Source organism: Dyella sp. NPDC103356, assembly GCF_055584465.1.
Map to the genome: position 1 here is coordinate 284755 of NZ_JBVJLZ010000006.1, position 56752 is coordinate 341506.

General features: G+C 60.9%; 53 protein-coding genes (2 of these 53 running past the window's edge). 25 read left to right on the forward strand and 28 right to left on the reverse strand.

The genetic code is table 11. From position 1 onward, the window contains the following. Both sbcB and ACZ6WW_RS15835 read left to right on the forward strand, forming a co-directional pair. Nucleotides 1-853, forward strand: partial view of an exodeoxyribonuclease I gene (sbcB, locus tag ACZ6WW_RS15830; protein WP_465275046.1) — the 3' portion only. 593 nt of this gene lie to the left of the window's left edge; the window shows 853 of its 1446 coding nt (coding positions 594-1446); its start codon lies off the left edge, out of view; its stop codon occupies nucleotides 851-853. Nucleotides 854-860: 7 nt separating this feature from the next. Further along, a complete protein-coding gene (locus ACZ6WW_RS15835; RefSeq protein ID WP_281849144.1) occupies nucleotides 861-1547 on the forward strand; it encodes a DUF2461 domain-containing protein in 687 nt (228 codons plus the stop codon). Nucleotides 1548-1686: 139 nt separating this feature from the next. Here ACZ6WW_RS15835 and ACZ6WW_RS15840 read toward each other — a convergent pair whose 3' ends face one another. Continuing rightward, on the reverse strand, nucleotides 1687-2997 hold the full coding sequence (locus ACZ6WW_RS15840; protein WP_465275047.1) for an MFS transporter: 1311 nt from the start codon (nucleotides 2995-2997) through the stop codon (nucleotides 1687-1689). Nucleotides 2998-3163: 166 nt separating this feature from the next. Here ACZ6WW_RS15840 and aqpZ point away from each other — a divergent pair, with 166 nt between their 5' ends. Further along, entirely contained in the window at nucleotides 3164-3868 is a 705-nt protein-coding gene (gene aqpZ, locus ACZ6WW_RS15845; RefSeq protein ID WP_281849146.1) for an aquaporin Z, read from the forward strand. A gap of 52 nt (nucleotides 3869-3920) precedes the next feature. On the opposite strand, the gene gloA2 is transcribed toward aqpZ, so the two are convergent. From gloA2 to ligA, 3 genes are all read right to left on the reverse strand, one after another. Next, nucleotides 3921-4325: an SMU1112c/YaeR family gloxylase I-like metalloprotein gene (gene gloA2, locus ACZ6WW_RS15850; RefSeq protein WP_465275048.1), complete on the reverse strand. Its 405-nt coding sequence runs from the start codon at nucleotides 4323-4325 to the stop codon at nucleotides 3921-3923. Between the two features lies 1 nt (nucleotide 4326). Further along, nucleotides 4327-5301, reverse strand: coding sequence for an EF-P lysine aminoacylase EpmA (epmA, locus tag ACZ6WW_RS15855; RefSeq protein ID WP_465275049.1), 975 nt, complete (start codon nucleotides 5299-5301; stop codon nucleotides 4327-4329). A 314-nt stretch (nucleotides 5302-5615) separates the two neighbouring features. After that, nucleotides 5616-7988, reverse strand: coding sequence for an NAD-dependent DNA ligase LigA (gene ligA / locus ACZ6WW_RS15860; protein ID WP_465275050.1), 2373 nt, complete (start codon nucleotides 7986-7988; stop codon nucleotides 5616-5618). 71 nt (nucleotides 7989-8059) lie between these two features. Here ligA and ACZ6WW_RS15865 point away from each other — a divergent pair, with 71 nt between their 5' ends. Beyond that, nucleotides 8060-8584, forward strand: a complete 525-nt coding sequence (locus ACZ6WW_RS15865) for a hypothetical protein (protein ID WP_465275051.1) — start codon at nucleotides 8060-8062, stop codon at nucleotides 8582-8584. Nucleotides 8585-8587: 3 nt separating this feature from the next. Here the strand turns inward: ACZ6WW_RS15865 and rnk are convergent, their stop codons facing one another. Further along, nucleotides 8588-9001, reverse strand: a complete 414-nt coding sequence (gene rnk, locus ACZ6WW_RS15870) for a nucleoside diphosphate kinase regulator (RefSeq protein WP_465275052.1) — start codon at nucleotides 8999-9001, stop codon at nucleotides 8588-8590. 144 nt (nucleotides 9002-9145) lie between these two features. Here rnk and ACZ6WW_RS15875 point away from each other — a divergent pair, with 144 nt between their 5' ends. Beyond that, nucleotides 9146-10621: an MFS transporter gene (locus ACZ6WW_RS15875; protein WP_465275053.1), complete on the forward strand. Its 1476-nt coding sequence runs from the start codon at nucleotides 9146-9148 to the stop codon at nucleotides 10619-10621. A gap of 61 nt (nucleotides 10622-10682) precedes the next feature. Next, nucleotides 10683-11876 (forward strand): cation:proton antiporter, encoded by a 1194-nt coding sequence (locus tag ACZ6WW_RS15880; protein WP_465275054.1) that lies wholly within the window; start codon nucleotides 10683-10685, stop codon nucleotides 11874-11876. A gap of 1 nt (nucleotide 11877) precedes the next feature. Here ACZ6WW_RS15880 and ACZ6WW_RS15885 read toward each other — a convergent pair whose 3' ends face one another. Beyond that, nucleotides 11878-13290: a cryptochrome/photolyase family protein gene (locus ACZ6WW_RS15885; protein ID WP_465275055.1), complete on the reverse strand. Its 1413-nt coding sequence runs from the start codon at nucleotides 13288-13290 to the stop codon at nucleotides 11878-11880. Between the two features lie 73 nt (nucleotides 13291-13363). On the opposite strand from ACZ6WW_RS15885, the gene ACZ6WW_RS15890 reads away from it, so the two are divergent. From ACZ6WW_RS15890 to ACZ6WW_RS15900, 3 genes are all read left to right on the forward strand, one after another. Continuing rightward, nucleotides 13364-13615 carry a KGG domain-containing protein gene (locus ACZ6WW_RS15890; protein WP_281849155.1) on the forward strand — a complete coding sequence of 84 codons (252 nt, stop codon included), beginning with the start codon at nucleotides 13364-13366 and terminating at the stop codon, nucleotides 13613-13615. 27 nt (nucleotides 13616-13642) lie between these two features. Next, nucleotides 13643-14203 carry a DUF4142 domain-containing protein gene (locus ACZ6WW_RS15895; protein WP_465275056.1) on the forward strand — a complete coding sequence of 187 codons (561 nt, stop codon included), beginning with the start codon at nucleotides 13643-13645 and terminating at the stop codon, nucleotides 14201-14203. Between the two features lie 288 nt (nucleotides 14204-14491). Further along, nucleotides 14492-14746, forward strand: a complete 255-nt coding sequence (locus tag ACZ6WW_RS15900; protein WP_465275057.1) for a BON domain-containing protein — start codon at nucleotides 14492-14494, stop codon at nucleotides 14744-14746. Nucleotides 14747-14845: 99 nt separating this feature from the next. Here the strand turns inward: ACZ6WW_RS15900 and ACZ6WW_RS15905 are convergent, their stop codons facing one another. The 4 genes from ACZ6WW_RS15905 to ACZ6WW_RS15920 form a co-directional block, all read right to left on the reverse strand. Continuing rightward, nucleotides 14846-15268 carry a hypothetical protein gene (locus tag ACZ6WW_RS15905; RefSeq protein ID WP_465275058.1) on the reverse strand — a complete coding sequence of 141 codons (423 nt, stop codon included), beginning with the start codon at nucleotides 15266-15268 and terminating at the stop codon, nucleotides 14846-14848. A gap of 18 nt (nucleotides 15269-15286) precedes the next feature. Further along, on the reverse strand, nucleotides 15287-15439 hold the full coding sequence (locus ACZ6WW_RS15910) for a DUF3309 family protein (protein WP_465275059.1): 153 nt from the start codon (nucleotides 15437-15439) through the stop codon (nucleotides 15287-15289). 180 nt (nucleotides 15440-15619) lie between these two features. After that, on the reverse strand, nucleotides 15620-16579 hold the full coding sequence (gene ligD, locus ACZ6WW_RS15915; RefSeq protein WP_465275060.1) for a non-homologous end-joining DNA ligase: 960 nt from the start codon (nucleotides 16577-16579) through the stop codon (nucleotides 15620-15622). A gap of 53 nt (nucleotides 16580-16632) precedes the next feature. Next, a complete protein-coding gene (locus ACZ6WW_RS15920; RefSeq protein ID WP_465275061.1) occupies nucleotides 16633-17520 on the reverse strand; it encodes a PhzF family phenazine biosynthesis protein in 888 nt (295 codons plus the stop codon). 124 nt (nucleotides 17521-17644) lie between these two features. Here ACZ6WW_RS15920 and ACZ6WW_RS15925 point away from each other — a divergent pair, with 124 nt between their 5' ends. After that, nucleotides 17645-19555, forward strand: coding sequence for an alpha/beta hydrolase family protein (locus tag ACZ6WW_RS15925; protein WP_465275062.1), 1911 nt, complete (start codon nucleotides 17645-17647; stop codon nucleotides 19553-19555). A gap of 23 nt (nucleotides 19556-19578) precedes the next feature. Here the strand turns inward: ACZ6WW_RS15925 and ACZ6WW_RS15930 are convergent, their stop codons facing one another. Next, nucleotides 19579-20517, reverse strand: a complete 939-nt coding sequence (locus ACZ6WW_RS15930; protein WP_465275063.1) for a GGDEF domain-containing protein — start codon at nucleotides 20515-20517, stop codon at nucleotides 19579-19581. A gap of 8 nt (nucleotides 20518-20525) precedes the next feature. Continuing rightward, complete coding sequence (locus ACZ6WW_RS15935; protein ID WP_465275064.1) at nucleotides 20526-21884, reverse strand: homocitrate synthase; 1359 nt, start codon at nucleotides 21882-21884, stop codon at nucleotides 20526-20528. Between the two features lie 187 nt (nucleotides 21885-22071). Between ACZ6WW_RS15935 and ACZ6WW_RS15940 the strand changes: the two genes are divergently transcribed. The 5 genes from ACZ6WW_RS15940 (at nucleotide 22072) to ACZ6WW_RS15960 (ending at nucleotide 25649) form a co-directional block, all read left to right on the forward strand. Continuing rightward, a complete protein-coding gene (locus tag ACZ6WW_RS15940; RefSeq protein ID WP_465275065.1) occupies nucleotides 22072-22470 on the forward strand; it encodes a hypothetical protein in 399 nt (132 codons plus the stop codon). 205 nt (nucleotides 22471-22675) lie between these two features. After that, on the forward strand, nucleotides 22676-23065 hold the full coding sequence (locus tag ACZ6WW_RS15945; RefSeq protein ID WP_465275066.1) for a hypothetical protein: 390 nt from the start codon (nucleotides 22676-22678) through the stop codon (nucleotides 23063-23065). A gap of 82 nt (nucleotides 23066-23147) precedes the next feature. Continuing rightward, the gene (locus ACZ6WW_RS15950; protein ID WP_465275067.1) at nucleotides 23148-24113 is read left to right on the forward strand and encodes a heavy metal-binding domain-containing protein; all 966 of its coding nucleotides are present in this window, start codon (nucleotides 23148-23150) and stop codon (nucleotides 24111-24113) included. After that, nucleotides 24110-24931 (forward strand): heavy metal-binding domain-containing protein, encoded by an 822-nt coding sequence (locus ACZ6WW_RS15955; RefSeq protein WP_281849167.1) that lies wholly within the window; start codon nucleotides 24110-24112, stop codon nucleotides 24929-24931. The genes ACZ6WW_RS15950 and ACZ6WW_RS15955 overlap by 4 nt, the downstream gene beginning before the upstream one ends. A gap of 16 nt (nucleotides 24932-24947) precedes the next feature. Then, nucleotides 24948-25649 carry a PspA/IM30 family protein gene (locus tag ACZ6WW_RS15960; protein ID WP_465275068.1) on the forward strand — a complete coding sequence of 234 codons (702 nt, stop codon included), beginning with the start codon at nucleotides 24948-24950 and terminating at the stop codon, nucleotides 25647-25649. A 74-nt stretch (nucleotides 25650-25723) separates the two neighbouring features. Here ACZ6WW_RS15960 and ACZ6WW_RS15965 read toward each other — a convergent pair whose 3' ends face one another. Further along, nucleotides 25724-27331, reverse strand: a complete 1608-nt coding sequence (locus tag ACZ6WW_RS15965) for an alpha/beta hydrolase (RefSeq protein WP_465275069.1) — start codon at nucleotides 27329-27331, stop codon at nucleotides 25724-25726. Nucleotides 27332-27553: 222 nt separating this feature from the next. Here ACZ6WW_RS15965 and pssA point away from each other — a divergent pair, with 222 nt between their 5' ends. Together pssA and ACZ6WW_RS15975 are read left to right on the forward strand one after the other, a co-directional pair. Next, complete coding sequence (gene pssA / locus ACZ6WW_RS15970; protein WP_281849170.1) at nucleotides 27554-28171, forward strand: CDP-diacylglycerol--serine O-phosphatidyltransferase; 618 nt, start codon at nucleotides 27554-27556, stop codon at nucleotides 28169-28171. Between the two features lie 125 nt (nucleotides 28172-28296). Next, on the forward strand, nucleotides 28297-28683 hold the full coding sequence (locus ACZ6WW_RS15975; protein WP_465275070.1) for a DUF427 domain-containing protein: 387 nt from the start codon (nucleotides 28297-28299) through the stop codon (nucleotides 28681-28683). 11 nt (nucleotides 28684-28694) lie between these two features. Here ACZ6WW_RS15975 and ACZ6WW_RS15980 read toward each other — a convergent pair whose 3' ends face one another. After that, complete coding sequence (locus ACZ6WW_RS15980; protein WP_465275071.1) at nucleotides 28695-29057, reverse strand: GFA family protein; 363 nt, start codon at nucleotides 29055-29057, stop codon at nucleotides 28695-28697. 249 nt (nucleotides 29058-29306) lie between these two features. On the opposite strand from ACZ6WW_RS15980, the gene ACZ6WW_RS15985 reads away from it, so the two are divergent. After that, nucleotides 29307-29582 carry a hypothetical protein gene (locus ACZ6WW_RS15985; protein ID WP_465275072.1) on the forward strand — a complete coding sequence of 92 codons (276 nt, stop codon included), beginning with the start codon at nucleotides 29307-29309 and terminating at the stop codon, nucleotides 29580-29582. Between the two features lie 17 nt (nucleotides 29583-29599). Then, complete coding sequence (locus tag ACZ6WW_RS15990; protein WP_465275073.1) at nucleotides 29600-30565, forward strand: glycoside hydrolase family 43 protein; 966 nt, start codon at nucleotides 29600-29602, stop codon at nucleotides 30563-30565. A gap of 24 nt (nucleotides 30566-30589) precedes the next feature. Here ACZ6WW_RS15990 and ACZ6WW_RS15995 read toward each other — a convergent pair whose 3' ends face one another. The 6 genes from ACZ6WW_RS15995 to ACZ6WW_RS16020 all read right to left on the reverse strand — a co-directional run bounded on the left by ACZ6WW_RS15995 (nucleotide 30590) and on the right by ACZ6WW_RS16020 (nucleotide 36140). After that, complete coding sequence (locus tag ACZ6WW_RS15995; protein ID WP_465275074.1) at nucleotides 30590-31351, reverse strand: alpha/beta fold hydrolase; 762 nt, start codon at nucleotides 31349-31351, stop codon at nucleotides 30590-30592. A gap of 71 nt (nucleotides 31352-31422) precedes the next feature. Then, a complete protein-coding gene (locus ACZ6WW_RS16000) occupies nucleotides 31423-32223 on the reverse strand; it encodes a hypothetical protein (RefSeq protein WP_465275075.1) in 801 nt (266 codons plus the stop codon). 32 nt (nucleotides 32224-32255) lie between these two features. Beyond that, a complete protein-coding gene (locus tag ACZ6WW_RS16005; RefSeq protein ID WP_465275076.1) occupies nucleotides 32256-33524 on the reverse strand; it encodes an MFS transporter in 1269 nt (422 codons plus the stop codon). A gap of 77 nt (nucleotides 33525-33601) precedes the next feature. Next, on the reverse strand, nucleotides 33602-34294 hold the full coding sequence (locus ACZ6WW_RS16010) for a YoaK family protein (RefSeq protein ID WP_465275077.1): 693 nt from the start codon (nucleotides 34292-34294) through the stop codon (nucleotides 33602-33604). Between the two features lie 54 nt (nucleotides 34295-34348). Continuing rightward, nucleotides 34349-35632, reverse strand: coding sequence for an MFS transporter (locus ACZ6WW_RS16015; RefSeq protein WP_465275078.1), 1284 nt, complete (start codon nucleotides 35630-35632; stop codon nucleotides 34349-34351). Between the two features lie 13 nt (nucleotides 35633-35645). Beyond that, entirely contained in the window at nucleotides 35646-36140 is a 495-nt protein-coding gene (locus ACZ6WW_RS16020) for a MarR family winged helix-turn-helix transcriptional regulator (RefSeq protein ID WP_465275079.1), read from the reverse strand. 140 nt (nucleotides 36141-36280) lie between these two features. On the opposite strand from ACZ6WW_RS16020, the gene ACZ6WW_RS16025 reads away from it, so the two are divergent. Next, entirely contained in the window at nucleotides 36281-38020 is a 1740-nt protein-coding gene (locus ACZ6WW_RS16025) for a methyl-accepting chemotaxis protein (RefSeq protein WP_465275080.1), read from the forward strand. Here the strand turns inward: ACZ6WW_RS16025 and ACZ6WW_RS16030 are convergent. Next, complete coding sequence (locus tag ACZ6WW_RS16030) at nucleotides 38017-39486, reverse strand: GGDEF domain-containing protein (RefSeq protein ID WP_465275081.1); 1470 nt, start codon at nucleotides 39484-39486, stop codon at nucleotides 38017-38019. The genes ACZ6WW_RS16025 and ACZ6WW_RS16030 overlap by 4 nt on opposite strands. A gap of 322 nt (nucleotides 39487-39808) precedes the next feature. Between ACZ6WW_RS16030 and ACZ6WW_RS16035 the strand changes: the two genes are divergently transcribed. Next, the gene (locus tag ACZ6WW_RS16035) at nucleotides 39809-40669 is read left to right on the forward strand and encodes a hypothetical protein (RefSeq protein ID WP_465275082.1); all 861 of its coding nucleotides are present in this window, start codon (nucleotides 39809-39811) and stop codon (nucleotides 40667-40669) included. A 246-nt stretch (nucleotides 40670-40915) separates the two neighbouring features. Here the strand turns inward: ACZ6WW_RS16035 and ACZ6WW_RS16040 are convergent, their stop codons facing one another. Beyond that, complete coding sequence (locus ACZ6WW_RS16040; RefSeq protein WP_465275083.1) at nucleotides 40916-41854, reverse strand: winged helix-turn-helix domain-containing protein; 939 nt, start codon at nucleotides 41852-41854, stop codon at nucleotides 40916-40918. Nucleotides 41855-42082: 228 nt separating this feature from the next. On the opposite strand from ACZ6WW_RS16040, the gene ACZ6WW_RS16045 reads away from it, so the two are divergent. After that, on the forward strand, nucleotides 42083-42754 hold the full coding sequence (locus ACZ6WW_RS16045) for a YceI family protein (RefSeq protein ID WP_465275084.1): 672 nt from the start codon (nucleotides 42083-42085) through the stop codon (nucleotides 42752-42754). 77 nt (nucleotides 42755-42831) lie between these two features. Here ACZ6WW_RS16045 and ACZ6WW_RS16050 read toward each other — a convergent pair whose 3' ends face one another. Together ACZ6WW_RS16050 and ACZ6WW_RS16055 are read right to left on the reverse strand one after the other, a co-directional pair. Beyond that, on the reverse strand, nucleotides 42832-43158 hold the full coding sequence (locus ACZ6WW_RS16050) for a ubiquitin family protein (RefSeq protein ID WP_281849187.1): 327 nt from the start codon (nucleotides 43156-43158) through the stop codon (nucleotides 42832-42834). A 25-nt stretch (nucleotides 43159-43183) separates the two neighbouring features. Then, nucleotides 43184-44296: a hypothetical protein gene (locus tag ACZ6WW_RS16055; RefSeq protein ID WP_465275085.1), complete on the reverse strand. Its 1113-nt coding sequence runs from the start codon at nucleotides 44294-44296 to the stop codon at nucleotides 43184-43186. A 432-nt stretch (nucleotides 44297-44728) separates the two neighbouring features. On the opposite strand from ACZ6WW_RS16055, the gene ACZ6WW_RS16060 reads away from it, so the two are divergent. Further along, entirely contained in the window at nucleotides 44729-45487 is a 759-nt protein-coding gene (locus ACZ6WW_RS16060) for an NAD-dependent epimerase/dehydratase family protein (protein WP_465275086.1), read from the forward strand. A 52-nt stretch (nucleotides 45488-45539) separates the two neighbouring features. On the opposite strand, the gene ACZ6WW_RS16065 is transcribed toward ACZ6WW_RS16060, so the two are convergent. After that, complete coding sequence (locus tag ACZ6WW_RS16065; protein ID WP_465275087.1) at nucleotides 45540-46742, reverse strand: MFS transporter; 1203 nt, start codon at nucleotides 46740-46742, stop codon at nucleotides 45540-45542. 54 nt (nucleotides 46743-46796) lie between these two features. Here ACZ6WW_RS16065 and ACZ6WW_RS16070 point away from each other — a divergent pair, with 54 nt between their 5' ends. After that, nucleotides 46797-47810, forward strand: a complete 1014-nt coding sequence (locus ACZ6WW_RS16070) for an AraC family transcriptional regulator (RefSeq protein WP_465275088.1) — start codon at nucleotides 46797-46799, stop codon at nucleotides 47808-47810. A gap of 80 nt (nucleotides 47811-47890) precedes the next feature. Next, nucleotides 47891-48844 carry an alpha/beta hydrolase gene (locus tag ACZ6WW_RS16075; RefSeq protein WP_465275089.1) on the forward strand — a complete coding sequence of 318 codons (954 nt, stop codon included), beginning with the start codon at nucleotides 47891-47893 and terminating at the stop codon, nucleotides 48842-48844. Nucleotides 48845-48928: 84 nt separating this feature from the next. Here the strand turns inward: ACZ6WW_RS16075 and ACZ6WW_RS16080 are convergent, their stop codons facing one another. The 3 genes in view from ACZ6WW_RS16080 to ACZ6WW_RS16090 are tightly spaced (each overlapping or abutting the next) and all read right to left on the reverse strand, a layout consistent with a single transcriptional unit that may run on beyond the window. After that, nucleotides 48929-50383: an efflux transporter outer membrane subunit gene (locus ACZ6WW_RS16080; protein ID WP_465275090.1), complete on the reverse strand. Its 1455-nt coding sequence runs from the start codon at nucleotides 50381-50383 to the stop codon at nucleotides 48929-48931. Then, on the reverse strand, nucleotides 50380-53688 hold the full coding sequence (locus ACZ6WW_RS16085; RefSeq protein ID WP_465275091.1) for an efflux RND transporter permease subunit: 3309 nt from the start codon (nucleotides 53686-53688) through the stop codon (nucleotides 50380-50382). Before ACZ6WW_RS16085 ends, ACZ6WW_RS16080 begins: the two co-directional genes overlap by 4 nt. Next, nucleotides 53685-56752, reverse strand: the 3' portion of a protein-coding gene (locus ACZ6WW_RS16090; RefSeq protein ID WP_465275092.1) for an efflux RND transporter permease subunit. 40 nt of this gene lie beyond the right edge of the window; only the last 3068 of its 3108 coding nucleotides appear in the window; its start codon lies off the right edge, out of view; the stop codon is at nucleotides 53685-53687. The genes ACZ6WW_RS16085 and ACZ6WW_RS16090 overlap by 4 nt, the downstream gene beginning before the upstream one ends.

Here is a 56752-nt window from a genome sequence, read left to right on the forward strand (position 1 = left end):
GGACTGGTATTACGGACTGCGCCGCAAGCAGAAAGTGTTCGAGCTGCTCGACACCGTGCATATGACGCCGCTGGTGCACGTATCGTCGCGATACCCCGCCAGCCGCCATTGCCTGAGCGTCATCGTGCCGTTGACGCCGCATCCGACGCGGCCCGGCGAGATCATCATCTACGACTTGTCGACCGATCCCGAAGAGCTGCTGGCGCTCGATGCGGACGATATCGCTGACCGCGTCTTCGTGGCACGGGCGGACCTGCCTGAGGGTGTCGAACGCATTCCGCTACGTACCGTGCGCGCCAACCGTGCGCCGGCGCTGGCGCCGATCTCGGTACTGAACGGCGTCGATCACGAACGGCTTCAGCTCAATCTGGAGCTCTGCCTGGCACATCGTGAAAAGCTGGTCGCGGCGTCGGGCTTGAACGAAAAACTGCGCGAAGTGTTTCGCCGCAGTACCGACCTGCCGCCTGCTGCCGATCCCGAATTGGGGCTTTATGGCGCCTTTCTACCCGATGCCGACAAGCGCCTGCTGGCCGATGTCCGCGCCACGCCGCCCGACCAGATGGGCGGGCGTACCTTCCCCTTTCGCGATGCGCGCTATCCGGAACTGCTGTTCCGTTACCGCGCACGCAACTGGCCCGAGACGCTGGATGCCGAAGAACGTCTGCGCTGGGACCAGTTTTGCCGCGACCGCCTGACCCGGCCAGGCCCCTTGACCGGGCTGACGCTGGACGACTACTTCGCGCAGATCGAGACCTTGCGCACCGATCCGAGCCGGCACGATAAGCTTGCGCTACTTGACCAACTCCAGGCCTGGGGCGACGAACTCGCCTCGGGAATTGCCAACCTCGCCTGACCCGCCCATGCCCACCAGCTACTTCAGCCCCGCCACCTTCAAATTTCTGCGCGCGTTGGAACGCAACAACAACCGCAGCTGGTTTCAGGAACACAAGGACGACTACGAGCGCCACGTGCGCGAACCGTTTCTCCACCTGATCACCGACCTGCAGGCCCCGCTCGCCAAGATCAGTCCGCATTATCGCGCCGATCCACGCAAGAGCGGCGGCTCGCTTTATCGGATCTATCGCGATACGCGTTTTGCCAACGACAAGCAGCCGTACAAGAACTGGCAGGGTTCGCGCTTCTTTCATGAGCGCCGCCATGAGATTCCGGCACCCGCGTTCTATCTGCATATCCAGCCGGGCGACTGCTTCGGTGGTGCAGGCATGTGGCATCCGGAACCGGACGCGTTGAAGCGTATTCGCGGCTTTCTTGCCGACAATCCCGAGGCCTGGAAGCGTGCCACGCGCAGCAAGGCGTTTCGCGATCACTTTACGTTCTGGGGTGAGTCGTTGACTCGGCCGCCGCGCGGCTATGACCCGGAGCATGAGCTGATCGACGACCTCAAGCGCAAGGATTTCGCTGCCGGCGAGGGCTTTGACGACAAGCTGGCCTGCTCCAGCGAATTGCTGCCGTGGGTGGTCGATACGTTCAAGCGGGTTGCGCCGATGGTGGATTATTTGTGTGCGGCGCAGGAGTTGGATTTTTAGGTTCCGCGATCGATCCTGCCTAGTTCGTCATCCCGGCGTAGGCCGGGACCCAGTGGCGATAACCGTACACTGGAGCCACTGGGTTCCGGCCTGCGCCGGAATGACGAGTCAGGGAAGGTCACTGCAAGAAAACAACGCTTCAATTCACCAGCACTTTCCGCCGCACCATCACATACAGAGCCACCAGCATCGACACCACGGCGGTGATCGCCACGTAATGTGCCGGCGCCGTCTGCCCCGCGCGCTCAGCCAGCAAGTCGATCAAAGCGGCCGTGCTGGCGCCAAAAATCGCATAGGCCACGTTATAGGCGAACGACAGACCCGAATAACGGATCGCCGGTGGAAATGCCGCCACCATCAGGCTGGGGATCACACCCACTGCACCGACGAGAAAACCGACCACCGGATACCAGGTAAGGAAGTGGCTGCCACCGGCCGCCAGATCGCCATACAGGCCATAGGTGCCCAGCAGCAACCCCAGCGAGCCGATCATCAAGGCCCAGGCCACACCGATACGGTCGACCAGCCAACCGTAGAAAATGCAGCCGATGGCAAGGCAGAACGCCGCCAGGCTGTTGCCCAGGGAGACGTCTTCTTGCGCGATATGGAACGGCTTCTGCACCAGGTTCGGCAGCATCAGGATCAATACCAGGATCGCCGCCGTCAGCATCCAGGTGGTCAGCATCGAGATCGCCACGCCACCCAAGTGACCGCGCAACACGTTGCGCAACGGCATCTCGCGACTCAGCTCCTTGCGCTCACGCATCGCCGCGAACACGGGCGTCTCGCGCAACCAGCGGCGCAGCCATACAGCAATAAAGCCGAACACGCCGCCGATGATGAACGGCACGCGCCAGCCCCAGTCCAGCATCTGTTCCGGCGTCAGCTCATGATGCAGCCACGCGGCCACCAACGAGCCGATCAGGATGCCGATGGTCAGACCTGAAGTCAGGCTGCCACAGGCAAAACCGACGCGACCCGGCGGGGCATGTTCGGCCACGAACACCCATGCGCCCGGCACTTCGCCGCCGATCGCGACGCCCTGGGTGATGCGCAGCAACAACAGCAGGATCGGCGCGGCGATACCGATCTGCGCATAGACCGGCAGCAGCCCGATCGCCAGCGTGGGCAGAGCCATCAGGAAGACGCTCAAGGTGAACATCTTTTTGCGGCCGGAGCGGTCGCCGAAATGCGCCATCACAATGCCGCCCAGCGGCCGCGCCAGATAGCCCGCGGCAAAAATGCCGTACACCTGCAATTTGGCCAGCCAAGGCGCCGTACCCGGCGGAAAGAACAGATGGCCAAGCTGCGCCGCCACAAACAGGAATACGACGAAGTCGTAGAACTCCAATGCACCGCCCAGGGCCGCAAGAAAAAGTGTCTTGATATCGGCACGGCTCAGCGATTTGGAAGGAACGACATCGGGCGACAAAGGTGTTGCGGCTTGCATCGGACAAATCCTAAAGAAAGACCCGGAGGGCGAAGATACACTACTAGCTGACGTGACAGCCTTTCCTCCCCTCCCACTTTTGCTAGCCTAGCGCGGTCTCTTAAGGGGGCGTTCCGGAGGCAAAGCAAGTCACCCTTCCCTATCGTTCGTTGCAAGGAGAGAACCGATGAGTATGGGCAAGCGTTTGACCGCCGAATTTTTCGGCACGTTCTGGCTGGTCTTCGGCGGTTGCGGCAGCGCGGTGCTTGCTGCGGCTTTTCCTGAATTGGGTATCGGTTTTGCCGGCGTCGCGCTGGCGTTCGGTCTGACGGTGGTCACGATGGCGTACGCCGTCGGGCATATTTCGGGCGCGCATTTCAACCCGGCGGTCACCGTGGGGCTATGGACCGGCAGCCGCTTCCCGGCCAAGGACGTGGTGCCGTACATCATTGCGCAGGTTATCGGCGGTATCGCCGCCGGCGCCGTGTTGTACCTCATCGCCAGCGGCAAGCCGGGTTTCGACGCGGCGGCAAGTGGCTTCGCTTCGAACGGATACGGCGAGCATTCGCCGGGTGGTTTTTCGATGCAGTCGGCGATCGTTGCCGAATTCGTGCTGACGGCGTTCTTTCTTATCGTCATCAACGGCACCACGCACAAGCTGGCACCGACCGGCTTTGCACCGTTGGCGATCGGCCTGACCTTGACGCTGATCCACCTGATCAGCATTCCGGTGACCAATACCTCGGTCAATCCGGCACGCAGCACTGCCGTGGCGGTATTCCAGGGCGGCTGGGCATTGGGGCAACTCTGGCTGTTCTGGGTGGTGCCGCTGATCGGTGGCGCTGTGGGCGGCCTGATTTATCGCGGCTTGCTGGAAGACAAGAAAGCCTGAGCGAGTAGTTTCATGCAACGGCCCGCATCGTCGCGATGCGGGCCGTTGTCGTTTATGGGGTGCCTTGTTCGTACAGTTCGATCGGCAGGTCGTCGGGATCGGCGAAAAAAGTGAAGCGTCGATCCGTGTATTCGTCGATCCGGATCGGCTCGCATGCGACGCCTTGCTGTTGGAGTCGGTGCACTGCGGCATCGATATCGTCCACGGCAAATGCCAGATGACGCAGCCCCTGCGCTTCGGGGCGTGATGGCCGCGACGGTGGCGAAGGGAACGAGAACAGCTCAAGCGCCACGCCAGGGCTCACTTCCAGGTCGCATTTCCACGATTGCCGCGCTTCGCGATACACCTCGCGCACGATGCGCAGGCCGAGCGTCTTGCTGTAGAAATCGCGCGAACGCTCATAGTCGGAGCAGATAAGCGCGACGTGATGGATCGCCTTCAATAAGGGTGGTGACATTTCAAGCCTCTGAGAAAGGGAACGTCAGCACGTCGGCAATCGCATCGCTGCCGGCAAGGCACATCAGCAGGCGCTCGATACCCAGCGCCACGCCGGCGCAATCGGGCATCCGATCGAGCACGGCGAGCAGGCGTTCGTCGGCAGGGATTTCTCGCTGCCCGCGTGTGCGGCGTACGGCGTTGTCGCGCTCGAAGCGGGCGCGTTGTTCGGCCGCGTCGTTGAGTTCGTGGTAGCCGTTGGCCAGTTCGTACTTGCCCAGATACAACTCGAAGCGCTCGGCCATCGGCGGATCGCCAGCGCGGATTTTCGCCAAGGCGCATTGGCTGGCGGGGTAATCGTGGATCACCGTAATGCGATCGGCAGGGAATGCCGGTTGCAGGACGTGGGTGATTAGCAAATCCAGCCAGTCATCGCGATTCAAGCCTACCGGATCGATCCGGTAGGGCTCGAGTGGCTCGCGCAAGGCATCGATCGGTGCATGCAAAGGGTCGAGCAGGAGTTCATCGAGGAAAAGCTGGCGATAGTTTTCTACAACGACTTCGGCGCGCCGTCCTACCAAGGCCAGTGCGGCTTCCACCAGCGTGACGGTTTCCTGCATCAGACGTCGATGATCCCAGCCGATGCGATACCACTCCAGCATCGAGAACTCGGGATTGTGACGACCGCCTGCTTCGGCGTTGCGGAACACGCGACCGAGTTCGTAGCAGTCGCCGACACCGGCGGCGAGCAGGCGTTTCAGAGGGAATTCCGGCGATGTGCGTAGCCAGCGCTCGCGGGCGCCTGCGTCGACGTGTCCGGTGAATGCCGTGCTGAAGCTTTCGATGTTTGGGTCGGTGTTGCCGGCTGCGGAGAGGATCGGGGTTTCGACCTCCAGCACGTTGCGCTCGGCGAAGAACTTGCGGATCAGGGTGTAGAGGCTTGCGCGCAGGTGGAGAGCTTGCGCCTGGGTGAAGGGATATGAGACTGGATGGGGCATGGGGGGGAGTATGGCTGGATGGGGCGTTGTTTTTAAGGTACCCACCCGGTTTCCTGATCTTTGTAGAGCAACTTTAACCGCGACAGGCCATGACCCAAGCGCTGATCGCGACTGAAGGGAGCCTCGAAACAACCTCAGTTTTTATCGTCATTCCGGCGCAGGCCGGAATCCATTCCTCAGCGCAGATACTTGCCACAAGCTACCTGACAAGCGACAACTGAGGAATGGATCCCGGCCTGCGCCGGGATGACGAATAGGAAAGGTTTTTAGGGGCTCCCTGAAGTCGCTCCTACAAGAACTAGCTGGCTTTCGTCCTACCCATGCTTCTCCAACAACGCCACCAGCGCCGCCTCATCCCAAACCTCCACGCCCAGCTCCTGCGCCTTGTCCAGCTTCGACCCGGCCGCTTCACCGGCAACGACAAAGCTGGTCTTCTTGGATACCGAGCCCGCCACCTTCGCACCCAGGGCTTCCAGGCGCTCCTTGGCCTCTTCGCGACTTAGCGACGACAGCGTGCCGGTCAACACGATGGTCTGACCTTCGAGCGGCGCGCTTTCCGCAGCAGCATGCTTGGGGATGGCGTCGAGCAACCGGTGCATGGCCGCTTCGGCCTCACGCAGCGGCGCCAGCGATGCCTTGTCGGCCAGATAGGCCTCCAGGCCGGACGCCGCCGCCTGTGGCAGCCCGGCGACGATCCAATGGGCCGAGCCGCCGGCGATCAGCTTGTCCAGCGTCGGGTAGTGCTCCGCCAGCAGGCGCGTGCTCTTGGGACCGAGCTTGCTGATCTTTGCATTGTCGAGCAGTACCGACAGGCTCAACTGCTTGCGCAGCTTCGGCGATGGCGTGCTCTCGTCGCTGAAGGTAATACCCGCAGCCAGTAAGGCATCCACGACCTGCTGATTGCCTTCTTGCGCAAAGAACCCTGCAATGGAGTTGGCCACTTCGCCGCCGATATCCGGCAACACAAGCAACACCGGCTCGGGCATCGCACGGATGATATCCAGGCTCCCGAGCCACGATGCCAGCGTCTTGGCCGTGCTTTCGCCGATATGCATGATGCCCAGGCCATAGAGAAAACGCGGCAAGGTGGTGTGCTTGCTGGCCTCGATCGCCTCGATCAGATTCTCCGCCCATTTGGTGGCGATCTTGCCGGCCTTGACGGTTTCCGGCGTACTGCCGTCGCGCTCGTCGGCACGACGTTTCATTTCGAGGAAATCGTCGAGCGTGAGCTTGTACAGATCGGCCGGCGTGTGCACATAGCCGAAGTCGACCAGGGCATCGACGAAGCGCTCGCCAATGCCTTCGATATCCATCGCGCGACGCGCCGCGAAGTGAATCAGGGCCTCCTTGCGTTGCGCCGCGCAAATCAAACCGCCCGAGCAACGCCACGCCGCCGCGCCCTCTTCGCGCAGCAAGGCCGAATCGCAGATCGGGCAATGCGTCGGCATCTGCCAGGGTTTGGTATGCGCGGGACGACTTTCGGGTACCACGCGCACTACTTCCGGAATGACATCGCCGGCGCGGCGCACGATCACCGTATCGCCGACTCGTACATCCAGACGCGCAATCTGGTCGGCATTGTGCAGCGTGGCATTGGTGACGGTGACACCACCGACCTGCACCGGCGCCAGACGTGCTATCGGTGTTGCAGCACCGGTACGACCGATATTGATCTCGATCGCCTCCACCGTGGTGCTTTGTTCCTGCGCCGGAAACTTGTGCGCGATCGCCCAACGCGGCGCACGCGACACAAAACCCATTTCGCGCTGGCCGGCATAGTCGTCGAGCTTGTAGACCACGCCGTCGATGTCGTACGGCAGGCTGTCACGCTTGGCACCGATGCGCTCAAAGTACTTGATCAGCCCATCGAAGCCCTTGGCCGTGCTGACTTCAGGCGACACGGGAAAGCCCCACTCGCGCAACAACTTGAGTGTCTCCGAATGCGTGGGCGGCAGGCTGGCGCCTTCGACCACGCCGACGGCATAGGCAAAGAAGCTGAGCTTGCGCCGCGCGGTCACGGCCGGATCATGCTGACGCAGGGAGCCGGCCGCACCGTTGCGCGGGTTCGCCAACGGCTTTTCACCCGTGGTGCGCGCACGTTCGTTGAAGGCTTCGAAGTCTTTGTGCAGCATGATCACCTCGCCGCGAACTTCGAGCACGCGCGGCCAGCCCTGGCCACGCAGGCGCAACGGAATCGCGCGCACGGTGCGCAGGTTGGCGCTCACGTCCTCGCCCGTTTCGCCATCGCCGCGGGTTGCGCCCTGCACGAATACGCCGTCCTCGTAGCGCAGGCTGATCGCCAGGCCATCGAGCTTGGGCTCGACCGAAAACACCGGGTCGCGCCGGTCCAGCGTCTGCTCGATGCGACGTTCGAACTCGGCCACCTCGTGGAAGCGCTCACGCGTGGTGTCGCCGGCCTGCTCGAAGGCATTGCTCAGGGACAGCATGGGTATGGCATGGCGCACTTCGGCGAAACCGCCTTGCGCGCGGGCACCGACCTTGCGCGTTGGCGAGTCGGGGACAGCCAGCTCCGGATGCGCCGCTTCCAGTGCCTCCAGCTCGCGCATCAAGGCATCGTATTGCGCGTCGGGGATCTCCGGATCGTCGAGCACGTGATAACGATAGTTGGCGTGTTCGAGCTGCGCGCGCAGGTCGGCGGCTCGGGTCTTGGCGTTGGGTTGGCTCATGCGATGGTCCTCATGCCGCCGAAGTTTAGCGATTTGATGCGCGTCGTCACATGCCGGCGATGCGAAAGCCCGTGGCGAGCCATTTGGCCTGCCGCTACCATCACGTGATGGATACCGATACGCAGCTGAACCTGGAAGACGACGAAGTCGCCCTTGGCCTACCCCTGGTATTGCGAGGCAAACGCGGCGCAGGCATTTTCGCCGTACTGTTGTGTGCCGTCATGTCCGGCGCAGCCGTGTGGATCTATCGGGACGAGGGCGGTTGGGGCGCACTGGCATGCGCTGTTCTGTTCGCCCTCCTTGCCGCGCTGAGCTTGTTGGGCAGCCTGGTCCCGGCTTCCCTGCGCATCGACGAAGAAGGCTTCTCGGTCAACAGCGCGTTACGCAAAGGCGTTTCGCGCCGCTGGACGGAGATCGAGTCGATCGGCCTGCAAAACGTCGGTCATCAGACCGGCATCGTCTATCAGGTCAAGCCCGGCGTACAGCGGATACGCGTGCCGGGCGGTTACATGTTGCCATCCCGCTTCGAGATCCCCGCACCGGTGCTTGCGCAGATGATGGAAGCCTGCCGCGAACAGTTCGGCCAGGGCCGTTGAAGCTCAACGATGCAGATCGCCGGCCGCTTCGGGCTGGTAGCTGATATCCAGTACACGCAGGCGGCGCTCATGCCCATCCGGAGTGGGCCAGTCGATATGCTGGCCCTTGGCCAGTCCCAACAGAGCGCTGCCCACCGGCGCCAGGATCGACACCGTGCCGGTCGCGCCGGCGGCGCTCGGATAGACCAGGGTCACCGTGGTCGCGTCGCCGGTGACTTCGTCTTCGAAAGTCACGCGTGAATTCATCGTCACGACGTTCGCCGGGATGGCCGCAGGCTCGACCACCTCGGCACGGGCCAGCTCCGAGGCAAGTGCTTCATGGCGTTCGGCTTCGGCGAGCGGCATCTTGTCCAGCAAGGCTTCGAGACGTTTCAGGTCGAGGCTGGACAACACGATGGGCGGTTTGGGGATAGTCATGGGCTGCTTTTAATCCTTTAAGCGTGGTGTCGGCGCGACGATATACACACGCGTGGCTGTTCTCCGGCCACGATGAAAAGCGACTGACTTTGGTCGCGCTATCGAAAAAAATCAAGCTGCCGTAGCAGCTATCATAGGCGGGTCATGTCAGATGAAACCGCCGCCGCTGCGGAACTCCCCGCCTCCGCCCCTGCTGCCGTCGCCGCCAGCACGCCGCCCGGCACTAGCCCCGTGCCTCCCGGTCACAACGACTACGCCGGCCACCGTGGCTTGATCTGGCTGGTGGCAGCGGCCTTCTTCATGCAGGCGCTGGATTCGACCATCGTCAACACGGCGGTTCCGGCCATGGCCGACGCCTTGCACGTCACGCCGCTGGGCATGCGCACCGCGCTGACCAGTTATGTGTTGACCCTGGCGATCTTTATCCCGGCCAGTCCCTGGCTGTGCGACCGCTTCGGGACGCGCCGCGTGTTTTCCGTGGCCATCGCCGTCTTCACCATCGGCTCCCTGCTGTGCGGCATGGCGCAGTCCCTGCCCCAGCTGGTCGGCGCGCGTGTCTTGCAAGGCCTGGGCGGTGCCGCGCTGATGCCGGTGGGTCGCTATGTGCTGGTTCGCAGCATCGACAAACGGGATTTCGTGCGGGCGATGAGCACGGTCGCCACGGTGGGGCTGCTCGGTTCGGTACTCGGTCCGTTGCTTGGCGGTGCACTGGCCGAATTCGCGTCGTGGCGCATGATTTTTCTCATTAACGTGCCGGTGGGCATCGCCGGCATGGGGATGAATCGCCGGTTCATGCCCGACTACCGGCTCGATCACGCCCATCGCTTCGACCTGTTTGGCTTCCTGCTGTTTGCCGCCGCTTCGGCCATGTTGCTGACCGCCTCGGAGCTGGCCGGTGGCGTCGGCCAGTGGCCGAAGATCGGCCTGAGCGCCCTGCTTGCGGTGGTTTTTGGCGCCCTTTACATCTGGCATAGCCGCCGCACCGAATATCCGGTGCAGGACTTGGCATTGCTGCGCATCCGCAATGTGTGGGTAGCGCTGGCTGGCAATCTGTTTACCCGTCTGGGCGTGTCGGGCATGTTCCTGCTGGTGGTGCTGTTCCTGCAGGTCGGCTGCGGCTGGTCGCCGCTGATGGCGGGCCTGATGATGGTGCCGCAGGCGGTCGGCTCGATCAGCGCGAAGTGGGCGATCAACCGCCTGCTGATCCTGATGGGTTATCGGCGCCTGCTGCTGTCCAACACTCTCATCGTCGCCGTGTTGCTGGCGTCGTTCGCCCTGCTCGGCCGCGGTTCGCCGATGTGGGTGATCGCGCTGATGATGTTCTTTTACGGTGCCTTCATGGGGCTGCAGTACACCGCGATGAATACGCTGGTGTATCAGGACCTCGACGTGAAATACGCCTCGATGGCCTCCTCGATGGCCTCGACCGCGCAATACCTGTCGATGAGTTTCGGCATCGCGCTGGCGTCCTTGCTGATGGAAGCACTGCTGCAGGGCCACGCGCACGATGACTATGTGGCGGCCTTCCGCTGGACGGTGATCCTGCTGGCCGTCATCACCGCTGCCGCGAGCCAGATCTTTGCGCAGCTGAAAAAGGATCGCGGGCGGGCAGCTCGTTGAGGCGTAGCTCGGAAAGAGCATGTACGATTCAGCTTCATGGACTGAATCGAAGAATCCTGCGATGCACGCTGCCGACATCCTGCTCACCCTTTTCATCGTGTTTCTTGCCGCACAGATCGGCGGTGAAATCGCGCAACGACTGAAACTGCCCGGCGTGGTCGGCGAAATCGCTGCCGGTTGCGTGATCGGGCCGTCGTTGCTGGGCTGGATCAAACCGGAAGAAATCCTCGCCGGCACCCCGCTCGATGTGCTCGCCGAAATCGGCGTCGTGCTGCTGCTGTTCTCGGTGGGCCTGGAAACACGCCTGGAAGATCTCAAGCGCGTGGGCAAGTCGGCCTTCCTGGTCGGTGTGCTCGGTGTATTGATCCCCTTCGGCATGGGTAGCCTGTGGGCGCATGGCTCGGGCTTCGACTGGGGCAAGTCGCTGTTTGTCGCGGCCGCGTTCGTCGCCACTTCGGCCGGCATCACCGCGCGCGTGCTGCAGGAACTGGGTGTGCTGCAGCGCACGGAGAGCAAGGTGATTCTCGGCGCGGCGGTGATCGACGACATTCTCGCCATGCTGCTGCTCGGTGTGGTGACATCGCTGCAAGGCGGCGAAGGCTTCAATATCGGCCATCTACTGATGGTGCTGGCCGGCGCGATCGGTTTTATCGCCGTGATCGGCCTGGGCGGCGCCAAGGTGATGCGCTGGAATTCGTCCTGGCTGGATCGCCCGACCAACCCGCAATCGCCACTGCTGATCGTACTGGCGCTATGCCTGGGCCTGGCCTATCTCTCCACGCTGTTCGGCCTGGCCGCGATCATCGGTGCCTTCCTCGCCGGCATGATCGCCTCGGAAACGCGCCAGCAGCACACGCTGGAGAAACAGGTCCAGCCCCTGCTCGCCCTGCTCACGCCATTCTTCTTCGTGATCACCGGCAGCAAGATCGACCTGCACCAGCTGGCCAACGCAGAAGCCTTGTGGATGCTCGCGATCGTGACCGTGATCGCCATCATCTCCAAGCTGCTGGGCGGTTATCTGGGCGCGTTGTCGCTGGGCCAGCGCGGCGCGGTGATCGTCGGCTTCGGCATGGTGCCGCGTGGCGAAGTGGGTGTGGTGATCGCCAGCCTGGGCTTGACGGCCGGCGTGTTCAACGATCGCATCTACGCCATCATCGTGGCGATGTCCCTGCTCACCGCGATGGTCACGCCACCTGTCCTTGCCGTTTTGCTCAAACGCCAGGACAAGGTGCAGACACCCGACGTCGTCGGTTGAATCAGCGCATGGCGTGATACGCGCTCAGCGCATCCTGCCGCGATGCCGATAGATCGATCATCGGCGCGGGGTAGCCAGTGCGCTTGAGCAGACCCGGATCCGTCCACGGTTCGTACAGTAACTTGTCCGACGCCTCGGCCAGTTCGGGTAGCCAACGGCGCAGATAAGCGCCTGTCGGGTCGAACTTGCGTGCCTGCGTGACCGGGTTGAACACGCGAAAATACGGTGCGGCATCCGCGCCGGAGCCGGCCACCCACTGCCAGCCCATGGTGTTGTTGGCCAGGTCCGCGTCGACCAGGGTGTCCCAGAACCAGCGCGCGCCATGCTGCCAGTGCTGGCGCAGGTTCTTGGTCAGGAAGCTGGCCGCGATCATGCGTACGCGGTTGTGCATCCAGCCCGTGTGCCACAGCTCCCGCATACCTGCGTCGACCAGGGGGATGCCGGTTCGCCCCTGCTGCCATCGCTTGAGCTGCGTTTGGTTGGCTTTTGCCCACACGAAACGGTCGAAGCCGGCGTTGAAGTTCTCTTTTGGCGTCTTCGGAAAATGGTAGAGCAGATGATGCGCGAACTCGCGCCATCCCAGTTGACGCAAGTAAGGCTCCAGATCGGGGCGGCGCTTGAGGTCGCGCCGCTGCGTGCCCAGGTGCAGGGCGTGATGAATCTGCCGCGGTGAAATTTCACCAAAGTGAAGATGCGGCGACAGCCGCGAGGTGCCGTGCCGCGAAGGGATATCGCGCCCGGTCGCATAGTCGTTCAGGGCATCGTCGGCGAAGAGCTCCAACATCGACTGCGCCCCGGCTTCACCCGGCGACCATGCCTCGCGCATGCCCGCGTCCCAGGCGATACGTGGCAGCAGATTTAGCGCCTCGATCGGCAGGCTGCCGGACATATCCGCAACGCGCAGCGGCGTGGGCACGGGCAACGGCGTCTCCAGGGTGAGCTGCGGACGCAGATTTCGCCAGAACGGCGTAAAAACACGATAGGGCTGCCCTTGCTGGGTGGCTATGTCCCAAGGCTCGCACCACAGGGCTGCGTTGAAGCTGCGCACCTCGATTCCCTCGGCGCGCAAGACTTTCTTGATATGTGAGTCACGTGCAATCGACGCCGGTTCATATAAACGGTTCCAGTAGACCGCAGTTGCGCCGCTACGGTGAATCGTCTCACGCAGGACTGACAGCGATTCGCCACTGCCGATATGCAGATCGGCACGGTGCGCCCGCCACGCCGCCCGCAACGATGACAGTGAATGATGCAGCCACCAGCGACCGGCTGCTCCCGCCGCCCAGCCTCCCTCCTCCCCCGGCGCGTGGATATACAGCGGCAATACGCGTTCATGCGAGGACGCGGCCGCGTGCAACGCAGGATGGTCGGCAAGACGAAGGTCGCGGCGAAACCAGACGATGGCAGTAGTCATCGACGCAGTGTAATGACGCAGAAGGCGATATTGCAGTTCTTAAAACAGGGCCATGAACGACGGAGTCGAACCCATGACTGAACGTGAAGAAACCTCCAGCAAGCCTTTACGCGGTTTCGCCCGGCTGAATGCCGAGCAACGCGCCCAGATCGCCCGCAGGGGCGGCCTGGCGGCCCATGCGAGTGGTCACGCACACGAATTCGACACGAAAGAAGCACGTCAAGCCGGGCATAAGGGTGGTGAAGCCGTCAGCGCGAATCGTCAGCACATGGCCGAGATCGGCCGCAAGGGCGGAAAAGGACGGCGAAAGCGCGTGGAGAACTAGCCACCCTGGAGTCAAAGGAGATGTCCCATGCTCAAACCCGGTGCTATTGGACTTACTCTTTTTATCCTCGCGTCGGCAGGTTCGTCGCTATGGGCCATAGCGCCCATAGCGATTGCCCAGGTAAGCCATGCCAGCGATATGGCAACGCACGGCGTCGGCAATGGCGACCGCCAGTTCCTGCAGCAGGCGGCCAATGATGGAGCCGCAGAAGTTTCACTTGCGCAATTAGCGCTCACGCAGGCCAGTGCGCAACAGACAAGGCAATTGGCCCAGCAACTGCTGGATGACCATATGCAGATCGATCGTGAACTGGTCACGCTGGCCAATCTCAAACAGGACGCCGAACCAGCCAAACCGCCGGCGACGGCCAACGATACGCAGCAGCACCTGGAAGGCCTGCATGGCAACGATTTCGATCGCGCCTATGTCGACGATATGGTGCAGTCGCACCAGCGCGCGGTAGAGCTCTTCGCGAAAACGGCGCGCAACAGCACCGATCCCGATATCAGGCACTTTGCGCAAACCAAGCTGCCGATCCTGCAGCACCATCTGGCACTGGCACGCGAGCTTGCCGATCATGACCGCTGACGCAGCTGCTGTCAGTGGTGCTCACTCATGCCATGAGGCGCACTGCATGCTCACGAATGCACATCTCCCCAATGAAATCCCACCGCCCAGCCCACCAATGCCACCGCCAAACGTGCCGCCGGAACCGGGCCCTGCACCTGGCCCGCCGTATCCTGAATTACCACCTGAGGTTCCACCCGGCGCACCGCCGGAAACGCCACCGCCTTCCGAGCCTCCCATGCCTCGCCCAGACGAACCGCCGCCGGTGGGCGATCCGGTGCACTGAATCGACGAGGTCAAACCATCGCCATGCCATCATCAAATAACGAACAGGCGCGCTGTCTGCAAACCCTGCGCGAACGGCTGCAGAACGATCCGGATGTTCGTGGCAGGGAGCTTGAAGTCTCGATCGAGAACGGCGTTGTCGTGCTTGTCGGTGCGGTGGCAACGCGGCAGGTCAGGGACGACGTCGAGGCTTTGGTGCGCGCTTATTGCGGCGAGACGGTCAAGGATATTGAGAATCGGCTGGATGTTGAGTATGGCGAGACGGATATTCCTCGTTAGGATTAAAAGCCCCCTCACCCCAGCCCTCTCCCCTGGCTTTGCCGGGGGAGAGGGCTGGGGTGAGGGGGCGCAAGAGGCGATGCGAAGCGAGCCTTTTACTTACTCAACAGTACCTTCATTCCCATCCCGCTCCATCAACAACCAGCGGCAATGTAACGGCTCCAACATGCGAATCAGTGTCCTGGGAGCAAACGGCTTGAGCATCCCTGTGGCATTCACCACCCGCAGTTGAGTAAACGCCTGCAACTCGCCATCGTGTTCGAAGGTAACGATCACCGGTAGCGGATGTGGAGGAACGGCATCCCTCCAAGGGGCAAGTCGCTTCCATGCGTCACTTTCGACGATTGCTATCGCCACCGAAAGCGTCTCCCCCTTCGACAGCGTGTCGATAAGCGCGTCCGCCGTGTCGTAACGCACGATGGGATTGCGCATGCCGGCGCTTCGAAGGCTGGTCTCGATGATATCGGCATCGGACACCCCCGATTGCACCAATGCGATGACGGGCAAGGATGTGTCAAACATCGTGTCTGCTGGCTGCATCTAGATAATACGCAGCAACAGCAAGACCAGCACGATGATCAACACCAGGCCCAGGCCACCACTGGGGTAGTAACCCCATCCTCGACTATACGGCCAGGCCGGGACCGCACCGATCAGCAGAACTATAAGCACGATCAACAGAATCAGTGACATCTTCGTCTCCTTCGGCGGGAATGCAGGATGACTTGCACGAAAAGCAGTAGTACTCCTGTGCTTTCACCATGCGGCCTCTGCCGTCAACGAGGTGTCCAAGTTCCGCGTTCAGTTCATCACACCGTGTGATGCGAATGACAAAGCATCGCGCCAGCTTCACCTAGGAAACTATCGCCTGAATCAAACGTGCTCAGGGAAAGAAAGTTTCGATAAATCCTGATGCAGCTTGTCGAAACCCTCCCATGGATTTTTACGCAAACGCGCAAGCCGCTTGGGCAAGGAACGAATGTCGAATTGAGCACCGCTCTTGATCTTGCCTAGCTCCTCCCAGCGCAGCGGAACGGCCACCGGCGCGCCTGGGCGAGCGCGCAGGGAATACGATGCGACGCTGGTCGCGCCACGCGCATTACGCAGGTAATCCAGAAAGATCAGACCGCGACGTTTGTTCTTGCTCGCTACGGCAATGAACTCATTCGGATAGGTCTTGGCCAGCGTATCGGCAAAACTGCGCGCGAACTGCTTGACCGCGTCCCAGGCGCAAGCCGGCTTCAGCGGCACGACCACATGCAATCCCTTGCCACCGGTCGTGCGAACGAACGATGCCAGCCCAAGTTTATCCAGCAGCGAACGTACGTAGCGAGCTCCTTGCACAACACGCGACCAATCGACATCGGCCGCCGGATCGAGATCGAAAATCAGCTGCGTCGCATGCTCCGGATCCTTTACTGTCGATCCCCACGGGTGAAATTCGATCGCACCGAACTGCACCATCTCGATGACTGCCTCGGCGCTATCCGGATAGAGATAATCTCCGGATCCCCCAGACTCCTCCTTCAGGCGAACACTCGGCGTGTGCTTGAGTCCATCGATGATGTGCTTCTGAAAGAAACACCCTTCGCCCACACCCGAGGGACAACGGATCACCGACATGGGCCGGCCTTGGATAACTGGCAGAAACTGCGCCATCACCGCGCGGTAATAGTCGGCTACATCCTGTTTGGAAATCCCTTCGCCAGGAAAAACCTCCCGTTCCGGATGAGTAATAGTGACCCTATTCTTGGCAGCGCTTCGTTTTTTCGTCGCAGCTGTCTTGCTTGGGCGCGAGACCTTTTTGGCGGAAACGAGCTTTGCTTGCACCATCGCGGTATTCCCCGTTCATGGATAGCTTTGCCCCCCGCTTAATATGGCGACGCTTAATGGAACTCCGCCGCGATGACACCCTGGATCAGCGTCTTGCAATGCCCACCGATCCACGGCGTCTGCCCGCGATAATGCACTGTAAGCATGCCGTTGCGCTCCAGCTTGGTGCCCTGCCGTGCGATATACGACTCCTGGCCTGCCGCCACACCCATCATGCCGTTGACTTCAAGCACCCAGGCAATGCAGCCATTGGCGCTGCCGGTGACGGGGTCTTCCATCAATGAACCCTGCTCCACCAGAAAGACGCGCACTTCGATATCGGCCGATACACCTTGTCGATGCATTCCGAATATCGCGACACCGTGTATGTCGGCTTTATGCAGCAATGTGTGCAATGCAGCCACATCAGGCACCACGTCCAGGCAGGCTTGTGCGTCGGCCAAGCCAACCACCAGCCAGCGATTACCCATGTCCACCCGCGCTGGCATCAACTGTATATGCCAGGCATCCGTTCTGAGCGCGGCAGCCAACAAAGGCCGCAATACCTCGTCGAAGGCATCGATTTGCACAGGCGGGGTCTGGAATGCGAGTTGCCCGTCCTCGCCGATCTCGATCTGCACCAGGCCGATACCGCAATGCTGCACCAGCCGTCCTGGCGTTCGCGGCTGCAAGCCCGCCTCCAGCAATGCGTGAGCGGTGCCCAGCGTCGGATGCCCGGCAAACACGAACTCCCTGTCGGTCGTGAAGATGCGCACGGAATAGTCCGCGCCCGGCACCGCCGCGGGCAATACGAACGTGGTCTCGGAAAGGTTGGTCCAGCGCGCGATCGCCTGCATCGCTTCGTCGCTCAGCCCCTCCGCATCCAGCACCACGGCCAGGGGATTCCCCTTGAACGGCGTATTGGTGAAGACATCGACTTGCTTGAATGGACGCTGTGGCATGGCACGGCCAATGGGTAGTCTGGCGCCCAGTCTATAAGAACAGCCAGGATCGGAAAGCAGCCCGTTGCACCGGACCCAAAGCTGCCGCATAGTCTTGCGGCCTGAGGATGGGGGGATCCAAAGCATGTTGGCATGGGTATGGCTAGGCTTCGCGCTGGGCGCGGGCTCGCAGACAGCTGTTGTCGCCGATGACGTCACGAAGGGGTTGTTGCAGCGGCCGCAGTACGAACAGGTAAAGATTTCACCCGATGGCCAATACCTGGCCATCGCGCATCACGAAGAACACGGCACAACCGTGACCGTGCTCGATCGTAAGTCATTGGAACAGGTCACCCAGATCGATCCTGGCGATCGCGGTGAAGTCACGGCGCTGGCATGGCTCGGTTCCGAGCAGGTGCTGGTCGCGGCCAATCGCCGCGACGGTACCTATGCCGCACCCGTGGTCGCTCCCGAGTTGTTTCTGCTCAATATCCACGAGAAGCATGCCAAGCCGTTACCGGACAATTTTTCAGGTGTGATCGAAGGCGACGATCGCCATATCCTGGTAACGCGTTGCAAGTTTGTAGACAACAAGTGTCTTTCCGAACTGTTCAAGCTCGATACTCAACACCTCACCAGCCGCGGCGAATCGATTACCGTCGCGCCGGTGGAAGGCGCCGAGTTTCTTATCGATCACGCCGGGCAACCGCGCTTTACCTGGGCGGTAGACGAAGACGGCATAGAAAAAGCCTACGTGCGCGACAGCAAGGGCGAATGGCAGCTGATCAACGACAGCAAGAGCAGTCACATCTATCTGGAACCCAAGGGCATCAGCCGCGACAACAAATTCGCGTTTCTGATCACCGAGCAAAAATCCGGCCCGGACATACTGCAGCGCTACGACTTTGCCGACAATACGCGCCAGGACCTGTTGCACGACACGACGTCCGATCCTCTTGGCGTGATCTTCAGTCTCGACCAGTTGGAGCCGATCGGCGCCACCTTCGGTCCCGGGCGGCCGACGCCTCGCTATTTCAATGGAAACGACGCCGACGCGCAGTGGCGCCGAGCCCTTGGAGCAACGTTCGCCGACAGCCTTCCGGTCGTTATTAGCGCCAGCGCCGACGGCAATCTGTTGATCGTCGAGACGTCCAGCGATCGCGATCCCGGCTCGTTCTACCTGTTCGACAAACAGGCTCGCAAAGCGCAGCTGTTGTTTCATGCAAAGCCCTGGCTGGACTTGAACAAGCAGCTGGCGACCGAGTCATTTTCGGTCAAGGCCCGCGACGGGCTCGTGCTCAACGGATTCATGACGCTGCCTGCGCAGACGAATCATCTGCCTCCGATGGTCGTGATGGTGCACGGTGGCCCGTTCTACGTCCGCGACGATTGGGATTACAACACCGAAACGCAGCTGCTCGCCCAGCATGGCTACGCCGTACTGCGGATCAATTACCGTGGCTCGAGCGGCTTCGGGCGCGATTTCATGGAGCGCGGCTATCGTCAGTGGGGCGCGGCGATGCAGGACGACGTCACCGATGCCACGCATTGGGCCATCGATAACGGTCTGGTCGACGGCAAACGCGTGTGCATCTACGGCGGCAGCTATGGCGGCTATGCCGCGTTGATGGGCGCTGCCCGCGAATCGCAGCTGTATCGTTGCGTCATCGGTATGGCAGGTGTCTACGATCTTAATCGCATGTACACCTGGGGCGACATCCATCGCAATCACTACGGCATGCTCTATCTCAAGACCGTCCTGGGTCAGGACAAGGCACAGCTGGCTTCACGCTCTCCGGTCGAACTGGCGTCGTCGATTACCGTTCCGGTGTTGCTGGCACATGGGACACTCGACGGCCGCGTCCCGATTCAGCATGCCCAAGCCATGCGTGATGCCTTGCGCAAGGCCGGTCACCCTCCGCTGTACTTCGAGTACACATGGGAGGGCCACGGCCTTTTCGACGACGATCATCGCAAGGATTTCTACACTCGGATGCTGCAATTTCTGGATGCGAACATCGGCGATGCGTCGGGCAACCCGGTCGCCTCGCATTGAGCGTAGCGAGAGGCTGACCGCAGTCAGTCTCCCGCCACGATCCGATCCCGGCCTTTCTGCTTGGCCTGATACAGGCGGCGGTCGACGGTTTCGATAAACGCGTGCATGACGTCGTCGTGGCATGGAATGATCGTGCTGACGCCGATGCTTGCAGTCAGCACCTGGTCGACCTGCGACTCTTCATGCGGGATTTGCGCCGTAGCGAGCATCTCACGGCAGCGCTCGGCGATTTTCATCGCCGATTTTGCATTGGTCTCGGGGAGAATGAACACAAACTCCTCGCCGCCGAAGCGCGCGAGGAAATCGCGGGCCCGGGTCCCCACCTCGCTCAGGATGGCGGCGACCTGCTTGAGGCAGCTGTCGCCCTGCAAATGACCGTAGTGATCGTTGTACTGCTTGAAGTAATCGATATCGAGCATGATCAGCGACATCGGCTGCTTATTGCGCCGTGCGTTGCCCCATTCCACATCCATGATGAAATCGAAGCGACGCCGGTTGGCCACGCCGGTAAGGCCGTCCTTGAAGGACATTTCCTCCAACTCACGCTGCAACAATACGAGCTGTTCTTCGGTCTTCTTTCGCTCGCTGATATCGAACATGAAGCCGATCAGGGAATCGACCGAGCCGTCTTCCTTGCGCACCACATGGACCACGTCGCGAATCCATACGTAGTCGCCACCGCGCGTCAATGCGCGATAGTCGGCCTCATGATCGACGCCGGCAATCGATTGCGCGACGCAGAAATCCACGACCCGCTGGCGATCTTCCTCATGGATACGCGAGGCCCAGTCGTCCACGGTCATCCAACTGGCCGGATCCCAACCGAGCAGATCGCCGATTTGCGGGCCGATGTAGGCAAAACGCATCGTCGCCCAGTCGATTTTCCAGGGGATCGCGCGGGTCGATTCGAGCAGTGTTTTATAAACGGCACCGTCCGTGGCCAGATTGTCGATCTCGGACATCGTAAACCTCAGAGCGAAGCAAGCGGCGAGTCTTCGCCACGGGTATCGAGCGCCGGATCGAAGGACCAACGGCAGTTCACCGCCGCACGCGCCAGCAGTTCCAGCAGGTGAGTCGGCTCGTCATAGACGATACGGATACCAGACCGCAGGTCTTCGCGCATCAACCGGATCATTTCCTGGGTCAACGCCAGCGGAAAGACCTCGGCCGGACGCCCGGTAACTTCGGCCAGGCGCCCGGCAATCACCGGCGGGTCGCTGACCACGGGGCAAACCCGGTAGCTGTAGCCGGCACGGCCGATCGCCTCGGGCGGCAGGTCCATGAACTGCCCGGGGATCTGCGCAAAGCTGCTAAGTGACAATCGGTAGGCATTGCTGCCCAAAATCGGCAGATCCTCGGGTACCGGCCCCTCCTCGTCCAGCACCTGCAGGCGGGTCGCCAGCGAAAGCAGCTGATCGACCTGGTAGGTCTGCTGCATATGCGGGTTGCCGACACGGATCAGATTGGCGATCAGTTCGCCCAACGACGCATGGCCTATCATCGCCGCCCGCTTGGGCAGACCGCCCCACGCCCCATCCGCCCCGTTGAGCAGGGCTTCCATCACAGCCGCATTTTCGAAGCCGGCGCCGGAATGCAGATGCACCAGCAGCTTCAACGGCGGCGGCAGGAAGCTGCGCGCGATCTTCACAAATGCGCCGACTTGAAACGGCAAAAAAGTGCCGCGATCGTCTTCGAACGTCACGCCTTCGATCGGTTGTTCGGCCAACAGGGTAAGCACGTCGCAAACAGCATCCAGCGCGCTGGTAAAGGCATCGCAGCCGTCGACGATATTGATGAAAATCTTCGGCCGACCGCCGTCGTCGCCGCGGATATGCTCAATGACCCAGGCGATGCTGGCGACCAGGCTACGACGCAGAGCTTGCAGATCCTCCGGCGTCTTCACATAGGCTGTGCTTAGATAGATTTCCATGACGGTGTTGGGCACACCGTACGACTGCAACTTGAGCAATGACGGATCGGGAGTGAACGTGCCGTCCTGCGCGACCGCACCCACCGCTGTAAAAGCGAAGCAGCCGGTCATATCGATACCCTTGTTATGCAGGTACATCATGAAGTCGTCGTCGACTTCCAGATCGTCCGGCATGGCGTAATCGAGCGTTCCCAATGAAATGTGCTTGAAACCGAAGGCGCGCAATTTGGGGAGGATCGCCAGTTTGTCGGCCAGGGTCTGACCCACCCGCGAACCGACCGGGTTCTCCCGCAGGGAAAGGTCGATCAGATAAGGCTCGACCTGGCGCAGCTTCGCGATCTTTGCATTGGACTCGGCCAGGACGGCGTGAGCGTCCTGCAACGCTTGTGGTGACAGCATAGGATTTCCCGGTGCAAACGAAGCCCCCGCTCCGCTATCCACGGTAAAGCAAGGTCCGTGCCCATCAGCCAAACTGGCACTCGATTGCAAACTGGGCTCACCGGCGCGATACCGTTGGACCCGACCGCGTAGGATTGACCATGAATACCCTACTATTCGCCCCCTGCCCTCACGAAGCGAGTGCTTGATGCTCTGGGAAGAGAAGCATGGCGGCATCTGGTCCGTCGATCTGGATTACGGCGACACGCTGGTTTTTGTACGCCATGTCCCGACTGTCGACCTGATTGCCTATCTGTTCCGCCGCAGCGACGACGACATGTACGTCGCGTCCGTGTGGCGAAAAACGCATTACCGCAAATGGCGACTGCCGTTCTGGACCGCCGTCGAGCCCGCCGAAGCCTTTGCGACCGAGCACGAGGCCGATATCTATCTCACTGAACTGATCGGCACACTGGAAGCCGAAGAACAAAGCGCGCCGCAAGGTCACCGCTACGAAAGCGACGAGTTCGCGCCCATGGAAGAGCAAGCCATCGAAGCGGATAACGTGGTTTATCTGTTCCCCAATGGGTTCAGGCCACGCCCTTGATGGCTGCACGAGAGCCGCACTGCAATAAATAAATCTGCTGCCGATACGCCTCGTAAAGCGCAAGAAATAGCGCCGAACCAGCACTGGACGACACCGCCTGGGTGCGTGCTAGATTAATTGGGAGACATGGCTAAAAGGTTTGGAAAACCGCCATGCCGGAGCTGAATCGACCAAGGGTAAGTCAGACAGTTACAGGGACACTGGCTTGAGCGGTCTGCCAAATGATTTTGACTTGAGTGCGGCGTGGTTTCGCAGGGCGCAAAGCGATCTCAAGGCTTTTATGGAAGCATTCGCGGTACGGCTCGAGGGGGCCGTGCCTACGCGAGTGCGTGTCGAGCGCCAGAAAGACAGCCTGTTTTCCAAGACGCGCCACGTCACCAATGTCCATGTCGAGGCGCAAAACCATGTTTACGAACTGACGCTGCAGGGTGGCCGGTTATCGGCACAACGCAGCAAAGTCGTGCACGGCGTTTCGTTGATGACCGAACGCATGGAAGTGCCCCAGTGGCTCGATGCGCTACGTGAAGATATCCAGACGCTTGCCGAGCAGGCTGGCTCCGCGCAAGACGTGTTGCACGACTTTTTGATGTCCTGAATCGCCGCACTTTCACCGATCGCATTTCCGCCGATGTGCGCGTACTGCTATCACATGCACCACGCTGGCTCTGGAGACCTGGATGTCCTGGTTTGACCGTTTCAAAAGCGGCGCTTCCAACAATCAAGCGCCATCGAATCCCGGCGATCAGCAACAGGATTTTGCCGGCAGCAACGAACAACGTCAGCAAGCCTGGGAAGAAGCGCTGCGGCTGCATCGCCCGCCCGCCTTCGTCTCGCAACGCCTGGCCGATACGGCGCAGGGCAAACTGCCCTGGATCGCCACCATGACAGCGGCGGAGCTGGCGTTGACGCGCAGTCATGGCATCCGTCCGATCGCCACGGTATCGGGCACATGCTGGTACCACTACGGGTATTCGTGGACCCAGGGGCATGCCAGCGGCTGGCACAGTGCCTTGCACCGGATACAGCGAGAGGCCGCGGCGGCCGGCGCCAATGCCATCGTCGACGTGCGCATGCGCAAGATCGACCTGGATGTCGGCGCAAGCATGGATTTCACCTTGATCGGCACCGCGGTGCGCATCGAAGGCATCCCGCCGAATCCGGAGCCGATCGTATCGACTGTGTCCGCGTTGGAGTTCGCCCGTCTGCTCGAAGCGGGCATCGTGCCGGTAGGCATTGCCGTCGGCGCACACTACGAATGGCTCGGCTCCAGTTGGCGCATCCTCGATGCAAAAGGCGGCTGGGTAAACCAACCGCTCAAGGAGCTTGGCGGCTTCTGGGAGCGCGTGCGCCACAAGGCATTGATCGAACTGCGCCAGGATACGCACCGCCAGGGCAATGGCGTGCTGGCACATACGCATTTCGGCGAGCTCATCAAGGTCGAACAGGATCAGAACAACGGCGGCACGCAATACCTGGGGCGCCATATCGTGATCGGCACCGTGATCGAGACCGAGCGCCATCGCTCGATGACGCACCCGGTGCGCACGGTCGTGGACATGTGCGATGGCCGCTCTCCGCTGCTCGACACCACATCCACCCATCGCAACATCTACAACACCAATCAGGAAGAAGGTTCGATATGAGCGACGGTAGTTCGATTCCTCAGCCCGCGCTGGAACGCTTGAAAGGTCTGCGGCGTGAAGGGCATCCCGGCGGCATCTTCACCTCCGACTTTTCGGTCAATGAATTTCTATTGGTCCGCAAGGCGGGCTTCGAACCCGTCGGACTGTGCGTCGGCTCGTGCATCTACCATCTGGGCATTCAGTACGCCAAGTGGGGACAGAGCCAGGAGATGAACGTGCTCTCGCAGGCGATGTACCACGCCCGCGAACTGGCCATGTCGCGCATGCGCGAAGAAGCCAGCGGCATGGGCGCCGACGGCATCGTCGGCGTGCAATTGACCGTCAAGCGCCTGGAATGGGACAACGACATCCTGGAGTTCATCGCCATCGGCACGGGCGTGGTACACGCGCAAGGCCATCCGGGCTACAAGGGCCCCAAGGGCAAGCCGTTTACTTCCGACCTGTCCGGCCAGGATTTCTGGACCTTGCTGCAAGCCGGCTATCGTCCGCTGGAAATGGTCATGGGCTCATGCGTCTATCACGTCGCTCACCAGGGCATGTTGAAATCGCTGGGCAACGTCGGCCGAAATACCGAGCTCACCAATTTCTCGCAGGCGCTCTACGACGCGCGGGAAATCGCCATGGAACGCATGCAGCACGAAGCCATCGCGGCACAGGCCGAAGGTGTCGTCGGTGTCGATCTGCATGAAGGCTCGCACAACTGGCAGCCGCATATCATCGAGTTCTTCGCGGTGGGCACGGCGGTGACGCCGATCTCGACAGAACCGGATGCATCGCGGATTCCCGATCCGCAGCTGGTGCTATCCGTCAACAATTGAAGCTGGAGCAACGATCATGAGCATTCTCGGACGCGTCGCGGACCTGCTGCAGGCCAAGACACAGAAACTGCTGGACCGCTTGGAAGACCCCAACGAAACGTTGGATCTCTCCTATGAAAAGATGATCAGCGGCCTGCAGGAAACCAAGCAGCATCTGGCCGAAGTGGTCACCGAGCAGAAGGTGCTGGAACGGCAGATTCAAAGCGCACAACAAGAAGCCGACCAGGCGCAGGAAAACGCCCGCCTGGCATTGCAGTCCTCCCGTGAAGACCTGGCACGCGCCGCGCTGTCACAGCGCCAGGCGGCGCTCGAGAAAGTCGACACGCTGGGCAAGGCGCGGGCCAATATCGCTGCGCAGGCGGACAAGTTGATCGGCTACCAGCGCACGCTGGAAGACCGTATCGAGCAATTCCGTACGCAAAAAGAAGTGATGAAGAGCAGCTACGCCGCGGCACAGGCACAGGTCAAGGTGACCGAATCGATCACCGGCGTGGGCGACCATCTGAGCCATGTGGGCGACGCGATGCGCCGGGCCGAGGACAAGGTCAGCGGCATGCAGGCCAAGGCCGATGCGATGAGCGACCTGATGCAGGCAGGCGTGCTCAAGGACCCGCTCGATCATCGCAGCAGCGTGGAACGCGAGTTGCAGAACCTGCGCAGCAACAGCAACGTTGACGCCGAGCTGGAGAAGCTCAAGGCGGAGCTTGGGAAGGCGTAACAGGAACGCCCTGGAACCACTCCCTCATCATCCCGGCCTGCGCCGGGATGATGAGGCGATGAACCTATCGGCGACTACTGTTTGGGGCGCGCCACCTGATACATCTCCCACGAGATCTTCTTCATTAACGCGTTGCGATCGTCGCCCTCGACGTAAAGATCGAAATGCGTCTTCCCTTCCAGATAACGGAAATCGCTCTTGGCGTGCAGGCCATCGAGCACGGCCTGGAATTTATGCGCCGAGCCGTCGAGATAGAACGTATCGGCGGTGCCGACAATCAGATGGATCTTGCCGTCCAGGTCCGGCTTCAGAGACGGCCAGTTCTTCTGAACGCGCGCGGCGATATCGTAGTTGTCGTGCCAGTACGCAACGACATCGGCATTGACGTTGCCGGTATCGCGATCGAACATCGGCTCGGGCCGGCCATCGGCGCCACGCGGCGAGAACACCCATTCGAACGACGCGAACTGACCGCCATAGGGGCCGATGACGCGCTCCAGCTTGGCGAATGTCTCGATCGTGGCGATCACCTTGCCTTTGTCGCGGATAAGCGGAATGGCACTGCCATCTGCATGGTGGTACATGTTTGCGTTGGCAGCGTATAGATCGGCGCCGGTGAAGTCATGGAAGTCGCTCGGATCAGGCGATGTGGACCAGGTTCCGCCGAAGATCTTCGGATAGCGTGTCTGCAACCACAGCGTTGCCCAACCACCCGACGAATGACCGTTGAGGAAACGGCCGCTGGCCTTGCCATCCATGCGATAGCGCTTTTCCAGCGACGGAATTAATTCTTCGGTCAGCGCCCTGCCCCACGGGCCGTTGTTGACCGAGTCGACGAATTCGTTCGTGCCGGTCGGTCCGGACTGGTCGACGAAAACCCAGATCATCGGCGGCATCTGCTTTCTGGCCATGGCATTCCAGATGGTTGCCATGGTCGAGCCGAACCGGTTGTAGCTGCCGGTAAAACCGTGCGTGTAGTACACCACCGGATAGCGCGTCGCAGCCTTGGGATCGTACCCCGGCGGAGTGAGCACACGAGCGCGTATCGATACGGGACGCCCCCAGAACGCACTGAGTGCCGGGCTGACCATCGATTCGTCCGCTGCGTGCTTCTGCGCTTCGGGCAAGGCGTCACGCACCTCTTGCGGCGCGGTGGGCGGCAACACCCATGGCCCGCCCTTGTCCGACACGCCCTGGGTCAGCTTCAAGGTGGGAATGGCACCACCGGGGACAATCTTCACCGGCACGACCTGGCTGATGAGGTCACCCGCCTGTCGCCCGGTGTAGTTATAGCTGTGATCGACGTCGAGCACCGCCTGGAAAAGATAATCCCCTGGCGGCAATGTCGAAAACGCAGCGGGAAAAGTGATGCCGTCGGCGTCGACATCCACGCTCGTACCCGGCGCGATATAGGCCACCTCGCGCGCGGCAATGGACACCGCCGAAGGCATGAGTGGATTCATGTCCACTTCCGTCACCTTGCCGTCCTTGGCCGCCTGCCTGGCCGTGGACGCCAGTGTGGCGAACACCAATAGCCGCCCCGACGTCGGGTGATCGACCGCGCCGTCGAGGGTGACTCGAACGATGCGATGAGCGATCGGCGCATCGTCGGCGTATGACGATGGCGCCCCGGAACATGTCGCGACCAGCGCCAAAGCGGGCAAGAGCAAACGCAAATTCATCGATATCCCCTTCAAGAGATGTGACCGTGCCGGATCACGGCATTATGCCGTCCGCGCATCACCCACGGGGCTGGCGGTGCCTGGCACCGTAATGGAAGCCGCCGAGGTCACGCCATGGGCCATTGGGCACGAGTGACGTCCCGTGGCCAGACCCTTGGGAACTGTTGCCCTTGGGAACGGTTGCCCTTGGGAACCTTTGCGCCGTTGCGCTAATCTCCCGCCATGCCGACCAATACCCCCTTTTCGATGATCCGCGAGTTTCACCTCGCCGACTGGTTCACGCTGGGCAACGCCGTGTGTGGCGTCAGCGCGATATTTTCGGTGATGTCCTATCTGGACGACGGCAACGTCTACTGGATGTACCAGGCCTGCGCGCTGGCGGTGATCGCCCTGATCTTCGACGTGCTCGATGGGCGTATTGCGCGCTGGCGACAGAAATCGTCGGCGATGGGGCGCGAGCTGGACTCCCTGGCCGATGTGATCTCCTTTGGCGTTCTGCCCGCTGCCATCGCCTATGGCTGCGGCATGCAGGGTACGTTGGACAAGGCGGCACTGGTGTTCTTTGTCGCGTGCGGCGTGTCGCGCCTGGCGCGTTACAACGTCACCGCCGAAACGCTCTCGGAGGGTGGCGACAAGGTCAAATATTTCGAAGGCACGCCGATTCCGACCTCGCTGATCCTGGTGGCGGTGTTGTTTATCGCTGCCACCAACGGCGCCATCGGCGACCAGCTCTGGCTTGGCGTGGTGCACCTGGGGCGTCTGAGCCTGCATCCGCTGGTGCTGATGTTCGTCCTCTCCGGCTCGCTGATGATCAGCCGTATCCGCATTCCGAAGCTGTAAACGTTATTCCGGGGCTATTCCGGGCAACCCTTGGTACGGCGGCAATCGCCCCAAGGTGAATGGGTTGACGTGCCTCGAACATCGCTTCGAGCACACTTGTCCATCGGTTTCCAGGAGAACCCACCATGGCAGCCCGTCCGATCAAGATACCCGGCCCGGATCACCCGATTACCATCACCCCCAACCGCGAGCACGTGGTCGTACGCGCCAGCGGCAAAATCATCGCCGATAGCCGCGAGGCGCTTTCCCTCCAGGAAGCCCACTACCCTGCCGTGTTGTATATCCCGCGCAAGGATGTCGACATGACGCTGCTCGAGCGCACGACGCATTCGACGTATTGCCCATATAAGGGCGACTGCTCGTATTACAGCATCCCCGCCGCCGGCGAGCGCGCAGTCAATGCGGTGTGGACCTACGAGTCTCCCTACGATGCAGTGGCCGAGATCAAGGACTATGTAGCGTTCTATCCCGACCGTATCGACGCGATCGAGCGCGAGCCCATCGATCGATAACCCCTCTCCATTTACGCCATGGCCGCACCCGCGGCCTGGCGTACCGGAATACCTTCCGGGTCGAAATCGTCCAGGCAGAACACGTTGATGCCCAGGTAATCGGGCGTAACCCGCTTGCGGTGAAACGGGTAGATGCCACAGACCTTGCAGAAATAGTGCCTGGCTGTCCCGGTATGAAAGCGGTACTCGGTCAGGCTGTCCTCGCCGGCCAGGAGCGCGAACCGGCTTTCGTGCACCTTGACCATCAACGCATTCTTGCGCCTGCAGATCGAGCAGTCGCATGTCGTCAGTTCCGGGAAATCGGTTTCTATCCGGAACTGCACCGCGCCGCAATGGCAGCGACCCAGACAGGACTGCATCGGGCGATTCCCCATGGCGTGACGCTCCTCCCGTTACCCTTCGATCGATCAGCTTGCACGACTGCTGATCAGTTCTCAACGGCCGCGTTTCCTGGCATCGCAATTCCATCCCGGCCGCTTTATATTGCCTACGGTCATCGAGCCGGCTCGCGTGTGCATGTGCGCCGTTTCCTAGTTGTCGCGTCCAGGTCACGGGAGACTCCATCCATGCCCCATGCAGGGCGACTGCGGCGCCTGAGAGCGCCTTCAGCGGTAGAGTTGAGCATGTTCGCCGTGGCCATCGCGCTGGGCATCCTTGGCTGCTCCTCCAAGGCCGACGCCTTGCGAACAGCCAGATACGACCCCTTGAACCTCTATTACGACGACAGCTTGCGCCAGCACATCATCGATGCCTGCCATCAGGGCAGCCGCGACGAAGTCGCCAGGTACGAGCAGCTGCCCGCCTGCCGGCTGGCCACGCACGAGGAAGAACTCAAGCGCAGCGGCTGGAAACCACCGGGGCTGGGCGCGACACGCCCGTCCGATACAGCGATGCGTTGAGAGGGAGAGAGTCAGGCATGCGTTTTACAAGCAAAGCGATCGTTTTCGCGTCCTTGGCCATGGCATCGATCATGGGCCATGCCGGCAACCCGGTTTTCCCGGGCTGGTATGCGGACCCGGAAGCGCAGATCTTCGAGCACCAGTACTGGATTTATCCCACCACTTCCGAACGCTATGCCGATCAGACGTATTTCGATGCGTTCTCTTCGCCCGACCTGGTTCATTGGACCCGGCATGCTCGCGTGCTGGACGCCGCCCACGTGGCCTGGGCAAAGAAAGCGATGTGGGCGCCGGCGCTGGTGGCCAAAGACGGCAAGTTCTATTTCTTTTTCGGCGCCAACGATATCCAGAACGACAAGGAACTGGGCGGTATCGGCGTGGCCGTGGCTGACCGGCCGCAGGGGCCGTATCACGACCTGCTCGGCAAGCCGCTGATCGGCGCGTTTCATAACGGCGCGCAGCCGATCGACCAGTTCGTCTTCAAGGACAGCGACGGCACCTACTACATCATCTACGGCGGCTGGGGTCACGCCAATATCGCCAAGCTCAAGGACGACTTCAGCGGCATCGCCAACTTGCCGGACGGCAGTCAGTTCAAGGAAATCACTCCGCAGAACTACGTCGAAGGCCCTTGCATGTTCAAACGCAACGGCAAGTATTACCTGATGTGGTCCGAAGGCGGCTGGACCGGTCCGGATTACTCGGTCGCCTACGCCATGGCCGATTCACCGCTGGGGCCGTTCGAGCGCATCGGCAAGATTCTGCAACAGGACCCGGCCATTGCCACCGGCGCGGGCCATCACTCGGTATTTCATGTGGAAAAAGACGATACCTGGTACATCGTCTATCACCGCCGACCGATCGGCGACACGGCGGCGAACCACCGCGTGGTATCGATCGACCGGATGGCGTTCGATGCACGTGGGCATATCTTGCCGGTGAAGATTACGAATGAGGGTGTGGCGGCGCATCCGTTGCCTTGAGGGGGCGCAAGAGGCGAAGCGAGCCTACGCCGCCCCTAAAAACTCAGCCATGGCCGCTCCAAGCTGCGGCAAGGTCACCGCACTCATATGCGTCCCAGGCACTTCGACATAGCGAGCATGCGGCATCGCCTGCGCAAGCTCTCGTGCCGAACCGTTATCGCGATCGTCAACGCCGGTCAACACCAGCGCGGGTACTTCGATGCGCTCGATCACATCCAGCGGCGTATCGACAAACGTATCCAGCACACGCAGCAAGGCTTCCGGATCGCCGCCAACGGTCTTGAGAAAGGCCTCGGCCATGAATTCCGCCGAGCCTCGCTGAAACGTCCCCAGATGCGTGAGGATATGGCGAAAATGCTCGCTACGCCCTGCCGTGTGCACCAGCCCTTCCAATCCCATACCCGACAAGATCGCTCGTGCCGGCCTGGCGCCGCGTGCCAGCATCCGCATCGCCGTGCGCGCACCTAGCGAATACCCGCCCAGGTCGTAGTCGGTCAGCGCGAGATGCTCGATCAATGCAAAGCCGTCATCGGCCAGCACATCCGGTGGATAGGAGGCGGCATCATGCGGTTTGGCGCTGTCACCATGCGCGCGCAGATCGGGCATGATCACGCGGTAGCCCCGCGAAACGAGCTTCGCCGCGTGGCCATAACGCATCCAGTTCACCACGGCGGTGGAGAAGTAGCCGTGGATCAATACCAGCGGTCGGCCGTGGCCTAGCTCGCGATAAGCGAGCCGAGCACCATCACGGCCTTCGAAAAAGTGAACAGTCGGATCAGTTGTCACGGCATCAGGCTATGGAGGAATCGCGCGCATGGTAACGCACAGGCTCCTGAGTGCCGCGTTATCTGCAGCACTTACTTGCAGTGATCCTGTGCAAACTCCGCGGCATTCTTCTTCAACGTGGCCAGATTGGCCCCCGCAGGCAGCTTGGCCTGAGCCTTCGCCATCAACGGATCATTGGGCTCCGACTTCGCCTTCTTATTCGAATCCGCCTTCTTATCGAGCTGCGCTTTTACCGCGGCGTACTTGTAAGCCAACTCGGGGGCACTGCCGAAATGACCGTCGGCATCCAATCCCATGGTGGCGATGGCGGTAATGGCGTCGACATTGCATTGCTCGGCCAGATCCTGCAGATAACCCGCCGCGAGCTGATGATAATTCTTGATGTCCTCAGGGTCTGGCTGCCCCTTGGCAGAAGCCGGAACCATCGTATTGGCTCCCGCCATGGCGTAGTTGTATTGCGCACCGCGATTGCCACGGGCCGCAGCCATCGTCAGCCATTTACCGCGCCCGGCCATGTCCTCATCGGTAATCCCCGCGCAACGCTGCTCGAACAAGGGATCGTTCCGCTGCTTCCAGGCTGCGCATGCGCTGAGCCCGGCATTCACCGAAGCGGCAGCCAGATCGTCACCATCATTCGCTTCGCCTTCGAGACGGGCCAGGTTGTCCTTCAAAGGACCGGCCGGGGCTTCGGTAGCGCAATAGCGCGTCATTCGTTTGAATTCGGATGTTTTATAGACCGGCGAATTTTCGCCAACAGGCGCCTGCCCGCCCTCACAATCTTGCGATTGCGCATGGCACGTCCATGCGAAACACAAAAAGATAATCCCCACACACGCTTGTACTGCCTTGTACCGAGTCATGGTTACGATCACTCCGCTGTCGATATCGCAATGACTGAATGTGTCTATTCCCTTACGTTAGCATCTGTGAGGCTGTCTGGAACAGCTCGCTTGTGCGAGCCCGGATGCGGTCCCGGCAGGAAATACCAGATAGCCGCCAGCAACTGAAGCACGACCAGGCCAGCCCAGACGGTTTGATGTGCCACTAACGGGTAATGGCCTTCGCTGGCCGGCCAATGCCCCAGCACACGACCTATGCCGATCTGAAACAGAAATATCAGCAGGAAAATCACCAGGGTGAATGTGGTATTGACCCGGCCGATAAAACGTACCGGGAAATAATGCGCAAGCACGGCATAGGTCAATATCCCGGTGCCACCCAAAGCACCGTAGGCTGACCACAGCACCGGCTCGGGTAAAGGCACACGTGCTGCGATCAGAGCCTGCACGACGACAAACAACATCATCGTGATACCTGACGACAGGTAAACCGACACCCCGCGCTTTTCGAGCGTGCGTGCCAGCGCGCCAAAAGCGATATTGCCGGCAATGAACGCGGCACCGAGTACCGACACCATCGTGGCAACTCGCGCACCGCTATCGGGAGCAGCCGGCAATGCATCATGCAGAAACGCGCCGACCCATAGCGACTGCATCGCGTAGAACACGCCCTGATTGATGCCGGAAAACGCAGCCAGTTTCCAGAATGCGCGGCTGCTGAGGATATGCCAAGTTCCCTTGAATTGTTCCAGCACACTCGGTTGTTGATGCGTATCGCGCGGTGCCGGCGCGAACAACCAGATCAATGTGGCGACGATCGTGGTCAATCCAGCCAGCCCCATGCACACCGACCGCCAGCTGGTAACCGTAAGCAGCCATGTCAGTGGTGCGCCGACTGCCACTCCGCCGAGCCCACCAACCGCCATTACCAGACCATTGATCAGGGTCAGCTGAGTCACCGGAAAGTACTGCGCCGTGGCCTTGAATGCACCACCTAAGCAGACTGACACGCCGACGCCGATCAACAGACGGCCGATCATCATGACGCCCAGGCTGCTGGCGCTGCCGAACAAAAAGATGCCAGCCGCCGCCAGCAACATGACGCACGATGTGACACGACGCGGGCCGTAGTGATCGAGCAACACACCCGCCGGAATTTGCGCCCCGGCAAAGCCGAGAAAGTACATGCTGGTCAGCGTGCCCAGATCGCTGGCAGAAAAGCCAAGCTCCCTGGTCAGAAAAGGGGCAAAACCGAGATTGACGCCACGAAACAGGAACGAGACGAAATAGCCGGCCGCAAAGACGGCAAAGAGGCGGAGCCTGATGGATGTCATGGGGAGTGGGCGAAGCCAACGTCAGCAAAGACCCATTATTCTCGATTCGCCGATCTGTCGAAAGCTTTGTTATCGACTTATTTGGCCGGCGATACATCCAGGCTCGGATCGCGAAGAAAAAAGGCGACCAGCGCAATCATCGGCGGTATCGCAAAACACCACATCGACCAGGCCGCATAACTGCATGCCCCACCGGCGCAGCCGATCGCGAATGCACAGACTGCCTGCAGCATCGGCACAAGCTTCGGACCAACCACGCGACTTTCGCCAGGCGCCGGTTTGCGCAACCAGTCGGCCACATCCAGCATGATCTGCGTCGTGGTCCCGGTCATCATGGTCGACGGTGGCGTCGTTCCCATATGCACCCGATGCAAGGCGTTCTGGATCGACATGGCGGCGACCAGGGAAAGGCCGGTAACGGCGCCATACAGCGTGTCGCTGCGCTCGAAGGGCCCGAAGTGAACCGCGCAGGCCGCGGCAAAAATGAGCAGCGACAGCTTGATCAGCAGGAGCGTCCGCACGATCGGCCATTTTTGTTCGACCAGCCAATAGTGAAGCTGCCGAACCAGCACGATCACCAGGCAGAACATCGGTAACGCCAGTAGCTTGGTGATGATGCCGGACGTGCCCGTGACCAGCGATGCGCCGATGGTGACGAAGTTTCCCGTCACATGCGCGGTAAACAGACCATGCAACGCCAGAAAGCCCGCGGTATCGACGAAGCCGGCGTTGACGCTGAGAACGAGAGGCAGCGAGGATCGGGTAGTCATGGGTCACCGCACGGCATTCGATTCGACACCCGGCTAATTACCACAAGATATGGCCTACGGTCTTGAACGCACCGCCACGACCGCTTCGGGATCGTCCATGCTAAGGCGAAACCGGCCATGGTCCCAAATGACACGCAGGCGATGGTATTTGGCCAGATAATGCACTGCCACCATGACCGCTCCGATACCGGCCGCGGCGCCTACGGATAGTGCCCAACGCGGACCGAACGTATCGGCGACCCAACCGACGATCGGCGCACCAAGTGGGGTCCCTCCCATGGCAATGGCGAGAAAGATCGCCACCACGCGACCCCGCATCATCGGCTCGGTGGTCAACTGCATCAGGCTATTGGTCGACGTGGTGAATGTCTGCGCCGCCACGCCGATAACGATCAGTGCCACGCCAAACCCCATCGCATTCGGCATGACGGCAGCCATGATCAGGCCAATGCCAAACAAGCCTGCCGAGCCCATCAACAACACGAAGTGCGGCCTCCCGCGCATCGCCGCAAGCAGCGCGCCGGTAACCGAGCCGATGGCCATGGTCGAGGTCAGCAGGCCGTATTGATCGGCACCCCCATGAAAAACACTGACGGACATGGTCGAGATGAAAATCGGAAAGTTGAGTCCGAACGTACCGACCAGGAACAGCATCAGCAGGATCGCCTTCAGATCCGGCCGGCGCCAGACATAGCGAAACCCTTCCACCAGGCTGCCGCGCGTACGGGTCGCCCGCTGGTGCGGATGCAACTCGTCCAGGCGCAGCAAACTCAGCGAATACAACACAGCGCCGAACGTTGCCGCATTGATCAGAAACACCCAGCCCGACCCTATCGCCGCAATCAGCACACCGGCTATCGCCGGTCCGATCATGCGTGCGGCATTGAACGACGTGGAGTTCAGCCCTACTGCGTTGCCCAGATCGTCCTCTGTGACGAGTTCGGATACGAACGTCTGGCGCGCAGGTGCATCGAAGGCGGACGCGCAACCCAGCGCAAACGCGAACACATCGACTTGCCAAAGCCGGACCAGGCCAAATACGGTCAACAGGCCCAACCCCAGCGCGAGCATGCCCATGGTCGCCTGCGTGATGAACACCAGCTTGCGTCGGTCCATATGATCGGCGGCAAATCCGGTCAACGGCAACAGCAGCAACTGCGGGCCGAACTGCAGCGCCATCACCACGCCTACCGCCGTAGCGTTGTGTCGCGTCAACTGGGTCAGCACGATCCAGTCCTGTGCGGTGCGCTGCATCCACGTGCCGATATTGGACACGATCGCCCCACTCGCCCATACCCGGTAATTGAAAATGCGCAGTGAGCGGAAGGTGCCTTTCATTCGATGATGTAGTTCATGGTTCGTGCTCGACCAGGCGCTTGAGCAAGGCAACGGCGAGTTCGAGTTTCGCCAGCTCCGCGTGTGAAAACTCTTGTTGAATAGCGCGAAACAACCAGTCTTCCCTGGCCGCGCGCCCTTCTTTGATCCGTTTGCGGCACGCCGGCGTAATCGACCACAACGTCTGTCGACCGTCGTTGGGGTCTGGTGTACCGCTGACCAGGCCCACGGCTTCAAGTGCAGCCACATTGGCGCCCATCGATTGCGGACGCATGCTTTCCGCACGCGCAAGCGCCGTTACGGTCGATGCACCGTCCCGCTCCAGCCGGGTCAGTGTCGCCAACTGTGACGAGGTGAGATCGCTGAAATGCGCTTGTTGACGCAGGCGACGCTTGAGCTGCCCGGCAACGACTCGCAGCTCTGCCGCGAGAGCGGCGGTTTGTTGTGTACGTGCATCGGCGGGTAATTCGGCCATGTCGTAGATGATGCCATATATGAAGTTTAACTTCAAAGTTAACCTTCATAAATTTATCAATGCAGCGACGGCCTTTCGCGGGACTGACGCCGGACTTGACGTAACAATTTACGATACGCATAGCACTCACGGCATCGGGTCGCCTCAAAGGCCGATGTAAAACAGCGGCGCGATCCATGATGCGAGTTCGGCACTCAAGTCCGCGTCTTATCCGCCGAAATAACGATCTCCTAATATCTGTACCCGGAACACACATGAACGTACGAACCAAAATCACTCTGATCATCTCGATGGCGGTCGTGGTGGCGCTGGCGGTGGGTTCCGGCGGCCTGCTGGCGCTTCGAGAAACCGGCGACCAGTTCGCCTCGCTTTACAACACGGCACTACAGCCGATTGTCGAGGTGACCGGCGTCCGTGGCTTGTTCAACGAAAATCGGACGTTGCTCAATCGCGCGCTCATACAGGGCACGCCTGAAGCGTTGAAAAGCGAGCAAGCCAATGCTGCGGTAAACATCAAGAAAATGGACGATCTGTGGAATCAATATTATCCAGCGCAGATCTCTTCCAGCGATGAAAAGGCGGCGGCTGAACGCTTCATCGCCTCCCGCACAGCCGCGCGCAACCTTGTGGCTCAGGCGGAAGCGCTTATGGTTGCCGGTAAGCACGACCAGGCCAAGCAACTCATGCTGGATACGCTCGGCCCGGCTTATGCTCAGGAAGGCAAGGACATCGAAGCCATCGTGGAGATCAACGAGAAGCAGGCGACACAGTCTTTTGATGCTTCACAACGCATCGAGGCACAAACGCAGATAGCCGTTGTCATCGCGATCGCCTTAGGCGCTATCGCCCTGATGGTCGCCGGCTTCTTTCTGTCCCGCTCGATCATGCGCCCCCTCTTGAAAGCAAGGGCGCTGGCCGAACGCATCAGCAAGGGCGAGCTCAACCATGCCTTGCACGTCGACGGTCGCGACGAGCTGAGCGACACGCTACGCTCGCTCGGCGCCATGGATCGGCAGCTGGCGGACATCGTACGAAAAGTTCGAGACAACGCGGACCAGGTCACTCATTCGGCTCGCGACATTTCGGCAGGAACCGACGACCTGTCCTCGCGGACCCAGGAGCAAGCCTCCTCGCTTGAGGAAACGGCGGCATCCATGGAAGAGATGACCGCTACCGTTCGTCAGAACGCCGAAGGCGCCGGTCACGCGCAGACGCTGACCTCGTCTCTGCGCGACGACGCCCTGTCGACCAGGAAAGTCGCACTGGAGGCCGTCGAGGCCATGGCCAGGATTACCGACGCAAGCCGGGATATTTCCGAGATTGCGGTACTGATCGATGAAATCGCCTTCCAGACCAATCTGCTGGCCCTCAACGCCGCCGTGGAAGCGGCAAGAGCCGGCGAGAATGGCAGAGGCTTTGCTGTCGTAGCCGCCGAGGTACGATCGCTCGCACAGCGAAGCGCGACCGCCGCGAAAGATATCAAGGCGCTGATTTCCGAGACGACGGAGCGCGTTGCCAACGGCTCGGTACTGGTACAACGAACGGGAGCCGCGCTGGCACAGATGGAATCGGGCGCGGTGCAGGTATCGGGTATCGTCAATGAAATTGCCGCCGCATCCACCCAACAATCGGCAGGCATCGAACAGGTCAATCATGCCGTTGCCGCGTTGGATGAAGTCACCCAGCAAAACGCCGCTCTTGTCGAGGAAACCAGTGCAGCAAGCCGGCAAGCACTCGATCTGGCCGAAGAGCTGATGCGACAGGTCGCGTTCTTCACCTTTGCGGGCGATGCCGCGTCGACAGCTGACATGCCGGCTCGCCAGCCGGCTGGCAGGACGGCGCCCCCTGCCCGCCGGCCTTCCTCTCGTCCTGTCATGGCTGTGGCCGCCGAATCGACGGCCTGGCAAGAATTCTAACGAGTGAAGCTACGACCGCCGGCGATATCCGAAAGATCAAGCGCACCGTGGTACACAACCCGGTTTCGACCGCGGTGCTTGGCTTGATAGAGCGCTTCGTCCGCGGTCGACATCAGTGAGGCCGGCTCACTCTCGGTCACGCGATCGAGAAAGCCTACACCCACGCTGATCGTCACTATCCCGGTCGGACCAGGCGCTTCCATGCGCAGCGCCTCCACTGCGGCGCGCATGGTCTCAGCTACCTCGAGCGCTTCTTGCAGCGATACGGCCGGCAACAACACAGCAAATTCTTCACCGCCATATCGGGCAACCAGATCGGATGAACGCAATGTACATCCGGCAACGGTCCGCGCAACCGTACGTAGCCGGTCGTCTCCCATCTGATGACCGAGCATGTCGTTGAGCAACTTGAAATGGTCGATATCGAGCATGAATATCGCCACGCTTTCGCCCGAACGCCTGAGTCGCCACCATTCCGTCGCCAGCGTTTCGTCGAACTGGCGGCGATTGGACACACCGGTAAGTTCGTCGACACGGGCAAGTTCATTGAACCGGTCACGCTCCTCATAAGCTCGCACCTGTATCAGCACACTGCGCAAGCCGTATCCGAGCGTGGCGATGACAAACCCGGTTATCCCGAGTGCCAGATGCGAGCGCACGACAAAACCCGATACCAGCAACAAGGTCACCGGCATCACCAGCGGGCTACCGGCATGCACCACCAGTGAAATACGCCGCGATGCCTTGATACGAAAAGCCGAACCGGCACCGATCGAAGTAGCCATGATCAGCACAAGAAAAGGAATGTCGATGATCAGATCGGACAAGCCGCCGAAGTCGGTATCTTCCGGTTGTACATGATTGATGTAAGACGCCGTCAGCAGATAAACGAGCGAGAAAATCGCCAGCACCCGGAAAAACTGCCGCTTGTACGGCACGGTGCTGGTCACGTACCGAATCAACGAAAACAACACGATAAAGATGTTCTCCAGATCGAACATCATGCGTAGATTCGCCAAACCGTACGCAGTGGCTCCCTGCGCCGTGGCGAGCGAGAACGTGTGCACGAAATACAGGTAACCAAGTACCGCCGCCAACACACCGTCGATCAAGCGTACGTACCAGATGTTTTCGTCGGTGCTGGCAATGGCAAACGTCAACGGGACACCATAGAGCACGTACAGCAGCATGCTGTCGCCGGGTGTCGAATTGAGATTCTGCAGAAAGACTTCCTGGCGCATGTTCAGCGCCATGCCGGCTGCCCACAACAGCACGCCCAGGCCCAGGGCGGACCAGCCCTTGGTCAGCGAAAAACCGACTTTGCCCGCTCGCCAAAAACATACGCCTGCGGCGATCACCGGAGCGGCAACGAGAAAAGCAAAAGAGATGATCATTGCCTGGCGGGCAAAGATCATGATTGCCAAGGCATGGCACATCAAATAGAGCAGCGAAAATAATACCGGCACGCTCCCTCCCTCGGGTTGCGTTCAAAGCCACCATACGCGACTGCGGCGCCGATACACAAGAATCATCACTCCGACACCAGGGTAAAGAAGGCCATAAGAAACGGCGACTTAGTGTGAACTACCGCGCTCTCGGTCCGCTCGAGGGCGAGATATCCTGCGTCCGACTTGCCGGGGTACCGGATTACCCCCGTAGCCCCAAGGCATTATCGAATAACGAGATAAAAGCCCTTGCGTGATTATGTGACCTGATTAGTACGATTCGGCTTGACCTGACCCCTTCCGACATTTAGCGTCCCTACCAGGGGACTCCAGGGGAACTGTCATGCCGAAGGCGGAATCACTCGCTGCAGAACGACGCCGGGAAAGAGCCTCCTCGGCGGCCCCTTACCCACCGCGCCGCTCGGGACGTATCAACGGCCCACCGATCAGCAACGAGGCTTATCGCGCGACGATCGATCTCGGCAACGCGCAGCCGACGATCAATATGCATGGCGGTGTCGGCATTCCCGGCGGTCGTACGCTCAACGATGTACTCGCCTTCCAACCGTTGAAGTTCAACAAGCTCGGCAAGGAGCTGGGCGCGATTCTCAAGACCTCCAAGGAGATACGCAAACAACGCGATGCCGGTGGCACCATCGACGAGGCGCGCCTGAAGGTGGCCGAGGTCAACCGCAAGATCGAATATCCCGGCAAACAGATCGGCGCGCATTCGCTGCATGTGGGTAACGATATCGCCGCCGTCTGGAACAACAGCAAGAGCAAGGTCTATGACTATCCGGACCTCGCACAGTCACTCGACAAGCGACTGGCGAGCCCGAAAAACGCCAAGGACAGCAAGAAGGTCTATTGGAACTCAAAAAAGCCGGAAGACGAACGACGCGGACATGTCGCCGACGGCCTCCAGCACCTGATCGCCGGGAAGCCCGACCAGGCACACGCCGCCTTCGGTCAGGCAGGCCTGACCCAGCGCGGCATGAAATGGGCGTACAAGATGGGAAGCCTGATGCTGGCCGAGCGCGGCCGCGAACTCAGCGGCGGTGGCGGCAAGCAGGTGCACACGGCGCTGGATCACGTTAAAGGCAATGCCGATACGGCGGCGCGCAGTTTCACCGACGTCTTCGTCAAGAATGCAGGCACGCTGGCACCGTTTGCGCAACGTGGTGGCGCCAAGACGCTTAAGTAATCCGGCTTGAAAATGCAGCTGAGTTTCTGTGGAAACGACTTCAGCCCCAAAAAAAACACGCCTCCTATTTGTCATTCCGGCGCAGGCCGGAATCCATTCCTCAGCGCAGATGCTTGCCACAAGCTGTCTTACATGCGGCCACTGAGGAGTGGATCCCGGCCTGCGCCGGGATGACGAATAGGATAGGTCTTTAGAGGCGCCCTGAAGTCACGACAAAGCATTGTCGTTCCCGCAAGATTTGAAACATCAACGGATCGACACTTTCAGCGCCTTGCTCACTTCGCTGGCAATATCGTCCTGGATCATCAATTTGTCGTCCCAGGTGCGATCATAGGTTTCCGACCAGGCGACGAAGCCGTCATTGGCGCGAACCAGTCGCGCCGCCACACGCAGCGTGTTTCCGGATTTCCGGACGCTGCCATCGAGCACGTAGGCGACATTCAACGACCTGGCGACCTGCCCTACCGTGACCTGCTTGTCCTTGAAATAGAACGACGACGTGGGAGATGCCACGTGCAAGTCGTGCAGTTGACTCAACCTGCCGATCAGTTCTTCGGTCATGCCGTCGGCAAACGGCTCCTCGTTCATGGTATCGGTCAAATCGAGGAACGGAAGTACCGCAATGGAACGGGGATTGGGAGCGGCCACGACCGCGGCAACCTGGGGTGCATGGGCATGGCGAAGCAACAGATACGAAGCCAGCCCGCCAAGCACGATCGCGCCGGCTAGCAAACCACACCAAAGATAGAGAGAACGGCTGGCTCTCTTTGGCGCAGCATCCGCTCGCATGTCAAATTCGTCATTGGCCGCAACCTGCGATGGGATCGGCAGCATCACCGAATCTTCGCCGGCAGCGACCGTGGCAACCATGCGGTAACCACGTCGCGGAACGGTAGCGATGTAAGCCGGTTGCTTGGGGTCGTCCCCCAACAGGCGACGCAACGCCGTCACGGCCTGATAGACCGAATCGGGGGTAACGATGACCCCCTGCCATACCTGATCGAGCAGATCGTCGATGCTGACGACTTCTCCGGCGTTTTCGGCCAGGCACAACAGCAAGCGCATCGTGCGCGCTTCCACCCGGACGGTTTCGCTGCCGCGTGTCATCTGCCCTACCAGGGGACTGACCGACCAGTCGCCAATACGCAACGTGGTCTTGGACAAGGATTCCGAACCAGACGACATACAAGCCATGGTTTATAGCCGTGAACCGGCGGCCAAGCGATGGTGGCAGCAAGCCCCTGGGTGGGCAAGCGTCCAGGCCGAATGAAAGCAACAGGCCGGCAATAACGCCAATTCAGAGATCTTCAGAGGATTTCAGGCGCATTTCAGGACTTCGCGCTTCACACCCGAGCACATTGGCGGCAACCGCGCTGGCAGGGTGCCGGCGGCGGAACCCAAGGAGTCTGTTGCATGATTCGTTCTATCGCCCTCGCCACCGTCCTGGCTTTTGCAAGCGTCCCGTTGCATGCCACCACCTATATTCTGGAGTCGCAGCACAGCCAGGGCGTCGTTCGCTGGAACCACCTGGGCTTCTCCAATCCCACCGCGCAGTTCACCATGGCGCAGGGCACGCTGGATTTCGATCAGGCCGACCCAACCCGTTCCACCGTGGCGGTGACGGTCGAGCTCGCCCATTTCAGCAGCGGCGTGCCCGATCTCGACGAAAACTTTCGCACAGTCGATTTCTTCGATACCGCGAAATACCCGACGGCGACCTTCCGCAGCACCAAGGTCGAGCGAGGGAACGCACCGGACAAACTCAAGGTGACCGGCAACCTCACCCTACGCGGTGTGACCAAGCCGGTGACCCTGGACGTGACCGTCAACAAGGTCGGTACCAATATTCGCAGCCACCTCCCCTCCATCGGGTTCGAGGCGACGACGACGCTGAAGCGCTCCGATTTCGGCCTCGGCGCCTTCGTGCCCCAGGTCAGCGACGAAGTAAACATCCATATCACCTGCCAGGCCGATGAAGCCAAGGGCTATGTGAAGCAGCTCAAGGCGGATGCCGACGCGGCCGCCGAAGATGCCAGGGCCGCGGCGAAAAAAGCCGCCGATGCCGAATCGGCGGCGCGCAACTAACCGTTGACCGGCAAGAAATGGCAGCGCCTCATAAAGGCGCTGCCACCATGCATGCAGATGCCACAGCCCTTCTGGTATCAGCCTCCGCGCAACCTGAGCACGAGATGGAATGTCGATTCCTTCTGGACGTTGTAGTCGGAAAGGGTTCGCCCATCCTCCAGTTGCTTGCCGGCAAAAATAAGGCGCTGCTGATCCGGTGGAATCCCTTCCTTGTCCTGGATCTTGGACTTGACGTTCTCGATGGTGTCGGAAGATTCCACTTCCAAAGTGATCGTCTTACCCGTGAGCGTCTTGACAAAGACCTGCATCGCCATGGCTGCCGGGGCGAACACTGCACCACCCAGGACGAGAAAAGCCAGCAAAAGCGCCGACAGGCATGTGCTGCGTTTGTTGGTCGTCTTCATGATGGATCCTCAGTGGGAGGGTTATTTACTGAGTAAGCGCCAGCCCGGTCGGTTCGGCACCCAATGGCCCTTGCGCCGTATTGCCAAAGTCACTCAACGTCGTTCGCGAGCCTGTAGACGGATTGACCAGGAATACCGCTCCATTGCCGCTCGTACCGGCGTAGCTATCGGAAACTCCAATGCCACCGATATTGGGCAGCCATACCAAGGCATTGATATTTGCGCCGAGCGCACCCTGAGCGGCATTGCCAAAATCGCTGATCAGGGTGCGAAAACCCGTAGCGGCATCCACCTTCACCAAAGCGCCCTCCCCATTCGTACCGGCTTCATCGACAAGCACATAAATGGTGTTGCCCGGTGTAACCAACACGCTGACCGGCGTGCTCAATGGATTGGAATCCACCCAGCCTTCGCTGCTATCACCAAAATCGCTCAACACTGACCGTGTCTTTGCCACGGGGTCGACCTTGAACAACGCGCCATGCTGGTTGGTGCCCGCGCTACCATCGCTGACCAGCACCGTATTGCCCACCAGCCCAAGCAAGCCCGGATACAGCGCCATGCTGTCCGGGTAAACACCTTGCGGGCCGTTGGTGTCGCCAAAATCGATCACGGTCGATCGATTGCCGCTGCCATCGATGGAAAAAATGGCACCCTGTCCATTGGTACCGGCGAAGGGATCGCATACAAGAACGCCACTCCAAAGGCCCAACAAGCCAGGCACGACCAGCAGACTTTGGGGGTAAAGACCCAGCGGGCCTTGAGCACTGTTGCCGAAATCGCTGAACAACGTCCTCTGCCCGGTCGATGGGTCGATCGTATAAAGCGCGCCCTGTTCGTTAGTTCCGCCACTTCCATCGGTCACCAACACTTCGCCCGGAATCAGGCCCAGCAACCCCGGTGGCTTCCAGCCAACCGCATTCGGATCGACGCCCAGCACGCCTTGCGTTGCACTATTGAAATCGCTGAAAACAACACGCTGCCCCGTACTCTGATTTACCGTAAACAATTGCCCCAGGTGTGAGGCTCCCGCCGTTTGATCCACGCTCAGCAAGGTTCCTGACGTCAGCGGGGCCGCCAACGCGCTGCCCGTGAGGCCAGTGGCACAAACGAAGCACCATATCAGTCGAGATTTCATCGTCATGTCCCAGATATAGGAAAGAATCGATCGACCCTTAGGGACCGCTCGATATACACATCGATCGCCCAAACCCCAAGCCGCGGACACGCCCACGCCTGCGCCATCCGCATGGATGACGTCGACAACGCGTCGGCGCACTAGGCAAGCACCAGCTTGAAGGTCGTCCCCGCACTCCCATGGCGACCCGATCCTCGATCGATCGGGACCGGTTCGCCGCGCGGATACTTTCGATAATCGGCTTTAGCAAAAGTAGAGCGCGCGTGAAAACAGTAATCACATAATGATTATGAGACTCAATCGATAATAATTAGGAAATTAATCGCTAATTAGCGCATTTAATAATCCACGCCACCAACGGCTCGAAGACCGGTCACACGCAGCCCGATTCGGGCGTCCTGGATGTGCCCCCAGCTTACCGAGGCCACTCAGATGACACAGACAACCGCATTACCGTTGACCATTCTTGTCGCCGGCGCCACCGGCGTTATCGGCTCGCGCCTGCTGCCCCTGCTGGTGGCACGCGGACACCGTGTTTTTGGCACCACCCGCACACCGGGTAAAAAGGTCGACCTGCTCACGCATGCCGGTGCGACACCGGTAGTCGTGGACGTTTTTGACACGGCAGCCTTGAGGGACGCTGTTGCAGCTATTCGCCCCGATGTCGTCGTGCATCAATTGACCGATCTGCCGCGTGCCCTCGATGCGAGCCGCATGGAAGAAGGCGTGCGCCGCAATGCTCGGATCCGCTCGGAAGGAACCGCCAACCTGGTGGCGGCGGCGCAAGCCGGTGGCGCGCATCGCATCGTGGCGCAGAGCATTGCGTGGGCCTACGCACCGGGCAGCGAGCCGTTCGGCGAAGACAATCCCCTGGAAGAAAACGCACAAGGCCTGCGCGCGATCAGCGTCGGCGGAGTCATCGCGCTCGAACGCGCCGTGCTCGGCGAGGCGGGCATCGATGGCCTGGTGCTTCGCTATGGACAGTTGTGGGGACCCGGCACCGGCAGCGATACGCCCGAAGGCAAGAGCATGCCACTGCACGTGGACGACGCAGCGCATGCAGCAGCGCTTGCCGTGGAACGGGGGCAACCCGGCATCTACAACATCGCCAGCGACAACATGCTGCTCAGGACCGACAAGGCACGGCAACAGCTCGGCTGGATGCCATCGGTTCACGCGCAGATCGGGTAATAGCGGGCGGAAACGAGTACCGATGTTTCGGCACTCGGTTCCATCACGCGCTTTACGGCGTCGCCAGCGCCGGTCGCGTGCGGAAATTCAGCGCAATGATCAAGGCGGCCGCAAAAAGCACCGCCGCGCTTGCGCTGAACACACCCTTGGCACCGCTTACGTCGAAGATCGCGCCACCGGCAGCCGCACCCATCGTGATCGCCAGTTGGACCGCCGCAACGATCAGGCCGCCGCCGCTTTCCGCTTCATCGGGCACGGTGCGCGTAATCCAGGTGGACCAGGCCACCGGTACCGCACCGAACGCCATCCCCCAGAGAGATACCAACACCGCGTGCAGAACCGGCACCCGCCCGAGCACCACCAGGCCAAAACCGATCAATGCCATCAGCAATGGCATGAACATCAAGGTGAGACGCAAGTTGCGCTCGAGCATCAGACCCGCGAGCGAGGTGCCCAGGAAATTGGCCACACCGAAGCCGAGCAGGATGGCCGAAAGACCGTTCACGCCGACACCGGTGACACCTTCCAGAAACGGACGCAGATACGTAAAGAAGGCGAAGTGGCCGGTAAATACCAGGGTGCAGGCAATCATGCCCCGGCCCATCCCTGGCCGCTTCAACACGTCGATCAACGTGCCCAGGCGCGTAGTGCCGCTTGGCGCCATTCTGGGCAGAGTCACAAGCTGCCAGACCAGCGCCAGCGCACCCAGCACCACTGCCCACAGAAACACATGACGCCAACCGATGATGCCGCCCAGGTAGCTGCCAAGTGGCGCGGCAGCGATGGTTGCCAGGGACACGCCGCTGAACATGATCGACAACGCGCGCGGCACCATCGCTTCGGGCACCAGGCGCATCGCGGTTGCGGCGGACATGGTCCAGAACCCGCCGATCGCGATACCAAGCAATACGCGTCCGATCAGAATGGTCGGCAGGTTCGGGGCGAAAGCCACCAACACATTCGACACGATCAGCAACACCGAGAACGCCAGCAAGACCCAACGCCGGTCGATATTTCGCGTGATCGTCGCAATCAACAGGCTGGTCACCATCGCAACGGCGGCAGTGGCCGTTACCGCCTGGCCTGCCAGGCCCTCGGTCACGCCCAGGGTCGAGGCCATCGGCGTCAACAGGCTCGCAGGCAGAAATTCCGCCGTGACCAACCCAAAGACACCCAGCGACAGCGAGAAAACCGCGCCCCACGCAGGCTTCTGCTCTACCGGCGGGGTCACGTCGACTTGCAGACACGCATTCATTCGCGGCATTTCCCTTTCAAAAGGCTAGCCTAAAGGCCGCCAGCCGGACGGTCTATGATATACAATCCGTACTTCTTGATTATTCGTCCGGACATGTCCACACCCCTACCCCAGCCAGCCGATACACACGATCTGGCCAGCGAGCTGCTGCTGGGCATGCGGCTGGTCGGTGTGCAGTACAAGCGGATCGAGGCGGTGGCCCCGTTTGGCCTCGGTTTTGGCAAGGCACCGGGCCGAGCGCAGTTTCATTTCATCGGTAAAGGGCCGGTCTTTTTGCGCGGCACCAGCGGAACGCTCTATCGCCTGGAAACAGGAGACGCTGCGTTACTACCGCAAGGTGGCGCGCATGCGCTGCTGTCGACGCCGGACATTCCCTGCCAGGACATCGCTGACTTCGAGACCACCGACCTGTGCGCCACGGTGTGCGCCGTCAAGCCCAATGCAAACGACGCATCCGCATGCACCGGCGCGCTGATCTTCAGCGGATGCATGGAGTTCGATCTGGGTGGCATGCAGTTGCTGGTCAACTCCATGCCCGAAGTGATGCTGGTCGGCACGCTGCTGGAACGGTATCCAGAACTTCGGACCATGCTCGATGCGATGGAGCGTGAGTCGCAAACGAAGCGTGCGGGTTTTGCTGGGATTCTCGCTCGACTTGCCGATGTCGTCTCCGCATTCATCGTGCGCGGCTGGGTCGAGTGCGGATGCGGCGACGCGACCGGGTGGGTAGAAGCATTGCGCGATCCCAAACTGGGCAAGGTGATCCTGGCGCTGCACCGCGATCCCGGCAAGAACTGGACGGTTGCAGAACTCGCCGCGGAAATGGGCAGTTCCCGCTCGGTGTTTGCCGAACGTTTTCTCGCCGTCACCGGCATGACCCCCGTTCGCTATCTGACCGAGTTGCGCATGCGTCTGGCTGCCCAATGGATCAGTCACGACCGTCAGTCGATCGAAACCGTGGCGTTCCGGCTGGGTTATGGCTCGCTTGCCGCCTTCAGTCGCGCGTTCAAACGCATCGTTGGGCAGCCACCAGGGGCGTTGCGTACACAAGCGCATTCTGTGGATTAAAAACGCGCCCCGACAAACGCCCTGACCTGCCCGATCCTGGCCATGGTTACTGGCAACGATGACAGGCTCGGTCAGGAGCTATGTCAGTGACTCCGTATCGCACCCTGCTCACCATTGCCGCGGCACTGCTTGTACTCGCTAGCGCCAGCGTCGACACGATGGCCTTTGTCGGCAAGTTGCTCGTCCTGCCCGCCCATCAGGAAATGGACTCTCCTCCAGCCGACCTATCCGCAACGGCGGTGCGTTTCGCCAGCGCATCGGGCAACCGGATACGCGGCTGGTTCATACCCGGCCTGCCCCGCCATGGCGCCGTCCTTCTCCTGCACGGCGTGCATGCCAACCGTTTGGCGATGTTGCCGCGTGCACGTTGGCTGCATGATCTGGGTTATTCGGTCTTGCTTATCGATTTTCAAGCCGCTGGAGAAAGCGAGGGAAATGCCGTTACGTTCGGCTACCGCGAATCGCGCGATGCCGGCGCGGCGCTTGACTGGCTCAGGCTAAAGGTGCCGGGGGAACGCATCGGCATCATTGCGACGTCCATGGGCGGTGCAGCGGTGTTGTTAGCCGAACCCACCTTGCAGGTCGATGCCATCGTGCTCGAGCAGGTCTATCCGACGATCCAGGATGCCTTGCGAGATCGTCTTTCCTTGCATGTGGGACTGGCAGGTCCATGGCTGACCCAGCCATTTCTTATCACCATGCACGCGATGCTGGCGATCGATCCGGAACGGCTGCGCCCGATAGATCATATCGGAGATATCACTGCGCCCATGCTGCTGATTGCCGGCGATGCGGATAGACATACACGACTCGACGAGTCACGTGCCATGTATGCCGCAGCGGGTACAGGAAGCCGGCTATGGATTGTTCCCGGTGCGCGTCATGTCGATCTATATCGCTATGCGGGTGATGCGTATCGTCAACGGGTGGGGGATTTTCTGGAGACCACACTGCAGAAGGCTCGCTTCGCATCGCCTCTTGCGCCCCCTCACCCCAACCCTCTCCTCCGGCAGAGCCAGGGGAGAGGGAGCTAAAAGCGCGCAAGATTCAAACTCGCCTCAGTGTGACCCCTCTCCCCTGGCTCGCCGAGGGAGAGGGCTGGGGTGAGGGGGGCTCTTTCAACGCCCAGCCGCCGCAGTTTTCGCGTCAGCAGAGTCATTATCCGGCGTACCACCCAGATCGCCAATCAACGACACCGCGTCGAGCAAACGCTGCTGCTGCACGCTCAACGCCGACTGCTGCGTATTGAGATAAGTCGTCTGAGCCGTCGCCGCCGTGGTGTAGTCGACAGTGCCTGCCTGATATTCGTTGAACGCAATCTCCGAGCCGCGCTTCGCGTCGTTCACCGCCGCGTCCAGCACCTCGGCCTGCTGCGCAAGGATACGCAGACCGGACAGATCGTCCTCTACGTTCTGAAATGCCGTCAGCACCGTACCTCGATAATTGGCAACGGCTGCCTCGTAAGCTGCTTTGGCAGCGGCGACCTGCCCATGGCGAGCGCCACCATCAAACACGGTCTCGCTGACATCGGCACCCAGCGACCACACATGATTGGCGACATGCAGCAAGCCGGCCAGCGGCGATTGCGAAAAGCCGTCGGCGCCCGTCAATGACAGGTCCGGATAGTACGCGGCGATGGCGATACCGATCGCCGCATTCTGCGCGGCCATCTGGCGCTCGGCCACGGCGATATCCGGGCGGCGCTGCAGTAGCGTCGACGGTACGCCTGCAGGAATCGACGGCAAGGTCGGTATCGTCGCATCGTGCGGCAGATCCAGCTCTTCCGGATTCTTGCCGACCAATACGGCAATAGCATGAGCGTCTTTCGCACGCGACACGCCCAGCGCGATCAAACTCGACTGCGCGTTTTCCAGTTGCGTACGCGCGGCGATCACATCCGACGGCGGCGTAATACCCGCCGAGCCCTGGTTGGCCACGACACGCAGAAACTCCTTGTATGCGTCGACCGTCTTCTGCAGCAGATCGATATTGGCATCCGCCACGCGTAGGTCGATGACCGCGGTGGCCAATGCGGTTTGCTCCGACAGCGTCGCATTGGCCAAGGTCGCCTGGCTCGCTTCGGCGGTCGCCTTGTTCTCTTCGATCGTGCGGCGAACCTTGCCCCACAGATCGGGCGCCCAACTGACATTGCCCTCCAACGAACCGGAGTTCACCACGCCCCTGGAGGCTGTCGTGCTATTGCCGAAGTTGCTGCTCGCGCTGCGCTGCCGGGTTCCCGAGCCCGAAATGCCAATGGTGGGAAACAGGGAGCTGCGCGCGACCTGCACCTCGGCCAACGCCTCCTGGTAATTGGCGTAACTCTGGCGCACGGTCTGGTTGGACACCGAGACCATCGGTTCGAGACGGTCGAGCAACGGATCGTGGAAACCGGCCCACCAGTTGCCCTTGGGCGCATCGGCCGCCTCCGGGGAAGCCGCCTGCCAACCGGGCAGTTCTTTGTACGTAGCCGGCACACTTACCTGGGGACGCTGATAGTCGGGGCCGACCATGCAGCCGCCGAGCAGCAATGCCAGGGACACGGTTAAAGCGGTGCGGGAAGGTTTCATGTTCATGCGTTTGCATCCAATCTGTTCCACGGCAAGCTGGCCGACCATCTTGCGATCCGGGCGCGCAAGCGGTCCAGATAGAGATAGATCACCGGCGTCGTGTACAGGGTGAAGACTTGACTGAATATCAGGCCGCCCATGACGGTGATACCCAAGGGTTGGCGCAGCGATGCGCCTTGTCCGATACCGATCGCCAACGGCACCGCGCCGAGCACGGCCGCCGCGGTAGTCATCATGATGGGGCGAAGGCGTACCACCGCCGCGTCATGAATCGCCTGCCGCGGCTCCAGCCCTTCATCGCGCTGCAGATGAATGGCGACGTCGATCATCATGATCGCGTTTTTCTTGACGATACCGATCAACAGAATGATGCCGATCATGGCGATGACCGAAAACGGCGTACCGAAAATCAGCAGTGCCAAGGTCGCACCGATACCCGCCGACGGTAGCGTGGAAAGAATCGTGATCGGATGGATCGTGTTCTCGTAAAGCATGCCCAGCACGATATAGACGGCTGCGAGCGCTGCAAGAATCAGCAGCGGCATGGTCGACATCGACTGTCCATAAACCTGCGCGGCACCGGCAAAGCTGCCATGGATCGACGCGGGCAGGCCCAGGTCCTGCGACACCTGATCGATGGTCGCGGAGGCCTGGCTCAACGAGCCACCCGGCGGCAGATTGAACGAGATCGTGGCAGCGACCAGACCATCCTGGTGGCTGACCTGGGTGGCGGTGTGGTTGCTGACATAGCTTGCCAGCGCCGGGAACGGCACCAGCGTTTCGGCCGCCGTGCTGTCCGCACTGCCGCTGGAACTGCCGCCTTTGGCATTGGAGATGGCATTGGTCAGCTGGTTTGCTTCCGCATCGGCGTTACGCGCGTTGGTCGAGGTCGACGCACCTTGCGTACCGCTCACCACTGAAGGCGCGGTCACCCCCTTCACCAAGGCGCTGGACATCTGCGTCTGCTGGGTTCCGCTCGCATTGCCCGCCGCGGTACTGAAGCGCATACGATCGAGCATCTGCGGGTACTGCCAATACTTGGGCGCAACTTCCATCACCACGTAGTACTGGTTGAGCTGGTTGTAGACCGTCGACACGGTGCGCTGGCCAAAGGCATCGTAAAGCACGCTGTCGATCTGGTTGGGTGCAAAGCCGTAACGCGCCGCCGCGGCGCGATCGATATTGATGTAGATCTGCAGACCGTTCTGCTGCAGATCCGAATTGACGTCCTGCATCTGGCCGCGTTGCTTGCCGAGCGCAGCGACGAGCTTGGGCACCCAGGTAAACAACGCGGTCGGGTCGTCACTGGTCAAGGTGTATTGGTACTCGGCGGCCGACGAACGGCCACCAATACGCAGATCCTGCGCCGCCTGCAGGAACAATCGCGCGCCCGACACACCGCCAAGCTTGGGCCTGAGACGGTCGACTACCTGCGCCGCGGAGATATGGCGTTCGGCCAACGGTTTCAGTTCGATAAACACATTGGCTGAATTGAGCGCCCGACCACCGGTAAATCCGGCCACCGAAGCCACCGCCGGGTCCTTTTGCACGATCGCCTGCAACTGCGCGAGCTTCTGTTCCATCGACTGAAACGAGATGCTCTGATCGGCAATGATCTGGCCTTGCAGGATGCCGTTGTCCTGCTCGGGGAAAAAGGTCGACGGCACCAGCTTGATCAGCAGGACATTGGCAACAATCAAGCCGACGAGCAGCAACCCGACCAGCAGAGCATGATCGAGCACGCTATCGAGCGAGCGGGAATACGCGTTCTTGAAGCGCTCGAACTGCCGCTCGTACCAGACCGCCCAGCGGGATTCGGAATGCAGCGAGTTCTTGTGGTTGAGCACATACGCCGCCATCGTCGGCGTGACGGTCAGCGAGATCACCAGCGAGAACAGGATCGCGATCGACAACGTCACCGCAAACTCGTGAAACAGCAGGCCGACGACGCCGGGCATCAGCAGAATCGGCAGAAACACGGCGATCAGCGAAAGGCTCATCGAGATCACAGTGAAACTGACCTCGGCGCTACCTACCAGGGCCGCTTCGCGCACGTCCATGCCCTTCTCGACATGTCGCACGATATTTTCAAGCACCACCACCGCATCGTCGACCACGAAGCCGGTGCCGATGGTCAAGGCCATCAGCGAGAGATTGTCCAGGCTGTAACCGAGCAGGTACATCGGACCGAAGGTACCGACGATCGACAAGGGCAACGCAACGGCCGGTACAAGAATCGCCCGGGGCGATTGCAGGAACACGAAGACCACGCCGATCACCAGCAGCACGGCGATAAACAAAGTGCGTTCGGTGTCGTTCACCGCCGCATTGACCGACTGGGAGCGGTCGAGCGCCACGCCGATATGGATGCTGCTGGGCAAGGTCGCCTCGATCGACGGCAGTACTTTGCGTATCTGCGCCACCGTCTTGACGATATTGCCGCCCGGCAGCGGATAGACGATGACCAGCACCGCGTCCTTGCCGTTGTACAAACCCGCATTGCGGATGTTCTCCGCCGAGTCCTGCACATCGGCAACGTCACGCAGGAATACCGGCGCGTTGTTTCGATAGGCCACGACCAGGTCGCGATAAGGCGCGGCCTTGTTGATCTGGTCGTTGGAGGTCACCTCGTAACGCTGGTCGCCCTGGTCGATATGTCCCTTGGCGCTATTGGCATTGGCCGAGCTGATCGCGGCACGCACATCTTCCAGGCCGATGCCATAGCTGTTGAGCTGATCGGGCTGCAACTCCACGCGCACCGACGGCAGGGCACTGCCACCGAGCGTGATCTGCCCTACCCCATTGACCTGCGAAAGCTGCTGCTGGATGACCGAGTTCGCCGAATCGTAAAGCTGCGCGCGCGTCAATGTCGGCGAGGTGAGCGCCAACACCATGATCGGCGAGTCGGCTGGGTTGAATTCGCGATACGTCGGGTTGTTGCGCAAGGTGGACGGCAGATCCGCGCGCGCGGCCTGGATCGCCGCCTGCACGTCACGGGCCGCACCGTTGATGTCGCGGCTCAAACCAAACTGGATAACGATCTGCGCCGAACCGACGGAGCTGGTGGAGGTCAGCTCCGACACATCGGCAATCGCGCCCAGGCGCCGTTCGAGCGGCGCGGCTACCGTGGACGCCATGATGTCCGGACTTGCGCCGGCCATGCTCGCCTGCACCACGATCACCGGGAAGGTGATGTTCGGCAGCGGTGCGACCGGCAACTTGAAATACGCCAGCAAGCCGGACAACAGGATCGCGACCGCCAGCAAGGTAGTCGCGACCGGTCGCCGGATAAATAGCCCGGGGATACTCACGGCACGTGCTCGATAGCCGGATCGGCGCGCTTGCGTCCAAAACGCTGCGCGAGCCGATCGAAGAACAGATAGATCACCGGTGTGGTGAACAGCGTCAGCACCTGGCTAAGCGCCAGACCGCCGATGATGGCCAGGCCCAACGGCCGGCGCAACTCCGAGCCGGTACCGGTGCCCAGCAGCATCGGCAAGGCGCCGAGCATCGCCGCCAGCGTGGTCATCAGGATCGGGCGGAAACGCAGCAACGAGGCTTCGAAGACCGCCTCCTCCGGCGGCTTGCCATGCTCTCGTTCGGCTTCGAGCGCGAAGTCCACGATCATGATCGCGTTCTTCTTGACGATACCGATCAGCAGCACGATACCGATAATGCCAATCACATCCAGGTCGCTACCGGCGACCATCAGTGCCAGCAAGGCACCGATACCGGCCGAGGGCAAGGTCGACAGAATGGTGATCGGATGGATAAAGCTTTCGTACAGCACGCCGAGCACGATATAGACCGCGATCAGTGCGGCGATCAGCAGGTATACCTCGCTGGACAACGAATCCTGGAAGGCCTGCGCCGCACCCTGGAACGACGAGGTAATCGACGAAGGCAGATGTATCGCCTGCTCCGCCTGGTTCACTTCTTCGACAGCCTTGCTGAGCGAAGCGCCCTTGGCCAGGTTGAAGGAAATCGTGATCGCGGGGAACTGCGCCAGGTGGCTGATCACCAGGGGCGACTTGGTAATCGATATCTTGGCGATGCCTTTCAACGGCACCTGGCCGCTGCTGCCGGTCTGGCTGGGCAGATAGATATCGCCCAGCGATTCCAGCGTGGGCAGGCTTTCGGGCTTGGCGACCAGGATCACGCGGTACTGGCTGGACTGCTCGAAGATCGTCGATACGATGCGCTGCCCCAGGGCATCGTAGAGCGCGTTGTCGATGGTGGCCGCGGTAATGCCATAGCGTGCGGCGAGCTGGCGATTCACCTCGACGTTGACGCTCAGGCCGTCGTTGTTCAGATCGCTGGTGACATCGGTGATCGAGGAGATCTTCTTCATCCGCTCGAGCAAGGCCGGCACGTATTGCATGAACGCCTGCTGCGACGGCCCTCTCAGAACGAACTGGTACTGGTTCGGCGATACGGTGGTATCGAGCGTGAGATCCTGTTCGGGCTGCAGGTACAGCTTGATGCCGGGAACATCCGCCACTTCCTTCTGCAGATTTCTGGCAACCTCCGCGGCGGTCAATGAGCGATCGTCGCGCTCCTTCAGGTTGATCAGGAAGCGGCCGTTATTGAGCGTCGTATTGGTCCCGTCGATACCCACATACGAGGTCAGGCCGGTGACATTCGAATCCTTGAGAATGGCCTCGGCCAAGGCGGATTGACGCTCCACCATCGCCTTGTACGATACCGAGTTGTCGGCCACGCTGATGCCCTGGATCACGCCCACATCCTGGGTCGGAAACAAGCCCTTGGGGATCGTGATGTAAAGAATCACGGTCAGGGCTACCGTGCCAAGGAAAACCAGCAGGGTCAGCGTCTGCCGCGCCATCACGAAGCGCAACCCACGCTCGTAGGCTGCCAGGGTCTTGTCGAACAAGCCCTCGCTGATCCGCTCGAAACGACTCGGATGCCGATCGGCCTGCGCACGCAGAAGACGCGCGCAAAGCATGGGCACCAGGGTCAGCGAGACCACGCCGGAGAGCACGATGGTAACGGCGAGCGTCACGGCGAATTCGCTGAACAGACGACCGATCACGCCGCCCATGAAAAGCAGCGGGATCAGTACCGCGATCAGCGATACGGTCAGCGATACGATGGTAAAGCCGATCTGTCCCGCACCTTCAAGCGCCGCTTCCAGCGGTGTCTTGCCCTCTTCCAGATAACGCACGATGTTTTCGATCATCACGATCGAATCGTCGACCACGAAGCCCGTGGCGATGATCAGCGCCATCAGCGAAAGGTTGTCGATCGAGTAACCCAGCTGGTACATCACCGCCAGGGTGCCGACCAAGGACACCGGCACGGAAATGCTCGGGATGATCGTTGCCGGCAAATTGCGCAGGAATACAAAGATCACCAGCACGACCAGCACGATGGCCAGACCCAGTTCGAACGCCGCATCCGATACCGACGAGCGGATGACGCCGGTGCTATCGGAGACGATCTCGACCTTCATGCCAGCCGGCAGCGTGGATTCCAGTTGCGGCAGTTTCTGCTTGATCTGATCGACCGTGGCGATCACGTTCGCGCCGGGTTGGCGCTGCACATTAAGCACGATCGCCTGGGTGCCGTTGTACCAGGCACCCTGCTCGGTGTTCTGCGCCGATTGCGTGACCCGCGCCACGTCGCGCAGATACACCGGCGCGCCGTTTTGATAGGACACCACCGTATTGAGGTAATCCTGCGGATTCTGGATCTGGTCGTTGCCGTTGATGGTGTAATCGAGCTTGGGTCCGTCGAAATTGCCCTTGGGCTGGCTGACGTTGACGTTCGCGATCAGCGAACGCAGGTCGTCGATGCTCAGTCCGTAACCGGCAAGCTTCTGCGGATCCGCCTCGACGCGTATCGCCGGCACGTTGCCGCCAGCAGGAATGACCAGGCCGACACCCGGCACTTCGGCGATCTTCGAGCCAAGGCGATTATTGGCAACGTCCTGCAATTGCGGCAGCGACATCGACTTGGAGGTTACCGCCAGCGTCAGGATGGGTTGATCGGCCGGATTGATCTTGGCGTAGGTCGGCGGCGCTGGCAGGCCGGTGGGTAGCAGGCTATTGGCTGCGTTGATCGCTTCCTGGACGTTCTGCTGGGCAACGTCGAGGTTGAGCGAGAGGTCGAACTGCAAGGTAATGACCGATGCCCCGGCGGAGCTGTTCGAGGTCATCTGCTGCAAGCCGGGTATTTCGCCCAGCTGCACTTCCAGCGGCGCTGTCACGGTGGTGGCCATCACCGAAGGGCTGGCACCAGGGTAGAAGGTCTGCACCTGGATGGTCGGGTAGTCGACCGCAGGCAACGACGACACCGGCAGGAAGCGCACGGCGACGAGGCCGACCAGCACCAGCGCAATCATCAGCAACGCCG

What these genes read in the sequence shown, in the direction of transcription:
- ACZ6WW_RS15935 (WP_465275064.1), bottom strand. Translation starts at nt 21,884, where the DNA reads ATGCTGTCACCACAAGCGTTGCAGGACGCTCACGCCGTCCTGGCCGAG.
- ACZ6WW_RS15835 (WP_281849144.1), top strand. Translation starts at nt 861, where the DNA reads ATGCCCACCAGCTACTTCAGCCCCGCCACCTTCAAATTTCTGCGCGCG.
- ACZ6WW_RS15900 (WP_465275057.1), top strand. Translation starts at nt 14,492, where the DNA reads ATGCCATCATCAAATAACGAACAGGCGCGCTGTCTGCAAACCCTGCGC.
- gloA2 (WP_465275048.1), bottom strand. Translation starts at nt 4,325, where the DNA reads ATGTCACCACCCTTATTGAAGGCGATCCATCACGTCGCGCTTATCTGC.
- ACZ6WW_RS16035 (WP_465275082.1), top strand. Translation starts at nt 39,809, where the DNA reads ATGCCGAAGGCGGAATCACTCGCTGCAGAACGACGCCGGGAAAGAGCC.
- ACZ6WW_RS16060 (WP_465275086.1), top strand. Translation starts at nt 44,729, where the DNA reads ATGACACAGACAACCGCATTACCGTTGACCATTCTTGTCGCCGGCGCC.
- ACZ6WW_RS15910 (WP_465275059.1), bottom strand. Translation starts at nt 15,439, where the DNA reads ATGTCACTGATTCTGTTGATCGTGCTTATAGTTCTGCTGATCGGTGCG.
- ACZ6WW_RS15980 (WP_465275071.1), bottom strand. Translation starts at nt 29,057, where the DNA reads ATGGGGAATCGCCCGATGCAGTCCTGTCTGGGTCGCTGCCATTGCGGC.
- ACZ6WW_RS16055 (WP_465275085.1), bottom strand. Translation starts at nt 44,296, where the DNA reads ATGAAATCTCGACTGATATGGTGCTTCGTTTGTGCCACTGGCCTCACG.
- ACZ6WW_RS15940 (WP_465275065.1), top strand. Translation starts at nt 22,072, where the DNA reads ATGCTCTGGGAAGAGAAGCATGGCGGCATCTGGTCCGTCGATCTGGAT.
- ACZ6WW_RS15930 (WP_465275063.1), bottom strand. Translation starts at nt 20,517, where the DNA reads ATGTCCGAGATCGACAATCTGGCCACGGACGGTGCCGTTTATAAAACA.
- pssA (WP_281849170.1), top strand. Translation starts at nt 27,554, where the DNA reads ATGCCGACCAATACCCCCTTTTCGATGATCCGCGAGTTTCACCTCGCC.
- ACZ6WW_RS15880 (WP_465275054.1), top strand. Translation starts at nt 10,683, where the DNA reads ATGCACGCTGCCGACATCCTGCTCACCCTTTTCATCGTGTTTCTTGCC.
- ACZ6WW_RS15990 (WP_465275073.1), top strand. Translation starts at nt 29,600, where the DNA reads ATGCGTTTTACAAGCAAAGCGATCGTTTTCGCGTCCTTGGCCATGGCA.
- rnk (WP_465275052.1), bottom strand. Translation starts at nt 9,001, where the DNA reads ATGACTATCCCCAAACCGCCCATCGTGTTGTCCAGCCTCGACCTGAAA.
- ACZ6WW_RS15950 (WP_465275067.1), top strand. Translation starts at nt 23,148, where the DNA reads ATGTCCTGGTTTGACCGTTTCAAAAGCGGCGCTTCCAACAATCAAGCG.
- ACZ6WW_RS15895 (WP_465275056.1), top strand. Translation starts at nt 13,643, where the DNA reads ATGCTCAAACCCGGTGCTATTGGACTTACTCTTTTTATCCTCGCGTCG.
- ACZ6WW_RS16025 (WP_465275080.1), top strand. Translation starts at nt 36,281, where the DNA reads ATGATGCGAGTTCGGCACTCAAGTCCGCGTCTTATCCGCCGAAATAAC.
- ACZ6WW_RS16075 (WP_465275089.1), top strand. Translation starts at nt 47,891, where the DNA reads ATGTCAGTGACTCCGTATCGCACCCTGCTCACCATTGCCGCGGCACTG.
- ACZ6WW_RS16005 (WP_465275076.1), bottom strand. Translation starts at nt 33,524, where the DNA reads ATGACATCCATCAGGCTCCGCCTCTTTGCCGTCTTTGCGGCCGGCTAT.
- ACZ6WW_RS15960 (WP_465275068.1), top strand. Translation starts at nt 24,948, where the DNA reads ATGAGCATTCTCGGACGCGTCGCGGACCTGCTGCAGGCCAAGACACAG.
- ACZ6WW_RS16040 (WP_465275083.1), bottom strand. Translation starts at nt 41,854, where the DNA reads ATGTCGTCTGGTTCGGAATCCTTGTCCAAGACCACGTTGCGTATTGGC.
- ACZ6WW_RS16050 (WP_281849187.1), bottom strand. Translation starts at nt 43,158, where the DNA reads ATGAAGACGACCAACAAACGCAGCACATGCCTGTCGGCGCTTTTGCTG.
- ACZ6WW_RS15875 (WP_465275053.1), top strand. Translation starts at nt 9,146, where the DNA reads ATGTCAGATGAAACCGCCGCCGCTGCGGAACTCCCCGCCTCCGCCCCT.
- ACZ6WW_RS16015 (WP_465275078.1), bottom strand. Translation starts at nt 35,632, where the DNA reads ATGAAAGGCACCTTCCGCTCACTGCGCATTTTCAATTACCGGGTATGG.
- ligD (WP_465275060.1), bottom strand. Translation starts at nt 16,579, where the DNA reads ATGGTGCAAGCAAAGCTCGTTTCCGCCAAAAAGGTCTCGCGCCCAAGC.
- ACZ6WW_RS16010 (WP_465275077.1), bottom strand. Translation starts at nt 34,294, where the DNA reads ATGACTACCCGATCCTCGCTGCCTCTCGTTCTCAGCGTCAACGCCGGC.
- ACZ6WW_RS15890 (WP_281849155.1), top strand. Translation starts at nt 13,364, where the DNA reads ATGACTGAACGTGAAGAAACCTCCAGCAAGCCTTTACGCGGTTTCGCC.
- ACZ6WW_RS15885 (WP_465275055.1), bottom strand. Translation starts at nt 13,290, where the DNA reads ATGACTACTGCCATCGTCTGGTTTCGCCGCGACCTTCGTCTTGCCGAC.
- ACZ6WW_RS16065 (WP_465275087.1), bottom strand. Translation starts at nt 46,742, where the DNA reads ATGAATGCGTGTCTGCAAGTCGACGTGACCCCGCCGGTAGAGCAGAAG.
- ACZ6WW_RS15955 (WP_281849167.1), top strand. Translation starts at nt 24,110, where the DNA reads ATGAGCGACGGTAGTTCGATTCCTCAGCCCGCGCTGGAACGCTTGAAA.
- ACZ6WW_RS15985 (WP_465275072.1), top strand. Translation starts at nt 29,307, where the DNA reads ATGTTCGCCGTGGCCATCGCGCTGGGCATCCTTGGCTGCTCCTCCAAG.
- ACZ6WW_RS16080 (WP_465275090.1), bottom strand. Translation starts at nt 50,383, where the DNA reads ATGAACATGAAACCTTCCCGCACCGCTTTAACCGTGTCCCTGGCATTG.
- ACZ6WW_RS15975 (WP_465275070.1), top strand. Translation starts at nt 28,297, where the DNA reads ATGGCAGCCCGTCCGATCAAGATACCCGGCCCGGATCACCCGATTACC.
- ligA (WP_465275050.1), bottom strand. Translation starts at nt 7,988, where the DNA reads ATGAGCCAACCCAACGCCAAGACCCGAGCCGCCGACCTGCGCGCGCAG.
- ACZ6WW_RS16070 (WP_465275088.1), top strand. Translation starts at nt 46,797, where the DNA reads ATGATATACAATCCGTACTTCTTGATTATTCGTCCGGACATGTCCACA.
- ACZ6WW_RS15925 (WP_465275062.1), top strand. Translation starts at nt 17,645, where the DNA reads ATGTTGGCATGGGTATGGCTAGGCTTCGCGCTGGGCGCGGGCTCGCAG.
- ACZ6WW_RS15920 (WP_465275061.1), bottom strand. Translation starts at nt 17,520, where the DNA reads ATGCCACAGCGTCCATTCAAGCAAGTCGATGTCTTCACCAATACGCCG.
- ACZ6WW_RS15905 (WP_465275058.1), bottom strand. Translation starts at nt 15,268, where the DNA reads ATGTTTGACACATCCTTGCCCGTCATCGCATTGGTGCAATCGGGGGTG.
- aqpZ (WP_281849146.1), top strand. Translation starts at nt 3,164, where the DNA reads ATGAGTATGGGCAAGCGTTTGACCGCCGAATTTTTCGGCACGTTCTGG.
- ACZ6WW_RS16045 (WP_465275084.1), top strand. Translation starts at nt 42,083, where the DNA reads ATGATTCGTTCTATCGCCCTCGCCACCGTCCTGGCTTTTGCAAGCGTC.
- epmA (WP_465275049.1), bottom strand. Translation starts at nt 5,301, where the DNA reads ATGCCCCATCCAGTCTCATATCCCTTCACCCAGGCGCAAGCTCTCCAC.
- ACZ6WW_RS15965 (WP_465275069.1), bottom strand. Translation starts at nt 27,331, where the DNA reads ATGAATTTGCGTTTGCTCTTGCCCGCTTTGGCGCTGGTCGCGACATGT.
- ACZ6WW_RS15840 (WP_465275047.1), bottom strand. Translation starts at nt 2,997, where the DNA reads ATGCAAGCCGCAACACCTTTGTCGCCCGATGTCGTTCCTTCCAAATCG.